This window comes from Acinetobacter pecorum, assembly GCF_014837015.1.
Lineage (GTDB): Bacteria > Pseudomonadota > Gammaproteobacteria > Pseudomonadales > Moraxellaceae > Acinetobacter > Acinetobacter pecorum.
Window position 1 is genome coordinate 1 of record NZ_JACSPT010000022.1, and the last position, 49,964, is coordinate 49,964.

Below are 49,964 nucleotides of genomic sequence, written 5' to 3' on the forward strand. Positions count from 1 at the left end.
CAGAAGCTGGACTTCGATATACTTAACAACTCAGCAATCTGCTTCGTTCGTTTCCGTCTATCTCGTCGGTATGGGTGCATTCTAGAGGATTTCAGAATCATTGCAACCCCCAATTCACTATATTTTTCACGCATGTATCTTTTTTCTACAAAATTCATTAAAAAATCGTTTTTTTATCTAAATTTTGAGCATTTTTCTGCATTAAAAGCTGTACTCAGTGCAATTTTCTTTAATACCGCCAATCTCATTAAGACCTCATAGCTATCAAAAATGTATAAATTTCAAAAAAATGCCTAAACTTCAATCAGACGTTAAGTTTTCCACACTCTATATCCAGAACTTTCTAAAATTTCCTTATATCTATTTATATCTTTTTCTGTTTTCTAACTGGCTTATTAGACAAATAAAGGTAGAAAGCAAAATTTACTACTTTTTCTATGATCTTTTTTTACTACGAGATTTTTAAAAGCACAAATACCGGCCTGATCCCCACTGGTTCCAGATCAGTTCTAAAATTTCATTAAAGATATTTAAAGATAAAAAGGGATTAAAGTAGATTAATTCGTCTTTGATGAACTACGATCTTTTATCCAATGCTGCATCACTTCCTGAATAACCTCTTTTTTACCGTTATAGTCTTCAGCAGCGAATAATAATTTAGCCCGATGTGGTAATCGTTCTTTGACTAAGGAAAAAAGCAGATAATGTGAGGCAAGATCTAATTGCTGGAATAAAGCACAAGCATAGTGAAAAGACTTTCGCTTTTGTTCAGAAACGTCATATTCAAATAAAAAACGTAAAATGAAATCAATATCTTCATCAAACATCTGTTCAGTCTGGTAGTGATACACCTTATTTACCTTTCTTTTTTATAAATGAAATGAGGTTTAAAAAAGGATTAAGCTAATTTCGACTTTATTTCATTTGTTGAATACCGAAAATCGCGCTTAGACCACAGCAATAAAAAAGGAAGAGATCTCTCCCAAAATCTCTCCCTTAGAATTGAATCTTTACCCGATCCACGATGTCATTATTATAGTTATTCACTTTAAAGCTTAAAAAGAGTCTCTTTGGAAGGAGACCTTATAAATTGTGGATTTACCTTATTATTACTACCCTCTAGATGTCTAAACAAATTCTCTAGATGAATAAATCCTATACATAATATTCCCGAAAAGCAAGCAATTTGGAAAAAATTACCTATTGTTTTCATAGGGTTTTTTTTGAAGTTACTTATTCGATTTATGAATATAAGACATCAATAAAAAAGCAGGCCAAAGCCTGCTTTTATTTCAACAACTTAGCTCTAAATTTAGTCAACAAAAGTTACTTTAGCAATGGATTTTTTACTCGCTTGTATAATCAAAGTCACGTTCTCTTTCACAGAAAAAGAGGCATCAACTGGCTTCCAGTCTACTTTTACCGCACCACGACCTAAAGCATCTTTGGCTTGTGCTGCATTTTTAGTTAAGCCTGCTTCACGTAAAATTGAAGTAATAAAGATTTCGCCACCGAATTCAGCACGTGAAATGGTCACTTCAGGCGTACCCTCAGGCAGTTCACCTTCAGTAATGATATTACCTGCACCTTTATGTGCATTGGCAGCCGCTTCAGCACCATGGAAACGCTCGACCAACTCTAACGCAAGAATCTTTTTGACTTCTTGCGGATTACGGCCTTCTGCCACTTCTTTTAATAGTTGCTGAATTTCTTCAATTGACTTGAAACTTAACAGGTCAAAATAACGCTCGATCAGAGAATCCGGCATTGAAAGCACTTTTTGGTACATCGCACCTGGTGCATCAAATACACCAATATAGTTACCTAAAGATTTGGACATCTTGTTGACGCCATCCAGACCTTCAAGAATTGGTACAGTAATACAGACTTGTGGTTCCTGATCATAACGACCTTGAAGCGTACGACCCATCAACAGGTTAAAGGTCTGGTCTGTACCACCCAACTCTACATCTGCTTCCAGTGCGATCGAGTCATAACCCTGAACCAATGGATACAAGAATTCATGAATCGCGATTGGCTGATGATTGTTATAGCGCTTGGTAAAGTCATCACGCTCAAGCATACGTGCAACCGTTTGCTGAGATGCCAGTTGAATCAGATCAGCTGCAGTTTTTTGAGCAAACCATTCCGAGTTGAACACCACTTTGGTTTTGTTTGGATCAAGAATTTTAAACACCTGTTCTTGATATGTTTTTGCATTTTCTAAAACCTGTTCACGTGACAACGGCGGACGTGTAGCACTTTTTCCGGTTGGATCACCGATCATCGCAGTATAGTCACCGATCAGGAAGTACACCTCATGACCCAAGTCTTGGAATACTTTTAACTTATTAATGAGAACCGTATGACCCAGGTGTAAGTCAGGCGCAGTCGGGTCAAAACCCGCTTTAATTTTTAATGGGCGATTCTGTTTTAATTTCTTGAGAAGGTCTTCTTCAGAAATAATTTCGTGGGTGCCTCGTTGAATGAGGGCAAGTTGTTCTTCAGCCGGCAGGAAATTTGACATCACAAAATCCAATACATCAGTTACTCAATTTGTGCGATATACTAACACTTTTTCAGCATATTGCAGGCTTAAGAATAACCATGACAGCGATCTATATTGGGGTAATGACCGGCACGAGCATGGATGGTGTCGATATTGTTGCTGCTTCTTTTGATCCACTCCAGCTTCATGCCACACTCACTTTGGCATTTGATCCCGACCTTCGGGATGAGCTGATGGCACTGACCTTGCCAGATGACAATGAAATTGACCGCATGGGTAAGGCCGATGTTGCATTGGCACAAATGATTGGTCATGGTATTAATGCGCTGATTGAAAAAAATAACCTGGATAAATCCAGAATTAAGGCGATTGGCTCGCATGGCCAGACTATCCGGCATCGTCCTGAACATGGCTTCACCCTGCAAATTGGTGACCCGAACATCATTACTGAAATTACCCAGATTCCGGTGATTTCAGATTTCCGTCGTCGTGATCTGGCGGCAGGTGGTCAGGGAGCACCTTTAGTTCCAGCATTTCATCAGGATATCTTCCAGCATGACAGCATTCACCGGGTAATTTTAAATCTGGGCGGTATTGCGAATGTCAGCCTGCTGCCTGCCGGCAAGCCTGAAGAGGTGTATGGTTTTGATACCGGACCGGCCAATATCTTGATGGATGCTTGGTGTTCCCGTTATACCGGTCAGCCTTTTGATGAAAATGGTAACTGGGCAGCCTATGGCACCCCGATTCGCAGCTTGCTGGATCGCTTGCAGTCACACGAATTCTTCTCCAAAGAGCCTCCGAAAAGTACCGGTCGTGAAGATTTTAACTTGGAATGGCTGGATGAACAGATTGCTGACTGGCGCAATGACCTACAATACGATGAACTGGAAGACACTCCAGAAAATGTACAGGCGACTTTATTAAAGCTCACCACCCGTGCCATTAAAAAAGCCATTTACCGCTCCGGCATGGATACCGGACAGGTTTTTGTTTGCGGTGGTGGTGCCTACAACTCACATTTACTGGAGCAGTTGCGCTGGCGCCTGCGCAAACATGAATGGAGCGTACAGACTACCGCCGATCTGGGCCTCAGTCCGACCTGGGTAGAAGCTACTGCCTTTGCCTGGCTGGCCATGCGTTTTATGAATCAGCTAAATGGCAACCTGCCTGCAGTCACTGGTGCCGCTGGCTATCGCGTTCTCGGCACCATTACTGCTGTTTAAATTCAGCGAATTACTATTATCTTGCATGGCTATGCTACACAGCTACTCAAAATAGCTACTCAAAAACAGTCGTCAAAAAAGGTTTGCAAAAATGCAGACCTTTTTCAGTTTTCAATATTCTTTATTGCATCATGCGTTTGGCATTTTCATTTCTAAAGGCCCGCAAAATTTGCTGACCGGCACGACCTGTAGGACTTAAGCCCAAACGCTGCTGTTCCTGACGAATCGCCTGACGGGTTTTATCTCCAATCAGGCCATCCACCGCACCAATGTCATAACCTCGATTCAATAAAAATTGCTGGATCTCACGACGTTCTGCACGAGAAGTTCCCGGATCATCGGTGGGCCATGTGGCCGTAAAGCTACCTTTACCCTGCAAACGATCTGACAGATGTGCAATCGCCAAGGCATAACTTTCTGCCGCGTTATAGCTATAAATGGCATCAAAGTTTTTAAAGACCAGGAACACCGGGCCATTCGGCCCCGCAGGCGCAAGTAATCCGGCTTGAGAGGATTGTGATAAATTTCCTTGAATTAAAGGCGAACCGTCGGCACGCACCACCCCCTGATTAAGCCAGTTACTCAAGGATTTTTTATTACGACGGCCTTCACCAGAAACCGACATGCCTTGCGGGATCTTGACTTCAAAACCCCAAGGTTGTCCGCTCTGCCAGCCTCGCTTGCTTAAAAAGTTTGCGGTCGACGCCAGTGCATCAGGAATGCTCGAAACCAGATCACGTCGGCCATCACCATCAAAATCAACTGCAAGTTCATCATAAGTCGATGGCATAAACTGGGTATGACCAAATGCGCCTGCCCATGAGCCACGCAGCTGCTCTTCACGCACATCACCACGCTGCAGCAGTTTCATGGTGGTAAAGAACTCACCACGGAAATAACTTTGACGACGACCTTCACAGCTCAAGGTACCCAAAGCCTGCAATAAAGGGTAACGACCCGAAATATCACCGAAATTACTTTCTACTCCCCATACCGCCACGATGGTTTCTGCAGGCACCCCATAAACGGCACTAATACGGTTTAACACTTCACGATGCTGCTGCAGTTTTTGCCGGCCCAGTTGGACACGCTCTTCATCAACCAAACCTGACAAATAATCCCAGATCGGTGTTGAAAACTCAGGCTGATAGTTCAGGCGCTCGATCACAGAATAATCGGGTGTTAAATTTTGGGTATAGCGATCATAAGTTGAACCACTCACCCCTTGGGCAACTGCCTGACTGCGTAAATTGGCAAGACAATTCTGAAAATTATTTTGGGATGCATAATTTGGACTACTTGAACTAGCAGGCAAATTAGTCGGTGTGACACGCTGGCCATTAATAATAAGTTCTGCCTGTGCCTGAGTTGCAGCCAAAACCACAGAACCAACAAAAAGTGCAAGCCGTTGCATAAGACCCCTGAATATTTAGATTTCGAATTATGTTTTTACCTTAGCAGCTCATGATGAAAATTAAAGCGCCAATACGTAAATTTAAATTCATAATTTCTACACTTTTGAATTCATTTTGTAGTTTTAAATTTAAATATTTATCCACAGGTTGTTTTTTAAATTCAAAATGCGCGCGGTTTTGAATTTAAAGTTATAAATTGAGTCCAATTTTATGAATTTAAAAATTAATTGTGGATAACTTAAGTTGATAATAGAGTGCTTTAAACCGTCAGAGCTTCTGGCTGACACGATGCTGGTTTTAAATTCATTAAAATGACGAGCCAGTTTTAAATTCAGAAACTTTGAATTTATTTATCGGATTTTAAATTTGAATTCATGCTTTTGAATTTAAAAGTACAATTTGAATTCAAAGCTATTTTAAATTTGAATTTATTTTTATGAATTTAAATTTAAAACCATATCCTAGTTTTAAATTCAAATATTGATTCAGGCTTATCCATAGTTGAATAGCAACAATCCCGCGCAAAATCGGCTTGAATGAGATGATGATATTTATAATCAATTGATCGGTTTATAATCAATTATTCTACAAAATGATCCGACCAATGGCAGGTATTTTTAAAGAGGCGCAATCATGCCTGAAAGCAGGCAAATAAAAAAGCGATCACAGTAGTGATCGCTTTTTTTATCAGCAAGTTAAAGCCTAGATGGTCATATCTTCGCTCAATGCCAATGGATTTGGTAGAATTTTCGCCAGTTGACGGCAAAGTATAGACAATTGCGTACTGTCATTTGGCATCAGGGTAATATGACCAATCTTGCGGCCTTCGCGCTCTGACTTGTTGTAAAGATGCAAATGCGCCCCTTCTAATGCCAGTACATCTTCAGACTTTGGATACTGCCCAATGATGTTCACCAAGACAGTTGGACGGATCACTTCCGTTGAACCTAAAGGTAAACCTGCCACTGCACGTACATGATTCTCAAACTGTGAACATACGGCGCCTTCAATCGACCAGTGCCCCGAGTTATGCACGCGTGGCGCCATCTCGTTGGCATATAAGCCTTTGTCTGTCACAAACAGCTCAAGGGTCAGCACACCAACATAGTTCAGATGATTCAGCAGGCGAGTGATGTAGTCCTGCGCCACAGGCTGCAAATCTGCACTGTATGGTGCAGGCACAATCGAATGCGACAGGATGCCGTTATGATGATGATTTTCTGCTAAAGGCCAGGTTTTGACATCGCCATTCTGGCCACGTACTGCAATGATTGAGACTTCACGTGAGAAAGTTACAAAACTTTCAGCAATCAGTTCACCCGCAGGACCCAATTCTGCCCAGGCCTGATCCATCTGGTCTGCCGAACGTAAAACGAATTGTCCTTTGCCATCATAACCGCCACGCGAGGTTTTCAGTACGATCGGCAAGCCCAGTTCCGCTACAGCTGTTTTTAAACTTTCCAGTGAAGTGACCGCTTTATACGGTGCAACCGGAATAGCCAGTTCATCAAACAAGGCTTTTTCAGACAGACGATGCTGTGCAATCGCCAAAGCCTGACGTGGCGGATGCAGTTGCTTGCTTTGTGTGAGTACGTCAACATCTGCAAGGGGCGTGTTTTCAAACTCCAGGCTAAATACATCTGCACTGTTAATAAAGTCTTGCAGACCATTTTCAGCCTGGCTCGAAATCACCGGACCCAAAGCAGCAGAAGGGCAGTCTGTGCTGGCTTCAAAAAATGTACATTGAATATTTAATGGAAGTGCCGCTTGCGCCATCATACGACCCAGCTGACCGCCACCAAAAATACCGATGGTTTTATCCATAATCTGTATCTCGACTTAAACCTGGCCTGGAATATTGTTGCTTGCCACTTTATCTGTTTGCGCCGTACGGAAATCTGCAATATTTTTTGCGATCTCTGGACGGGACAAACCCAGAATTTGCGCCGCCATAATGGCAGCATTCGTGGCACCGGCAGGACCAATCGCCAAGGTACCGACTGCAATACCGGCTGGCATTTGCACAATAGATAGCAATGAATCAACACCGTTTAAAATCGAAGATTTCACCGGCACACCCAGTACGGGCAGATCAGTTTTCGCTGCACACATCCCTGGTAAATGCGCTGCACCGCCTGCACCGGCAATAATCACCTGAATACCACGATCACGCGCTTGCTCGGCATATTCAAATAGGCGGTCTGGGGTACGATGTGCAGAAACGACTTCGGCTTCAAATGGGACACCAAGCTGCTTGAGCATATTGGCAGTGTGTTCGAGAGTTGCCCAATCTGATTGAGAACCCATGATAATACCTACGAGAGGAGTATCTTGTGCAGCAGCCGCATTCATTGCAAATTTTCCAGAGATTAAAGTAAGAAAAGATAAATCTCGACGAGAGAGCCAAGCTTGAATAGGAGTACTCATTATAGACTGAAAATTCAGCTTCATAAAATTTAACGGTCAAAGCAAGACTCGATTTTTCTTATTTTTTTCTTGAATTCTTAAAAACTGGAATAAAAATAGGGGAGTAGTCCTAGTTACTGCCATTCAGGAACTGCGGAATACAAAATAGATACATCCGCACAGACACAAAGCGGCCCAAAGATAATCCAGTCTAAGCGGCTGTTTAAACATGAAAATCATAAAAGGTACAAACACCAGTAAGGTCACCACTTCCTGGGTAATTTTCATTTGGCCGACAGCCAGTCCTTGCTGTGCTAGTAATTTGGTCGCCGGAATCATCAGGCTATATTCAAACAGGGCAATGATCCAGCTGAATAAAATCGCCTGCCAGAGCGGTGCATCATGTGGCAAAAACTTTAAATGCCCGTACCAGGCCAGTGTCATGAAACAGTTGGCAATCACCAGAAGAAATAGAGCCTGGAGCATCTGCATGCACTCTGCAAAAAGGTTTAACTTATTTTACCGTTTATTTGGTGAAAAGATATTGCACTGCTTGTAACTTTTCTTCGAGTTTATCCTTGAAACTGGATTAAAAAAATCCCGCAATCCGCTCTGAGTTTTGACTATCTTTTCGTGTAAAGCCTTGCTATCGTTGCTTGCAAATTGAATAAATCATGCCAGTAGCACCAATCTAAGGTGACAGGGTCAGACAGGAACGGAGTGAAGTAGATGCATCTGCATATTTTGGGTATTTGTGGCACCTTTATGGGCTCGTTAGCGCTACTTGCACGAGATCTGGGCCATCAGGTAACAGGTTCTGACCTGAATGTATATCCGCCGATGTCGACCCAACTTGAAAATGCAGGCATTACTTTAATGCAGGGCTATGATCGTAGTCATTTGCAGCCTCATCCGGATCTGGTGATTGTCGGTAATGCCATGAAGCGCGGCATTGATGCTGTGGAATACATGCTGAATGAAGGTCTGCCTTATATTTCGGGTCCGCAGTTCCTGGCCGATCATGTGCTGCAGGGCAAACATGTTTTAGGTGTTGCCGGAACACATGGCAAAACGACGACGACCACCATGCTGGCCTGGGTCCTGGATCAGGCAGGTCTGGAGCCGGGTTTCCTGATTGGTGGTGTACCCCTTGGCTTTTCGGAAAGCGCACGTCTGGGCGGTGGCAAATACTTCTGTGTCGAAGCGGATGAATATGACTCTGCTTTCTTCGACAAGCGTTCCAAGTTCGTACATTACCATCCTAAAACTGCAATTTTAAATAACCTGGAATTTGACCATGCCGATATCTTCGATGATCTGGCAGCAATTCAAAAACAGTTTCATCATCTAGTCCGTACCATTCCCAGCGAAGGCCGAATTATCGCACCAATTACTGAAAGTAATATTGATGAAGTCTTGGAACAAGGCTGCTGGACACCGGTGGTGCGTACCAGTCTGGATGCCAATGAAAAAGCTGAGCTGTATGCTGAGCAGTTATCGGAAGATGGTTCCCATTTCAAAGTGCTGCAGCACGGTGTGGTCAAAGGCGAAGTGCTGTGGAATATGACCGGGCAACATTCAGTTGCCAATGCACTTGCGACAATCGCAGCCGCTGAACATGTCGGGGTATCCATTGCAACAGCCTGTGAAGCGCTATCGAATTTTGGCGGGGTAAAACGCCGTATGGAGCTGCTAGGTACAGTCCGTGGTATCGAGGTGTATGATGATTTTGCCCATCATCCGACGGCGATTGACACGACCCTGGAAGGCGCGCGCAAACGTCTGGGTGAACGCAAACTCTGGGCGATTATCGAACCGCGCTCCAATACCATGCGTATGGGCAGCCATAAAGATGGCCTGGCCCATTCTGCTCGTCTGGCTGATGAAGTGATCTGGTATCAACCTGAAGGGCTGGACTGGGATCTGCAACCGGTCATTGATGCTGCACCCAACAAAGCCAAAGTTGCACGCACACTGGATGACATCATTCAGACTGTGGTCGCTGAAGCAGGCGAGGGGGATGCCGTAGTGATTATGTCAAATGGTGGTTTTGGCGGTTTGCATCAGAAGCTAATGACTGTTTTACAAGCATAAATTAATCTCGATCTAGTAAAAAAGCCCGCTAAGCGGGCTTTTTTTGACAGTTTAAAATATTCATTGAGCAAAAGTGTATACCTGTGCTGATCTTGAAATACCATGACTTGGATATTGATCCAAACTGCGGATTCCTACCTAAATCCCTCTAATGATTTTTTGTTGCAATCTATACATAAGACTCATTGTAGCCCCATAACACGCAAGGCATAATCGGGAAGAATACAGGTATTTATAGACCTGAAAGCTAGATCATGAATCAGCCCATTGCTGCCACTCTAATAAAAGCGATCAAGGCATTCACCATTCTGGCTAAGCCAGGTCATTCTCACTCCTCACTCCCTTAGGAGATGTGTCATGACAAGTATGAAAGCAATGGTCTATTACGGCGAAAATGATATCCGCTTTGAAGACCGCCCTGTTCCCACCCTTTTGCATCCTGGCGATGCCATCATCAAACTAGAAAAAGTCACGATTTGTGGTACCGATCTCGGGATATGGAAAGGTAAAAACCCGGAAATTGAGCAGGAAGCCGTACGAAAAGAAGGTAGTTTTAATGGCCGGATTCTGGGCCATGAAGGCATTGGCATAGTGGAAGAAGTCGGTGCGGCAGTCAAGAACTTCAAAAAGGGTGACCGGGTCATTATCTCCTGTGTCAGCCGCTGTGGAACCTGTGAAAACTGCCAGAAACAGCTGTATGCCCATTGTCGCAATGACGGCGGCTGGATCATGGGTTATATGATTGACGGCACTCATGCCGAATATGTGCGTACTCCCTTTGCCGACACTTCACTTTATCATTTACCTGAAGGCCTGGATCAAGACGTGGCCGTGTTTCTCTCAGATATTTTGCCTACTTCCCATGAAATTGGGGTGCAATATGGCGATGTCAAACCAGGTGACAATGTCGCTGTGGTCGGCGCAGGGCCAATTGGCATGAGTTGCCTGTTGACTGCACAATTCTACTCACCTGCCAATATTATTATGGTAGATACAGATGATAACCGGCTGGAATTTTCCAAAACTATAGGGGCGACTCATACCGTCAACTCCGCCAAGGAAGATGCCATCCAGAAAATTTTAGAGATTACTGATGGGCGCGGTGTGGACTGTGCCATTGAAGCAGTAGGGATAGAACCTACCTGGAATATTTGTCAACATATCGTCAAAGAGGGTGGACATGTTGCCAACGTCGGCGTGCACGGCAAACCTGTCAGCTTTGAACTGAACAAACTCTGGATTAAAAACCTGACGATTACTACAGGTCTAGTCAATGCCAATACAACCGGTATGCTGCTCAAAACCTGCTGTTCCGGCAAACTGCCACTGGAAAAACTGGCAACCCATCATTTTAAATTTGCCGATTTTGAAAAAGCCTATGATGTATTTAAACATGCAGCTGATGAAAAGGCATTAAAAGTCATGATTGACATGAACTGATGCCTGTCAGATAAAAAAGTCCGCTATGCGGACTTTTTTATTTTCTACTTTTATCTACAGATCAATAGATCAGAAATAGGGGACATACCCGCGTTGCTTATAACCTTTTGGTGATGCCAGACTGGCCTGATTTTCCTCCAGGCGATACAGCACTTTTAAAAATTCAGAAATTCCTGACTGCTGTAAAGCATGCGGTTCAAACTGCTTGAAACCTAAACGTGAAAATAAAGAAGAAATTTCACTATGTTTATGCACATATTTCATTGACCATTCCGAGAAATGGGATTGCTCTACGATCGCATCTTCAAAACGCAGGACATTGTGATGGCGGGCATCTCGAGAAATGCGCTGAAATAAGCTTTCCACTATTTCAGCCTGACCTTCCAGACATTGGAAAAACTTGCCATGGGAATAATATAAAACGCCATGAATCTGATGCTGTTGATTAAAATTCCGGGCAGTCGCCAAAATATCGCTCAACTCTTGTAACAACTCTTGTTCAGATTCTATCCGTTCACTGGCATAGCAAAGTTGTAGCATCATGCGTCTTACTCAGAGGAGGAATTAAAACTACAGTTTAATCAATTATTTTACCTCAAGTCGACTATTTTTTAAGCAAATATCCGTTTTTGCTTACAAGCATTTCTGTTTGCATTTTAGATTTGAACTTTTAACAATAGCTCTAAATTATTAAACGAATATTTTCATACACCTATCATAAACATAAGGACACAGCCTGATGTTAAAAGATTTGATCTTAACCCTTGGCTTACTATGTGGGTGTTTTGCCCTGATGATCACTTTAAATAATCTGACCTTCAGTACTCAAACCAATCTGCTCATCAGTTCGATTTTTATCAGCTGGGCCATTTTGCAATTTGTCGGTCATCACATTTATTTCCATGCCAGTTATCTGCTGATTATGGCAATTTTGTTGATGCTGCAACAATTTGAAGAAATTTTCTGGGCCATGACCGGTATGATGGCAGGCTTTGGTATATATACCCTGTTACAGGGTGTAGTTCTGCCTGTCTTAAAAGAAAAACTAGGCCGATCTTTTGAAAAATCCCCCTGGATAGTCAAATAGCCGTTGCTGCGACATCGGCCAGACTAGAATCACGTTTAAACATGACATCCACATAGGAACATTGCGGAACAATTTTCAACTGTTTCTGGCGGGCAAAATCCACCAGTACGTCCAGCATTTTGCGTGCAATCCCCTGACCGCGTAAGGAATTGTCTACCCAGGTATGATCGGCCACAATGGTTGACGCATCATGCCACTGGTAGGTAATTTCGGCCAGACGTCGGCCATTCTCTTCCATAAAAAATACACCGCCGCGTTTTGAATCCTGATGTTGAATATCCATACTGAAAGCTGATCCTGTATAAAATTGCTGGTTCCTTCAATTTAAAACATCTTGCTGAATTAACAATATGAATTATTGTTAAGTTTTTAATAGGTAATGAAATTTTTTATTTCACTCCCTTATTCATTTTAAATTTTCCTGCCCTCTATCAGGTTTTATTGCTGTCTTAATTGCAGGGATAATCTCGCTTAAATCATCACAGTTTTTTCTACATTTTTTTCTTTCTAGAATTTTAATTTTTATCTACTTCCTGATTAAGAGACAGGATTAGAATACTGCATCTTTTTACAGGCAATCCCTTATGTCTGATTCAGCTTCTGCTTCTTCTGTCACCCAGCAATGGATTGGGGTAATTGCCTTAGCCTGTGCAGCTTTTATTTTTAATACGACTGAATTTATTCCTGTGGCCTTACTGAGCGGAATCGGCCATAGCTTTGCCATGTCTGCGACCCAGGTCGGCATCATGCTCACTATTTATGCCTGGGTCGTGGCATTACTCTCACTTCCGATCATGCTACTCACTAAAACCGTAGAACGGCGTTTTTTGCTGATGCTGGTCTTTGCAGTATTTATTTTGAGTCATGTCCTGTCTTATTTTGCCTGGAGTTTTAGTGTACTACTAGTTAGCCGGGTCGGGATTGCCATTGCACATGCCTTATTCTGGTCGATTACTGCCTCACTCGCGGTTCGGGTGGCACCTAAAGGCAAAGAATTTCAGGCACTGGGCTTGCTGGCCACAGGAACAGCCATGGCTATGGTACTGGGCATTCCATTTGGCCGGATGATTGGTGAAGCATATGGCTGGCGTAACAGTTTTGCCCTGATTGCCTGTGCTGCACTTATCATTTGTCTGATTCTGGCTAAAGCCTTGCCACTTCTGCCCAGTGTAAATTCAGGCTCCTTGAGCAGCCTAAAAGTCCTGATCCGACGTCCAAGCCTGATGCTGGTCTTTGCTTTGACCATTCTGATGATTACTGCGCAATTTACCGCCTATAGTTATATTGAGCCGTTTTCTCTGAATATCGCCGGATTTACTTCTGAACAGACTACGATCTTACTGCTGGTCTATGGCGGAGCAGGTTTTCTGGGTTCATATCTGTTTGGCCGCTTTGCTGCACAATTCCCGAAAATGACAATTCCTGCTTTTAGCTTGGGTATGGCCATTTCAATGTTACTGCTCTTGCCACTCTCTGCTACGGTCACAGGACTGTCTGGATTAACCTTGCTGTGGGGCTTGAGTATTATTGGCTTTAGTCTGGCCTTACAATCCAAAACCCTGAATCTTGCGGCAGATGCTACCGATGTCGCCATGGCCATTTATTCAGGACTATATAATGTCGGTATAGGTGCCGGTGCCTTACTTGGCAGTATCATAACAACACAGATCGGTTTAGACAGCATAGGCTGGGTGGGAGCGGGGCTGGCAATGCTTGGATTTCTACTCAGTATCTATCTGGTCAAACGTCCAGATTTTCTGTCCAAAGCTGCTGATTAAACGCTGCTTTTTTGTAAAATAAATTGTGATTTCCAGTCAGATCTGTCATGCTCCTTGCATATTGAGCAATCGCTCAAACAGAATTGAGTTTGAACAAGGGGAGTAGCCTCCTCCAAACGTTTAAGAATGAAATTTCAGTTTTTGAACGTGTCAGAATATCGTCATTACACTTTGCAAAAAGTCGGTATCTGAGCATCTTTAGGTCACACTTGATACAAAAAAGTGAAACACCAAGATGTAGGCAAGACCTTGATCATGTTGTTATAGATGTTTTTCATCTGGCAGCTGGTCAAGGTTTTTTATGGCCAGTCGTCCGATGTGGAGAATTCACATGGAAACAATTGGTACGCTCTGGCTGTATCTTGTCTTTTTCGCAATTGTCGCCGTCATGCTGGTGATCGATTTTATCGGCTTTAAGCATCAGCATGGCCAGGAAGTAAAAGTCCGCACTGCGGCCTACTGGAGTATTGCCTGGGTCAGTGTCGCCACCTTATTTGGTGGCGGTTTATGGCTGTATCTGGAACAGACTGCAGGTGCGGCAATTGCCAATACCAAGGTCATGGAATACTTTGCCGGTTATCTGCTGGAAAAATCCCTGGCAATCGATAATGTTTTTGTCTGGCTGATGATCTTTGCCGCCTTTGCCATTCCACCGGCGCTACAACGTAAATTGCTGTTATATGGTGTATTGGGTGCGATTGTGCTCAGAACCATCTTCATTTTTATTGGTGCCTGGTTTGTACAGGAGTTCTCCTGGATACTGTATATCTTCGGTGCGTTCCTGGTGTATACCGGCTTTAAGTTTCTGCGCGGTCAGCATGAAGAAGACAGTAATATTGAAGATATGGCCATCCTGAAATGGCTACGTAAACACATGCGTATCACACCGAAACTTCAGGGTGACAAATTCTTTGTACGTCAAAACGGATTGCTCTGGGCAACGCCGTTGTTCCTGGTCCTGATTCTGGTCGAAGCCTCTGATGTGATCTTTGCCGTCGATTCTATTCCAGCTATTTTTGCCGTTACCACCGATCCCTTTATTGTTCTCACTGCAAACCTGATGGCGATTTTAGGCCTGCGCGCCATGTTCTTCCTGCTCTCAGGTGCAGCCTCAAAAATGCATTATCTGCCTTATGGTCTCGGGATCATTCTGGTCTTTATCGGCTTTAAGATGCTGATGCTGGATGTATTCCATATGCCGATCTGGATTTCCTTAAGCTTTATTGTGCTTGTCTTGACTATCACTGCAATCTTGTCGATTCGACATAGCAAGAAGCATAACGAAACCACCCTGTAAAATTAATCATTAAAAAGCCTGCATCAGCAGGCTTTTTTATTGTTCTATCAGGGATAATTTGGTCCATTTTTGCAAAAACTGTTTGCTCAATATGCGCTGATCGAACACGGCATAGCTGACTAAATTTGGATTCCAACGCAACTTTAACTCAAATAAATCGGTCAAACTGAAAGGGGGTGATCAACTCTAATACATTATCATCTTGCAGGCGCAGTGCCAAAGCTGTGGCTGTTTCTGGCCAAAGAGATAGGGGGCTGTTCAACTGAAGTCAAAGGTTCAATCCTTTTATTTTGATCGCTCCGGTACCACTCATGTACAAAAGCTTGATTAGTCACATCCCAAATAATATCTAGAAAATAGTTCTTTAGCTGATCTGCCAGTTGCCACGCTAAAGGACGAGCCTGCTCATTGGGGGCAAAGAAAATCACGTTGACCTCGGTATGATCAATCTCATAGTCAGATCCATGTAAATGCGCCCAGATCACATGAGGTAATCATCTGCTGCGATATAGGCATGGGGGTGCAACAGAGCCAATGTCTGCAAAATTTTCATCCGTACAGGTTGCACACGCACAATCTGATAAAACTGATCAAGAGCGTTTTGGGAGGTCATGGCAAATTAAGATCACCTTTTAAATATGAATGTTCATACAAACATGGCAATTTTTTCAGCTACAATCAATCGAAAAAATCAAAAAGCGTAGGTTTAAAATGTCTTCTGTAATTGCAACGACAGCGATCCGTGGTCGCTTCCTCGACATTCAGAATACAGTTGCCCAAGCACGTGATATACACGACCAAGTGCGATATGTAGAAGATGGTTTACTCATCATAAAAAATGGAAAAATCCAGTGGTTTGGCTCCTGGCAGGAAGGACAGCATCAACTTGCTGCAGGGCTAACGGTGACCCACTATCCTGAACAGCTCATTATTCCCGGCATGATTGATACCCACATCCATTTCCCGCAAACTGAAATGGTCGGGGCTTATGGTGAACAGCTGCTGGAATGGTTAAATACCTATACTTTTCCCACTGAAATCCAGTTCCAGGATTCATCCTATAGCGAAAAAATTGCCGAATTTTTCGTGCAGGAATTGCTTAAAAATGGCACTACGACGGCATTAGTCTTTTGTACTGTGCATCCTGAATCTGTAGATGCTTTGTTCAATGCGGCGACCACGCGCAATATGCGCCTGATTGCAGGTAAAGTTCTGATGGATCGTCATGCGCCAGATGCCCTGATGGACACTGCAGACAGGGCTTATTCTGAGTCTAAAGCCCTGATCGAGAAATGGCACGGTAAAGGACGAAACCTGTATGCCATCACACCGCGCTTTGCTCCGACCTCAACACCTGAACAACTGCAAAAAGCCGGCCAGCTCAAAAGTGAATATCCGGACGTGTATGTACATACCCATCTCAGTGAAAATAAAAACGAAATTGCCTGGGTAAAAGAGCTCTTTCCAGAACATGAAGGTTATCTGGATGTTTACCATCATTATGGCTTAACCGGCAGCAAATCCGTCTTCGCGCATTGCGTACATCTGGAAGAAGGGGAGTGGGACTGTATGCAGCAAACCGACTCTGCGATTGCTTTCTGTCCAACCTCCAACCTGTTCCTTGGCAGTGGTTTATTTCCCCTGAAGAAAGCCTGGAGTAAAGGAGTTAAAGTAGGTTTAGGTACAGATATTGGAGCAGGAACGTCCTTTAACCAGCTGCAAACCCTGAATGAAGCGTATAAAGTTCAACAGCTGCAGGGAGAAAAACTATCAGCTTTTGAATCGCTGTATCATGCCACTTTAGGTGGTGCTAGAGCTTTAAGTCTGGATGACCGGCTGGGTAACTTCAACATTGGCAAAGAGGCAGACTTTGTGGTTCTGGATCTGAATGCGACTGCCTTACAAACACTGCGTCAGAGCAAGGCGAGGAATATTGAAGATACCTTTTTTGCACTGACCATGCTGGGGGATGACCGTAATATTGCAGCTACTTATGTTGCTGGACAAGCTGTCTATGTCAAAGCCCAATAAACCGCGTCAGCGCCGGATCATTTTGACTGCAATCGTCGCTCTCTGTGCTTTTGCACTGAAACGAGACTCTCGGCAGCCGAAAAAATGATTACATTTACCGCAGGTAAAACAGGTGCATCTCAGCTAAGGATGTATTAAAATTACCGTAATTCAGGTGTTGCAGGTCAACACCTTTTTTATTTTGCTATTTTTACTTTTTAGGTATCTACCCATGACCGTTCAAATGAGCGTAATGATTTCCGCTGAAGAAATTCAAGCTAAAGTCAAAGAGCTTGGTGCTCAAATCGATGCACACTATGCCAATAGTGACAAAGAACTTGTGCTCATCGGTTTATTACGCGGTTCAGTGATTTTTATGGCTGATTTATGTCGTGCCATTAACAAGCCGCATGAACTCGACTTCATGACTGTATCTAGCTACGCTGGCGGTACGGTGTCAAGCCGCGATGTTAAAATCCTGAAAGATCTGGACGGTGAAATTCATGGTAAAGATGTACTGGTCGTTGAAGATATTATCGACTCGGGCAATACCTTGAGCAAAGTACTGGAAATCCTGCAGACCCGTAAACCTAATTCTATTCAGTTATGTACGTTGGTAAGCAAACCTTCACGTCGCGAGATTGAACTTGAGGTGAAATTTTTGGGCTTTGAAGTTGAAGACAAGTTTATTGTCGGTTATGGCCTGGATTATGATCAGAAATACCGTCATATTCCTTTTATTGGTGAAATCGGTCTTTAAGATTGGGTTAAATCGATAAGCACTGTTTAGAAAGTGGCCTTGTGCCACTTTTTTTTATTTCTTGAATAATTTCAGTAACACAGGGAACAAAAACACAACAGCCCGTTTCAGGATTCAACTTTTTATCCACCCGACTTTATTTCAATATGAGTGAACGATGTAAAACAAAGACATGACAAGAAGGAGTATGCATATGTGGACAATTATTATGGCTATTGTCATCGGTTTTATAGCAGGTCTGATTGCTCGTGCCATTCATCCCGGTAACGATAAGGCAGGTTTTATTATGACGACCTTGCTAGGTATAGCAGGCTCCTTGTTGGCAACTTTTGCTGGCCGTATGCTGGGTTTGTATTCTGCGGACTCAGCTGCCGGTCTGATCGCTTCGGTGATTGGTGCGGTGATTATTCTGTTTATTTATAATATGATCAACAAACGCCATACCATCTAAAGCAATTTGCCATTTCGGTTAGGCTAGGCTTAATTGCCGGCATATAAAAAAAAGCACCTGATCAGGTGCTTTTTTTTATATTGCATAACGGATCATTTGATTGGATATTATAGCTCGAATTCTTTAAAGATCTGTTCAATCTGTTCTGCCGGATAGGCACCCATCACCTTAAAACCATTTGAAAATATAATCGCTGGTGTTCCATTCACACCTAAAGATTGCGCCAGTTTGTTATTACGCTCAATCGGATTGGTACAGCCTTTTTTAGAACCCGGCTGAATTCCTTTAGCAATCAAATCTTCCCAAGCCTGTGCTGGATTGGACTCGCAGTACACCTGTTTTGAAGGAGCCACAGATTGCGATTTTAATGGCAGGATAAAAGTATAAATGGTTACATCATTGAGTTTTTTCAGCTCTAGTTCAAGTTTTTTGCAATACGGGCAATTTGGGTCAGAAAAGATCGCAATCTGACGTTTACCCGTACCTCTTACACTTTTCAGTGCATCCTGAAGCGGTAATTTTTTCCAGTCGATACTATTTTGTTTTAGCATTAAATCGCGGGTCAAATTATGCTGATCCTGAATCCGCAGCATCGGGCCGGCAATTACATGCTTGGCATCTTCATTCAGATAAACCACCTGGTCCTGCATGGAGCCGCTATAAATGCCTTGCATTTCTGTGGTCTGAATATTTTCAATTTTTAAGTTAGGACTGTTTTTGGCCAAATTCGTTTTCACCGTATCAATATTGGCGAATGCAAAGCTTGAAACGAAGGCACTTAAACTCATAATCAGTATTTTTTTTAACATGAATGTTCTACATGAATTAGATAAAAATGTACTTCGATTCTAAACGCTCTTCTTTTAAATTTCTCAAGCATTTATGTTACTGCGCATTCTGGGTTAAATCCTCTTGTGATGTTTCACGTGGAACAAAAAGAAGAATTATATTTAATTCAACCACACCAAAACCAGAATAAAAACAAATAAGTTTTTGTATTTTATAATTAAATTATGATCTAAATTATTCCAGAAAAATATCTGGGCAATTGAGCCTTGACCATTTTTCTCTATCCATTCTAAACTGCAGACACTTTCTATATTCCTCGCTATGCCCTGACATGGATTGGCCAAGGATTAATACTAAAATGGCATTTTCATGACAATAACGACCAGCTGGCGACCGTTCTTGATGGTTAGCCTGGCTTTAATGATGGGAACGCTTGGCACAGCTTTGGCGAGCCCTCTTTATCCGATCTATCAGCAACTCTGGCATTTACTGCCCAGTCAGATTACCTACATTTTTGTTGCCTATATGTTGGGCTGTCTCTCGACCCTGTTATTTTTGGGCAGGACCAGCAATAGCATCGGATTTTTACGCACCCTGCAAATTGGTCTGGCACTGATCACACTGGGACTCATCGTTTCGGTCTTTGCCCAGAATGCACTCATACTGTCGATTGGCCGTTTTATTATTGGGATTGCCTCAGGCCTGATGACTACTTCTGCCATGATGGGTTTGCTGTATACCATTCCAGAAAGCCATAAACATACAGCACCACAACTGATTTCAATCATTACCGCAATGGGGTTTGGTTTGGGACCTCTGGTCGGGGGAGTGATTGCACAGTTTTCCGCTGCACCTTTGGTGATGCCATATTTACCGGTTATTCTGGGCGCTATGTTCTGTCTGTTTGGTCTGTTCTGGATCAAGGTGCCCAAGGTTGAGCTGCAGCCCTTTAGTATGGCACCCAAACTGCAACGACCTGAAGCCAAGTTTCATCTGGTGTTTATGATTATTGCAGTAACGGCTTTTAGTGCTTTTGCCGCTTTTAGCCTGTTTGCTTCTCTGTCACCCTCCTTTGTCCGCAATATTTTACCTTGGCATGGTCCTCTGGTCAGTGGCCTGGCCATTACCAGTATTCTGGTGGTCTCGGTGATCGTGCAGATGATGGCCAAAACGGTCGCAGCTTCAAAATGTCTGAATATCGGCCTGATAATGATGGGCTTGAGCATGATAATTCTGGCGCTCTGTATGTACGCAAAAATCAGCCTGCTTTTTTTTATCAGTGATCTTTGCTTTGGAATCGGCCATGGTTTTGCCCTGATGGGGGCTTTTGCAATGATTCACCAAATCACCAGCATGAACAACCGTGCAGCCGTCATGTCGACCTATCTGTTTATTGCCTATCTGGGCACCATTGTGCCCATTATTGCCGTGGGTTATCTGGCCGATCACTGGGGGCTGGATTTCGCCGTAATCAGCTTTTGTATCGCGATCAGTCTGTTGTGTTCTGCACTGTGGTGGACTTATCAAAAAGCCCCTGTAGCTGCCTAAAAAAATCCCTCAATTGAGGGATTTTTTAAATAATTATTTACCAATACAGAACGATCCGAAGATCTTGCCCAGCAGATCATCGGCACTAAAATCACCCGTGATTTCGCCCAAGGCATTTTGTGCCAGACGCAAGGACTCTGCCACCAGCTCACCCGCATTATACACCACCAACTGTTCACGCGCTTCAGCCAAGTACATTTGAGTGCGCTTCATTGCGTCTAAATGACGGGTACGGGCAATAAAGGTGTCTTCCTCAGGCTGGAAGCCTGCATGCGCTGTAATCGCTTCTATGAGCGCCTGAACGCCGGTTTCCTGTTTGGCAGAGACAGTGATATGGCGAAAGCCATTTAAATCCCCAATCTTGGCTTCAGTACCAGTCAGGTCGCATTTATTGCCAATCAGCATCAAACGTTTCGGTTCGATATATTCGGCAAAATATTCCTGAGCAAGTTGCAACGGATCTTCCCCCTGGCTTAAATCATAGACCAGCAGTAATAAATCAGCCTGTTCAATTTCTTTAATCGCGCGGCGGATTCCTTCTTTTTCAACAATATCGCCGGTTTCACGCAAACCTGCGGTATCGGTGAGGGTAATTGGCAGACCATTTAAGGTAATTTTTTCATGCAAGACATCACGTGTGGTACCGGCAATATCGGTCACAATCGCACGTTCAATTCCGGCCAGCGCATTCAGCAGAGAGGATTTACCGGCATTCGGTTTACCTGCAATTACGACTTGCAAGCCTTCACGTAATAACTGACCTTGACGTGCAGATTGCTGTACTTGAGTGACTGCACTGGATACGCCATCCAGCAGATTTAAAATCTTGCCATCCGCCAGAAAATCAATTTCTTCTTCCGGGAAATCAATCGCGGCTTCCACATGCAAACGCAGGTGAATCAGCTGCTCAAGCACTGCATTGACTTTGGTCGAAAACGCGCCTTGCAAAGAACGTACCGCAGAACGGGCGGCTGCTTGCGAGCTTGCATCAATCAGGTCGGCAATCGCCTCGGCCTGCACCAGATCCAGCTTGCCATTCTCAAAAGCACGCATGGAAAACTCACCCGCTTTGGCCGCAGTAGCGCCCAGCTCAAGCAAACGGCCGAGCAGGGCATTCTGAATTACCGGCCCGCCATGACCTTGCAGTTCCACCACATCTTCACCGGTAAATGAGTTTGGATTCGGAAAACAGATGACCAGTCCTTCATCCATGACCTCACCGGCTGCATCATAGAACTGGCGGAAACCGGCAAAACGCGCTTTAGGCAGCGCTTTTTGGGTCAGTTGCTGGGCAATCTCATAGGATTTTGGACCAGACAGGCGAATCACCCCAACGCCGCCACGTCCTGGTGGAGTTGCAATCGCAGCAATAGTTGTGGTTCGGTTGAGCATAAAATTCACCTGCAAAGACTCAAAAGTACAGCCAAAAAAAATCCGCCTAAGATTACCATCTTAAGCGGATTTATTCAGCCTATCCGTACAACTTAGTTGACTGGAGTGGCCTCATCACGTTTAGCACGATCTTTGGCAACAGACTTGTTAATCAAAGTTTGTTGCAGAATCGTGATCAAGTTGTTGACGATCCAGTATAAAACCAAGCCTGCCGGGAAGAATAACAAGAATACCGTAAAGATAATCGGCATAAACTTGAAGACTTTCGCCTGCATTGGATCGGTCGGCTGCGGATTTAACGACTGCTGGATATACATGGTCAAGCCCATCAGCAATGGCAGGATGAACCAAGGATCCATTGAAGATAAATCCTGAATCCACAGAATCCATGGGGCATGACGCAGTTCAACCGATTCCATCAATACCCAGTACAAGGCCAGGAAGATTGGCATTTGCAATAATAGCGGTAAACAGCCCGCAAGCGGATTGACCTGTTCACGTTTGTACAATGCCATCATTTCTTGAGAGAAGCGCATCCGGTCTTCACCGAATTCTTCTTTCATGCGCTGCATTTCCGGGGCAATCAAGCGCATTTTCGCCATCGAGCGATAGCTCTTCGACGACAATGGCCACAGGATCAGTTTCACCAGAACGGTCAACAGAATAATTGCCCACCCCCAGTTACCTACCAAGCCATGGAAGAATTCAAGACCCACGAACAGCAATTTTGCAATTGGCCATAACCAGCCATAATCAACGGTCTGGTTTAAACCTGGAGCCAAATCTTTCAGTTCTGACTGGATTTTTGGACCTGAATAGAAAGTCGCATCTACTTCAGCCACGGTACCTGCAGGCACATTGAAAGTCGGTGAAGTAAAACCGATGATGTTCATGTTATCGGTTGATTTGCGTGATTCAAGCTTGGCGCTATAGGCTTCACCATCGCCTTGAGTCAACTTCAGATGACCTGGTACCCATGCACTCACAAAGTAATGCTGCACCATTGCCACCCAGCCACCTTTGGCTTCAGTACTGACTTTCTCTTCAACAAAGTTGTCGAATTTAAGTTTGTTGTACTGCTCGTCCGGAGTACCCCATGCACCGCCCAGGAATGTTCCCAGCGTGAAGATACCCTGATCGGATTTGCCTGGATCTTCCGAGTTATCCCGTTTGATCTGACCGAACATCTGACCTTGCCAGGTCTGGCCACTGCGGTTAACCACTTTATGGTTCACCACGACCGGATATTCACCTTCAGTGAAATTGAAGGTCTTGATGATCTCGACACCATCAGCGGTTTTAAACACCAGCGGTACAGACAAGACTTTCAGGTTTTTACCGTCTTTGCTCTTGACTGTCTTTGCATCTGCCAGAGTATAAGCGGTTTTTTCCATTTCATAGGTTGGACGGCCGTTACGGCTGCTGTCCGGTCCATTCAGACCGATCAGGCCAGACTGGGCGACATAGGTCCGTTTCGCATCGCTTTCCAGCATGACGAAAGGTTCATCGCTGTCTTTGTTCTTGTCATGATTGAGTAATTCAACACGAACAATATCACCACCCTTGGGATTGATCCAAAGATGATAAAGGTCAGTTTGTACTGAAATAAGCTGCTGACTTACAGGTGCTGTGGCATCCGTGGCTTGCTGCGCTGGCACATTTGCTTGTGGCAGATCAGAGGCAACTGTAGCCGTCTGACCATTTGGCAAATCTGCAGATACGTCATGCGAAACAACAGCAGTTTCCTGCTGCGGTTTTGTTTCAGCATTTCCATAATCTTTTTGCCACGCCAAAATGAGCAAATATGCGACAACAAACATGGCTCCGAGAATTGCAATCCTGGCCCATTGTTGCATATGTATTACCCCAAGTGGTGAGAGTGATTTTGGTTCAATAAACGATCACGAAAGGGTACAGCAACGTGAAGCGTTTGAGAATCTATTTGCTGAAATGAAATAAAACGAATCGCTTTTGAGGGAACAGGATCATATCCCGAGCCCCCCCACGGATGACAACGGCAAATACGTTTAGTAGCCAGCCACACTCCACGCCCAGCGCCATGCATCTGGACTGCTTCCAAGGAATATTGAGAACAAGTTGGAATATAACGACAGCGCGGTCCAAGAAGAGGACTAATCGCAATCTGATAGAAACGGATCAACCAATGCAGTAAACGTACCATTGGCCAACTCTACTTTTGTGGGAAGGGGGCTATTTTTGAATGCTTTTTGGCAAGACGGTTAAGTTTTTGCCAGGCAAATTGTAATTGCTGGTGCAATTCTGCATTAGATACTGTCTCAATACCAATTTTCGGCATGATTACAATGTCTAAGTCATCTAATTGCTGTTGATGCAGGCGAAAACTTTCGCGAGCAAGTCGTTTTACTCTATTTCTTTCGTGTGCGCGTCGCACTTTCTTCTTGGCAACAACTAAACCCAAACGGCTATTTGGCAGTTCGGAATGTTTTGCAAGAAATAAGAAATGGGGTTGATGCACTTTAAAAAGCGCACCATCAAAGACACCTTTATAATCGGCAGCACAGCGTAATCGCAACTCTGTGCCAAAACTATAAAGTTTTGTCATAACACCCAAAATCGTCTTAGCGTAACTGATTAAACAGTTAAGCTATGACGACCTTTTGCACGACGGCGAGCTAATACTTGACGACCAGCTTTAGTAGCCATACGAGCACGGAAACCATGAACACGCTTACGCTTTAATTCAGACGGTTGGAATGTACGTTTCATATTGAAACTCCAAAAAATGATCTTTCTGTGAAGGTCCGCGATTTTAGTGCTCATTGCTTGAGCTGTCAATGCAAAAGCACTTTTCTTTTCAAATAACAGCAAAAAAGAGCGAAGGTGTATTTTTTATGCAGAACTGGATAACACTAGCTCGATTTGAGTTAACCACAAATCAAGTTATTGTTATTTAAATAAATATAAGTTATAAACAACTCTATCAACAAAGTTATCCACATGTTATCCAGAGTTTAAATTTGAACTCCGAGTTTTGAATTTAAATTTAATACTTTTTGAGTTATCCACAAAAACTCGCGATCTTATAAGTAAATTCAAATTTATAAATTTAAATTTATTACTATTAGGGAGCGCTTTTTCTATGGATAAGCTATTTTTTATTTATATAAACATTAAGTTATGTTGTGGATAAAACTGTTGTTATTAATTTTATACTTTGTGGATAACTTTGTGATATATTTTATCCACAGCTTGCGGATAAACTTATCCACACCGGGTTTTAAATTTAAATTTATGCACCTTGATTTCTTTTTGCACAATTTTTGTGGAAATTGCCATGACAGATGTGGATAACTTGGTTAGAATGGCGACCCGCTTTTGGTCGCGGGCAGCTTTTTTTCGAATGAACAATGGAATGAATAGGGGATTCACATGCTTTGGACGGACTGCTTAAATCGCCTGCGACAAGAGCTCTCTGGAAATGTCTTTACCATGTGGATTCGGCCATTGGTTGCAGAAGAGCTGGAGGATACCTTGCGTCTTTATGCACCGAATCCTTACTGGACGCGCTACATTCAGGAACATCATCTGGAACTGATTTCAATTCTGGCAGAACAGCTGTCTGAAGGTCGCGTGCGTAAAGTTGAAATTCTGGTAGATTCTCGCCCGGGGGCAATCTTGTCTGCGAGTGAACAGCCGGCCACCACGACTGCTGCACTAGAATCCGCACCTGTTGTCGCGCCATCCCCGCGTCCCAAGAAAGAAAAAGAAGATTCAGGCAAAAATAGCCGTAAACGTCAGTTGAACCCCTTATTCACCTTTTCGCTGTTTGTGGAAGGTCGTTCTAACCAGATGGCAGCAGAAACCTGTCGTAAGGTACTGACCCAGCTGGGTGCTTCCCAGCATAACCCCTTATTTTTATATGGTCCGACTGGTCTGGGTAAAACCCATTTGATGCAGGCAGTCGGCAATGCACTGTTGCAGGCCAAACCGAATGCCCGGGTCATGTACATGACCGCAGAAAGTTTTGTGCAGGATTTTGTCAGCTCTTTGCAGCAGGGCAAGGTTGAAGAGTTTAAAAAGAACTGCCGCTCTCTGGATCTGTTACTGGTTGATGATATCCATCTGCTGGCGGGTAAAGAAGCCAGTCTGGTGGAGTTTTTCTATACTTTTAACGCACTGCTGGACGAGTCCAAGCAGATTATCCTGACCTCGGATCGTTATCCTAAAGAGCTGACCGAACTGGATCCACGTCTGGTTTCACGTTTTTCCTGGGGCTTATCGGTAGGTGTTGAACCACCGGATATTGAAACCCGGATTGAAATTTTGCTGAAAAAAGCAGAAAACACCGGAGTGGATTTACCACGTAACTGTGCGCTGTTTATTGCTCAGCAGGTCGTGGCCAATGTACGTGAGCTTGAAGGTGCGCTGAATAAAGTGGTGGCGATTTCACGTTTCAAAGGCACGCCGATTGATCTGGATGTAGTGCGTGAATCTTTGAAAGATGTGCTGGCGATTCGAGCGCGTACCATCAGTACTGAAAACATTCAGCGTGTGGTCAGTGAATATTTCCGTATTCCGTTAAAAGAGATTGTTGGTCCAAAACGTACCCGGATTTATGCCCGCCCCCGTCAGCTGGCGATGGGCTTGGCCCGTGAACTCACCGGCGACAGTTTTCCGGAAATTGGCATGGCTTTTGGGGGGCGTGATCACAGTACCGTGATGCATGCCTGCGAGAAAGTACAGAGCCTGCGCGAAGAAGATCCGATCTTTAACGAAGACTATAAAAACCTGCAACGTCTGTTGCAAAGTTGACCGAAAACGCTCAAATTCTATTCTTGCTATGCGGCTGCTTTTGCCGCATAGTAAACCGTCAAAAAATCACTTTTTCTATATTAATCTTCAGCTTTAGAGGAATGCACCGTGCGTTTAAAAATCGCGAAAGAAAGCTTACTGAATGTTCTCTCACATGTCGTAGGAGCGGTTGAACGTCGCCATACCTTGAATATCCTGTCTAATCTGAAAATTCAGGTGACCGCACAAGCATTGACCGTAACCGGTTCGGATCTGGAGGTTGAGCTGGTGGCGAGTACGGCGCTGGCTGAAGGTGCCTGTCTGCAGGAAGGTGAGACCACAGTTCCTGCACGTAAACTGATTGATATCTGTAAGTCACTTCCTTCAGCGGCATTGATCGATTTGCATATTACTGAAGACCAGCGCTGCATTCTTAAATCAGGTAACAGCCGTTTTGTACTGGGTACCTTGCCTGCTGATGATTATCCATTACTAAATACTGAAAACACGCAAGGCACGCAAGTGACAGTGACACAGCGTGAACTGAAACGCCTGTTTGAAAAAACTGCTTTTGCCATGGCGGTTCAGGATGTGCGTTTTTACCTGACCGGTACCTTGCTGGAAATTGATGCCAATCAGCTTCGTGCAGTAACTACCGATGGCCACCGTCTGGCATTGTGTGAAACGACAGCACAATCTACGGCAACCCAGCCGATTCAGGCGATTGTGCCACGTAAAGCCGTTGCAGAATTACAGCGTCTGCTGAGCGTTGAAGATGAGCAATTATCTTTATTGATTGGTCGTGAACTGCTCAATGTGACCATTACCATGCCAAGCCGTGACAAGGAACAGGCGGATATTACCGTACGTTTCACGACTAAACTGATTGATGGTAAGTTCCCGGACTACCGCCGTGTAATTCCACGTGGTGGCGACAAAGTGGTGATGATCGCACATGACGTGTTCAAGCAGTCTTTGCAACGTGTGGCGATTTTAAGTAATGAAAAACTTCGCGGTGTGTTTCTGAACTTCAATGCCGATTCCTTGCAGCTTCGCGCCAATAACCCGGAGCAGGATGAAGCAATTGAAGACCTGGCAATTCAATATCCAGATTCCCCGCTAGAAATGTCATTTAATGCGCAGTATCTAATTGAAGTGCTCGGTGTACTGGATGGCGATGATGTGTCGATGACCATGACTGAAGCGAACCAGTCTGTTTTGGTACAGGACCCGGCACATACAGATCAAGTCTATGTTGTCATGCCGATGCGTGTTTAAGCCGCGGCTTTTTGATACTCAGATAAGCTATGCATATTACGCGTTTACATATTGAGCGTGTACGGAATTTAAAGACGGTTGCTCTCCACGGATTGCAGCCGTTTAATGTTTTTTATGGCCAAAATGGTTCAGGTAAAACCTCGATTTTAGAGGCGATTCATTTACTGGCTGCCGGGCGTTCCTTCCGTACCCATATTCCCAAAAATTATATCCAGCATGGCGCACAAGATGCGATTGTGTTTGCACAGTCTACGACTGAAAAAATTGGCATGCAAAAAATGGCTGGCGGGGAACAGTTGATTAAGGTCAATGGTGATCTGGTCGCGACTCAGGGTCAGCTGGCCAAACTGCTACCCTTGCAGCTGATTGATCCGCAAAGTACCGATATTATTGATCATGGTGCCAAACCACGGCGTCAATTGCTGGACTGGTTGATGTTCCACGTGGAACCGGAATTTTATCATGCCTGGCAATATTATTCGCGTGCGCTGAAACAGCGGAACAGCCTGCTCAAAAGCAAACGCTTTCTCAGTCTTTCCGATCTGGAACCGTGGAACCAGATGCTGAGTGAATATGGAGAAATCCTGCATTCGCAGCGTGTCGGGATCGTAGAACAATGGAAGCCATTTTTTGAAGATGATCTGAAACAGTTGTTACCTGACGTACAGGTCAGTCTGGAATACAGTCCAGGCTTCCATAGTGAAAGCGGTCTGTTGAATGACCTGACCAATCATCATGAAAAAGACTGCGAGCGACGCTATACCGAATATGGTCCACATCGCGCAGATTTGCGTTTAAAGACCCCGATGGGGGACGCAGATGTAATCCTGTCGCGCGGGCAGAAAAAGCTGCTGATGATCGCATTAAAACTGTCGCAAATCGCAATGCTACATTCTTGTAATAAGGAAACTGTGGTATTATTAGATGATGTGACAGCAGAATTAGATTTAACCGCACAACAACGTTTAATTGAGCGATTGAGCCAACTTGGTAGTCAAGTTTTTATTACCACCTTAGACCATGAAGCAGTACAGAAGCACTTACATGATTTGTCTATCTCATATCAGTTATTCAGTGTTGAAAACGGTACTGTTCAAGTTGTGCAATAATATTTTTTGAGTTTTACCCATCTTTGGATAGACCTATTTTTCACTAGGGAGAAACCATGAGTTCAGAAGATCAAGCTGCTTCTCAAACAGAACAAACCATTGAAAAGGCTTATGATTCCTCTAGCATCAAGGTATTACGTGGTTTAGACGCAGTCCGTAAGCGTCCGGGCATGTATATTGGTGACACAGACGATGGTACGGGCCTGCACCACATGGTGTTCGAAGTAGTCGACAACTCGATTGACGAAGCCTTGGCGGGCCACTGTGATGAAATTATAGTCACCATCCATGAAGATGAATCGGTTTCAGTTTCTGATAATGGCCGTGGTATTCCGACCGATATTCACCCTGAAGAAGGGGTGTCTGCAGCAGAAGTAATTTTAACGATTCTGCATGCCGGTGGTAAGTTCGATGATAACAGTTATAAGGTCTCTGGCGGTCTGCATGGTGTGGGTGTTTCCGTAGTCAACGCACTGTCTGAAAAATTACTACTGAATATCAGCCGTGCCGGAAAAACCTATGAACAAGAATACCGTCATGGTGATCCTGTTTATAAATTACGCGAAACAGGCACTACAGATCAATCGGGTACTACCGTTCGTTTCTGGCCAAGTGCAGAAACCTTTAGCCAGACCATTTTCAATGTTGATATTTTGGCACGTCGTTTGCGTGAACTGTCATTCCTGAATGCTGGCGTACGCATTGTGCTTCGCGATGAGCGCGTGAATCTTGAAAATGTTTATGACTATGAGGGTGGCCTGTCCGAATTCGTTAAATATATTAACGAAGGCAAAACTCACCTGAATGATATTTTCCATTTCACCACACAGGCTGAAAATGGCATTGGTGTGGAAGTGGCGTTGCAGTGGAATGATTCTTATCAGGAAAACGTGCGCTGCTTTACCAATAACATCCCGCAAAAGGATGGCGGTACGCATTTGGCTGGTTTCCGTGCTGCTTTGACCCGTGGTTTAAATAACTACATGGACAGCGAAAATATCCTGAAAAAGGAAAAAGTGGTAGTCTCGGGTGATGATGCGCGTGAAGGCCTGACTGCCATTGTGTCAGTCAAAGTACCTGATCCAAAATTCTCTTCACAAACCAAAGAAAAACTGGTGTCAAGTGAAGTGAAGACTGCGGTTGAACAGGCCATGAATAAGTCATTCTCTGAGTACTTGCTGGAAAATCCACAAGCAGCGAAAGCTATTGCCGGTAAGATTATTGATGCAGCGCGTGCCCGTGATGCAGCACGTAAAGCGCGTGAAATGACACGTCGTAAGAGTGCGCTGGATATTGCCGGTCTTCCAGGTAAACTGGCCGATTGTCAGGAAAAAGATCCGGCACTGTCGGAACTGTATCTGGTCGAGGGTGATTCTGCAGGTGGTTCAGCCAAGCAGGGTCGTAACCGTAAGATGCAGGCGATTTTACCGTTGAAAGGTAAGATTTTGAACGTAGAGCGTGCCCGTTTTGACCGGATGATTTCATCTGCTGAAGTCGGTACCCTCATTACTGCGCTCGGCTGTGGCATTGGCCGTGAAGAATATAATCCGGACAAGCTGCGTTATCACAAAATCATCATCATGACCGATGCTGACGTGGATGGTTCGCACATCCGTACGCTGCTCTTGACCTTCTTCTTCCGTCAAATGCCGGAACTGGTCGAGCGGGGTCATATCTATATCGCGCAGCCACCATTGTATAAGCTGAAAAAAGGCAAGCAGGAACAGTACATCAAGGACAATGATGCACTGGAAACTTACCTGATCTCCAATGCGATTGATGAGCTGGAACTGCATATTAGCGCAGAGGCTCCCGCGATTCGTGGTGAAGCTTTGGCACAAGTCATTGCAGATTATCAAACCTCGCAAAAGAGTTTGGCGCGTTTAACTGTACGCTATCCTGCAACGGTACTTGATGGCTTGCTTGCTCTTGATGCGTTCAAACTTGATCAAGCCAATGATTTGGATTATGTGGAAACTTGGGCTAAGCAAATGCGCAACCATGTTGAGAATATGCAACCAAGTTTGCGGCCTGAACTCAGCATTGAAACCTTTGAAAAAGAAGATGCTGAAGGTAATAAATCAAATACCTATTTACCACGTATCACGATTTATATTCATAACTTACCGCATTCTTATTTGCTGGATGCAAACTTGTTGGGTTCAAGTGAATACGCACGTTTGTTGAAAAACTCGAAGAGTTGGTTCACCTTGCTTGAAGAAGGGGCTTACCTGCAAAAAGGCGAGCGTAAAATCCCTGTTTCAAGCTTCCATCAGGTGTGGCAAAACATCTTGGCTGACTCACGTCGTGGCATGATGATCCAGCGTTATAAAGGTCTGGGCGAGATGAATGCAGAGCAGTTGTGGGAAACTACCATGGATCCAGACAATCGTAATATGCTGCAAGTGACAGTCACAGATGCGATTGAGGCGGACCGTATGTTCTCTTGCTTGATGGGCGATGACGTAGAACCACGTCGTGCCTTCATTGAAGAAAATGCCTTGAATGCTGACATTGATGCCTGATCCTTCAGGATAAAATCAAACATAAAAAAGCGCCTTTCGAGGCGCTTTTTTTAGATCAATTTTTTACTCATATCCTGTGGACTAGGCAGAATAGAGTAAATATGGACAGATTTTTAGATATCGAACTGGTTCATTTTAGTTTTAAAAAGCCGGATTGAGTGAGCCAGTTGGATTCTAGGAAAGGGGTTAGGTATAGATCCACCAGCTTGGAGGAAGACAGGAAGTTTGGAATGAGTATCTCATTATAAAAATGAACTGCATCAGAAATTTAAAGAGAATTTTTTGAATAATAAGGTGAGGGAGAAAGACGCTATTTATGCGATGAGGAGTATCTATACAGTCCAAAATGTTGGGTGAACACTGTATCGGTCAAAATGGAATTAAAGGAATATATACAATAAGGGCTGTTCAAACGCTTAGTAGGGAATTGGCTAAAAATAAAAAATAGCTTGTTCAAAAAAATCCAATATCCCAAAAGAAATGAAAAATTGCTGAATATAAATTTTTATATTTTCAATAACTTGTAAAAAATTTGGTATAAGAAGTTAAATAATACGTGAATGGTATTGCTTTAAGCGTGTAGTAAGCCTGATTAAATATGTGGATAACTCTGAAGTTATCCACGATTTTTATGTGAATAAGATAGTATTTTACGATGAGTTTTAATTCACTTCTTAATTCTTTTTTTAAATTCAAAGTTAAACTTTATGGTCTTGTGGGTAAGTGTTTTTAAATTTAAAATAGCACTTTAAATTTAAAAATGGATTTGGCGAGATATTCGTAGAGTGTCCAGACTATTTTCTATATGGGTTTTAAAATAATAAATTATTATAAATTATATACTTGTGTATATAGTGTAGTTTCTCTAACCATTGGCGTGGAACATATTTTTTAATCAAAACTCAGGGTGTAGTTAAACTACATAGTTAATTTAATAATCAAGTGAACTTTCATTTTTATTTAAAATCATAATATTATCGATCTTTGCTTAATTTTTTCTTTTTCCTCTTAGGGCTTATTTTTGACTTCATTAGTGAAAATCGAACATCTCTTTCGTTTCTGGATAGAAAAGAGGGAGGGGATTGCTGAAGTGTGATGAGGAGGAGTAGAAAAAAGAGGAGTGATAAAATAACTATAAAAATAAAAAAAAGCGCCTGACGGCGCTTTCCTTTAATCATCTTTATGGCGTCAGGATGACTTTACGGCAATCTTCTTCCCGTTTATCAAAGATACGATAACCTTCAGCTGCATCTTCCAGTTTCATGCGATGGGTAATGATTACATCAGGAGAAAGATCCCCATTTTCAATATATTCTAATAACTGCGGCAGATACTTATGCACATGAGTTTGTCCCATTTTAAAGGTCAAACCTTTGTCGAAGGCATCGCCGAACAGGAAGCCATGAATTGGGCCGGCATAAACTCCCGGTACACTGACTACGCCGCCACGACGGACTGCCGCAATACATTGTCTCAGGGCAGAGCCACTCGAACCTTCTAGTTTCAGATTGGTCATTACAGTTTCCAGAACGCTACCTTTGGCTTCAAAACCAACAGCATCAATGACTGCATCAACCCCACGATAACCTGCGGTATTTTGAATAATAAACTCAGCAGCATCGACTTCATCAAAATTGACCGGAATCGCCCCATAAGTTTGATGAGCAAATCGCAAGCGGTAAGGATGGTGATCGACCATGAAGATCTGTTCAGCACCGAGCATCCGTGCACAGGCAGCAGCAAGTAGACCCACTGGTCCAGCTCCATAAATGGCGACACTGGAACCTCGACCAACTTGGGCATTGGTGACCGCCTGCCAGGCAGTCGGCAGAATATCGGTCAGGAACAATACTTTTTCATCCGGCAAGGAGCCGGGTACCTTAAACGGGCCCACATTGCCTTTGGGAATTCGTACATATTCGGCTTGACCACCTGGCACACCACCATACAGGTGGCTATATCCAAACAATGCTGCACCGGGTGGAATCTGCTTTTTATTCAGGATGGCACCACGGCCTGTATTGGTATTCTCACAGGCAGCCATGAGTTCATGCTCACAGAAAAAACAGTGTCCGCATGCAATCACAAACGGAATAATAACCCGGTCACCTTTTTTTACTGAAGTGACTTCAGGACCGACTTCTTCAACCACCCCCATAAATTCATGACCAAAAATATCCCCTTGTTCGGTTGCTGGAATTTTCCCCCGATAAAGATGCAGATCTGAGCCACAGATGGCAGTGGCCGTTACTCTAAGGATGACATCATCTGCTTCCTGAATGACTGGATCAGGAACGGATTCAACTCGTACATCGCGAGTACCGTGATAAGTAAGAGCACGCATGCGGATTTCCTCTCTAGTTCAACATTAAACAGACTTGAATTTAAGGCTGCCAAAAATTAAAAGTACTTGTATTAGAGCCTTAGGAGGTAAACTGGCGCTGTAAATTAATGTATGAAAAAAGCCACTCAACTGTTTAAAAAATAAACTTATATAAGAGTTGCGTAATTCGCATACAAAATGTGTCAATTAATCAATAAAGAGGAAACTTGAAAGCACGGGGGAATAAAATGGGTAAAAAAATATTGAAACTAGACTATTCAAATAAAAAAAGAGACGAGTAACGATTGTTACCCATCTCTCAGCTAATGAATGGGATAGAAACAGCTTTAGAAGGATTGTTCCAGATTTTCCAGTTCCATCATCAGTTCCAGCATCTGTTCTTCGGCTGTTTCCAGCTTGGTTTTCAGCTCGGTTTGCTCATTCATCAATTTCAGTAAGTCGTTTTTACGTGATGCTTCATATAAAGCGCTGTCACCGAGTAAGGTTTCAATTTCAGCCAGGCGCGGTTGAAGCTTTGCAATCTGTGCTTCGCATTTTTCAATATTTTTACGAATCGGACGGCTGAGTTCCCGCTGGCGCGCAGCTTCTTTACGTTGAGCTTCTTTATCCAGTTTGGAAATAGTCGGTTTGACTTCAACCTGAGATTTTACCGGTTCGGCCGGCTTTTGCCCGTTTTTGATCATCTCGCTCCGGGCCTGGCGTAACCAGTCCGCATAAGCAGCGAGATCACCGTCAAATTCACGGCATTGACCATTATGAACCAGTAACAGTTCATCACAGACACTGGCAATCAGCTGGCGTTCATGCGAAACCAGTACCACGGCACCCTGGAAATCTTGCAAGGCCATGGTCAGTGCATGACGCATATCCAGATCTAAGTGGTTGGTTGGCTCATCCAGAATCAGTACATTGGGACGCTGCCAGACAATCAGTGCCAAGGCCAGACGTGCGCGCTCACCGCCCGAGAAGCTTTCACTTGGCGTATCCATACGTTCGCCACTAAACCCAAAACTACCCAGGAAAGAACGCAGGCTGGCTTCACTGATTTTTTTATCGGCAATACGTGCCAGCTGTAACATTGGGCTGGCATTGCCATCCAGTGCGTCCATCTGATGCTGGGCAAAATAACCGATATTGAGCAATTCTGAATCTTTACGCAGACCTTGAATCAGTTTTAAGTCACCGACCAGTGATTTGATCAGCGTGGATTTACCGGCGCCATTCATCCCGAGCAAACCGATCCGGCTGTTTGGCGTGATCTGTAAATTTACATTGGTCACAATCAGCTTGTCACCATAACCGATATCGGCATGTTCCAGTTGCAATAATGGCGAACTCATTTTGGTCGGTTCACGGAAACTGAAAGTAAATGGTGTATCGACATGCGCAGCAGACAGCTCCTGCATACGTTCCAGTTGCTTGATCCGGCTCTGGGCCTGTTTGGCTTTGGTCGCTTGCGCTTTGAACCGGTCAATATATTTTTGCAGATGCGCACGAGTTTCTAGCTGCTTTTCATAAGCCTGCTGCTGCTGCGCCAGACGTTCACTGCGGGTACGCTCGAAAGTCGAGTAGTTGCCGGTATATAAAGTCAGTTCCTGATTTTCGATATGTAAAATATGATCGGTAATCGCATCGAGGAAATCCCGGTCATGCGAAATCAGTACCAGGGTGCCTTCATAAGCCTTGAGCCAGTCTTCGAGCCAGAGAATCGCATCCAGGTCCAGATGGTTGGTCGGTTCATCAAGAAGCAGTAAGTCTGACCGGCTCATCAGGGTACGCGCCAGATTCAGGCGCATACGCCAGCCACCAGAAAAACTTGAAACATCCAGTTGTGATTGGTGTTCAAAGAAGCCCAGACCAGCCATCAGCTGCGAGGCTTTGGCAGGAGCCGAATAACCTGAAATTTCATCAAAACGGCCATATAAATGGGCCAGTTCTGCATCATCAAGTTGATCCGGTTGATCGAGTTTCTGCTGAATCTCCCAGTATTCTTCATCGCCCGACAACACGAAATCAATGGCTTTCATATCCAGGGCTTTAATTTCCTGAGCCATATGCGCCACAGTCCATACCGCAGGTCGGGTCAGTGAACCACTGTCCGATTCCATACCACCGAGCAAGGCTGAAAACAGGGTCGATTTCCCGGCACCATTGACACCGGTTAGGCCAATTTTCCATCCTGGGTGTAACTGCATCGACGCTTTTTGAAATAAAACACGTCCACCGCGACGTATAGATAACTGGTCTAACTGAATCATTGAGAAATCAAGGCTAAGCAATAAGATGTGCCTATTCTAAAGGAAAGCCCCAGGAAAATGAAAAATCTTGCAGTTTTTACTGAAATGAAAGGTTTTGACCTCTGTTCCCCACTAGGAGGTAAACGCTCAAGTTGAGTAAAAACTCTATTTTTACTGTGAGTAGTCGTTTATAGTTCATATGGTTAGAACAATAAGTACGATAGAGTCAAATAAAAATGAAAAAGGGATATTTAATTTTGTCTGCGCTGGGTCTGTTGGTGTCGACTTCGAGTCAAGCCAGCGTGAATGTCTGTGTTTTCGATTTGCTGGGAAAATCGGGTGAGTCCTATAAGTTACTGGAGGAATGGGCACTGGCAGCAAAAAGCTGGGGGACGCAGGTCCAGTTGAGCGCCTATCAGGATGAAGCCAAGGTAGATCAGGATGTCAAAGCTGGAAAGTGTGATGCTTTTTATATGACCTCCATGCGCTCCCGGGCCTATAACAAATTTGCTGGATCAATTGATGCGATTGGTGGCGTGCCGAATAATGACATTGCCATGAAAGCTATCAGTTATGTACTGGATAAACGCAACAGCAAACGCCTGATGACCCAAATTGGCAAGGAAAAATTTGAAGTCGCAGGTATCGGCCAGATTGGTCCGGCTTATATTTTTGTTCGTGATCGCGGACTGAATAAACTGGAACAGGTCAAAGGCAAGAAATTTGCCGTATTGCATTATGACTATGCACAAAAGATCATGGTGAACCGGATTGAAGCGGTACCGGTAATGTCGGAAATTTCCAATTTTATCCGTAAGTTCAATCAGGGTGAAGTCGATATTGTGGCTGCACCGGCCTATGCTTTTAAACCGCTGGAGCTAGAAAAAGGCTTAGGTTCTAGAGGTGCCATGATCAATTTTCCGGTAGTGAATGTCACTGCAGACCTGATTATTCGACCAGATAAGTTCCCAGCAAGCTTTGCAGCGCAATCCCGAAGCTGGTTTGTCAGACAGTTACCGCGCAGCTTTGCCATGGTCAAGCGCATGGAAGCTGAAATTCCAAGCAAATATATTCTGAATCTCAGCCGTGAAGACCGTGTGGCTTATCAAAAGATTTTGCGTGAGGGCCGAATCGATTTAACCAAGCAGGGGATTTATGATTCAGGCATGATGACTGTGTTGAAGCGTGCGCGTTGTACGGTAGAAAGAACCAATTTTGAGTGTTCAATTAGTGGTGAATAAAACTGTAATCATGTATATCTTTGTAACTATGATGAGCTAAATGTAATTATAAGCAAGCAGTATTTAAATTTAAATTACTGATAATTAACAATATATTTAAAAGTGGCTTGGGCAGCTTAAATGAATTTATCTTTAGAGGCCAAAATGCGGCTTTTGAATGGAGTAAATGCTCTATTTTTTTTAATTAAACTTGCTTAATATTTGTTCCGTGTACGGACACTCAGCAAATAACAAGATTTCAAAGGATCACTACAATGAAAAAAACACTCTTATCATTGGCTGCATTTTCTGCATTTGGTTTTGCAAGTGTGGCACATGCAGAAAAAGTCGATATCTGTGTGTTTGACTTACTGGGTAAATCCGGTGAGTCTTTCCAGATGGCGCAAGAATGGGCACTGGCTGCAAAAGGCTGGGGCGCAGACATCAATCTGATTGCGCGTCAGGATGAAGCGGTTGCTGACAATGACTTTAAGGCAGGCAAATGTGATGGCGTATTTATGACTGCCATGCGTGCCCGTCAATATAACAAGTTTGCCGGTTCCATCGATGCCTTGGGTGGTGCACCGAATAATGCCATCGCCCAGCGTGCCATCAGTTTTGCCTTGGATAAACGTAATGCAGGCAAAATGGTGACCAATATGGGCGGCAAAAAATATGAAATCGCCGGTATTTCTCCGCTGGGTTCGGCATTTATTTTTGTTCGTGATAAAAATATCAATTCGATTGAAAAAGCCGCAGGTAAAAAATTCGCAGTACTTGGCTACGACGATGCCCAGAAAATCATGGTACAGCGTGTCGGTGCGCAGGCAGTAATTTCCGATGTTTCCAACTTTGTGGCCAAATTTAATAATGGTCAGGTAGATATGGTCGGTGCACCTGCCTATGCTTATAAGCCGCTGGAAATCTACAAGGGCTTGGGTAATAACGGCGCGATGTTTAATTTCCCGGTGCTGCATGTGACTTCTGATTTTGTGATCCGTCCGGAAAAATTCCCGGCAGGTTTTGGGCAAAAATCGCGTGACTGGTTTATCAAAAACCTGCCAAAGAGCATGGGAATGATCAGCCGTCTGGAAGCAGGTATTCCGTCAAAGTATAAAATGAATCTGAGTGCTGAAGATAAAACCAAGTATCAGAAAATGTTACGTGATGGCCGGATGGATATGACCAAACGCGGAATCTATGATGCTAGCATGATGTCGGTATTAAAACGTGCGCGCTGTTCTGTCGATAAAGCCAACTTTGAATGTTCACTTTCTGGCGAATAATTTGATTTTTAAAGAAAAAAGCTTAGAGTCATCTAAGCTTTTTTTATGGATGCCTCGGTCAGATCTGCCATTGTGCAGCGAATAAAATAGCTTAAGCTTGATCTAAATATTAAATTCACATGTTTTATATAAAAAACAGTCACATGTGACTAAAACTGCAATAACAAAAACAAGCAATAAGGAAATGAGGATGATGCATAGAGGATGGAAAGCACTGGCATTGGCTACGGCGACACTGGCTGTTTCAGGTCTGGCCCAAGCCAAACAGGTGATTTGCGTATTTGATCTGGTCGGTAAAAACGGTGATGTCTATAGTGTGATGAAAGACTATCAGTTGGCGGCCAAAAACTGGGGTGCAGATGTCGAACTGCGAGTAAATACCAATGAAGCCGTAGTTGCAGAAGATTTTAAAGCTGGAAAATGTGACGGGATCAGTGTGACCGGTATGCGTGGCCGTCAATTTAACAAGTTCACCGGTTCTCTGGATGCAATCGGGGCTATCACTGATCTGAATCTGGCGGTTAAAGTCATGCAGGGCCTGGCCAGTCCCACCTTCGCCAAACAAATGCTGCAAGGTAAATATGAAATTGTCGGCGTGATTCCGGTGGGGGATGCTTATCTGCTGGTGAATGACCGCAGTATCAATACTGTTGCCAAAGCAGCCGGCAAGAAAATTGCGGTACTGAGCCATGACGAAGCACAAAAAATCATGGTACAGCAGGTCGGTGCACAAGCGGTGAGTGCCGAAATCAGCAATTTTGCCAGTATGTTTAACAATGGTCAGGTGGATATTATCGGTGCACCAGCTGCAGCATTTAAGCCTTTAGAATTACATAAGGGGTTAGGTAGTAAAGGTGCGATTGTGAATTATCCGGTGTTGCAGGTTACCGGTAATATTATTATCCGTCCCGATAAATTCCCGGCCGGATACGGACAAAAATCACGTGAATGGGTTAAGAGCCAGTTACCGCGTGCCTTTGGTATTTTGGGGAAAATGAAATCAGATATTCCATCAAAATACTGGATGGATATTCCTGCGGCAGATAAACCGGGTTATCAAAAAATGATGCGGGATTCCCGAATTGACCTGACTAAACGCGGCGTTTATGACAAACGTATGATGAAACTGCTGTGGCAATTCCGTTGCAAACAGAATCCGACAAATTTTGAATGTGCCTTACAGGATGAGAACTACAAATAATCCTGATAAAATTACTCTGATTTGACTTTTAATCTGTAGAGACTGACCATATATTGAGTGTGTTATACTTAAATATGGTCTTTTCTTTCTAAAGACATTCCATTCAACAGAGGAATCCGCCATGAATGCCCAAGCGCTTGTGCTCACCGACAATGCCGCAAATAAAGTACGCCAGTTGCGTGACAGTGAAGGTAACCAAGACTTAATGCTCCGTGTTTATGTCACCGGTGGCGGCTGTTCAGGTTTCTCTTATGGCTTTAACTTTGCAGAAAGCCAGAATGAAGATGATGCAGAATTTGCCAATGGTGATGTTAAAGTCCTGGTCGATTCACTGAGTTATCAGTATCTGGTCGGTTCAGTTGTGGATTATTTAGAAGGTCTGGAAGGTTCACGTTTCGTAGTACAAAACCCGAATGCTACTACCACCTGTGGTTGTGGATCTTCATTCTCGATCTAAATCCATGCACAAAAAAAAGTCCTCTTAATGAGGACTTTTTTATATCTGGATAAAGTTTAGCTATCCAGTTTAACCGCTTCAAGCAGGTCAAAGATTACGGTAGTAACATCCTGACTCAACTCGCGGTTATTAAAAATTTCATAGGCGCTAATGGTAATGTCGGTATCGCTTGGTAACAGACGCTGTTCTTCTTCAATCAGGTCATTGATCGGTAATAAAGTCTGTTTGATTGCCAGATGCAGAATATCTTTGTATTCCAGATTTTCATCGTCGAGTTCAATCAGTTGTTCATTGAAATAAGGCAATAAAATCGAATGAAGATAGGGTTGGATGTCCTCGATATCAAAGATTTCGATATCACGGGTTTCATCAATCGTACTAATGTGGTCATTTACTTCAATTAAAATATGGTAGTAACTCACACGAATCTCCAAAGATGGCCTGAACAATGTAGCCGTTCACAATAACATGAAATCAGAATGGAGTCTTTTTTATAATACTTATACACTTAAATTAACTAGGGGATTCAGACTAATTAACTAACGGTTATATAGCAGGGTTTTATCTGCAGGGCGTAGCTGGAAGTGTTGCAGATTCTGTTTGCCCAGTACAGGATACATCAGCGCTTCGGGGTCATTATGGTGATACAGCCCCAAGGCATGTCCGAGTTCATGTGCCAGAGTTAGGCGGAGGTCATCTTTTGCATCAAACTGATAAACCTGAATTTGATCACCCATAAAAACACCCTTATGAAATTCGCGGGCAGGAAAACGCTGTTGAGCCTGAATGATATTCTGCTGATGGTTCTGGAGGCCATGCTGATGCATGGAAACATTCATATTAAAGGAACTTTGCTGTTCCTGCAGGTACTGAAGTTCCCGTTGAAAAGTTGCCGATTTACGCTGTAAAGCCAAGACTTCATATTCAATCTGTTCGCGTTCATATGCGGATAAATCTGACTGCTGACGGCGGTGCTGTAAGGCTTGAAATTCACTATTGATCTGGTTTTTTTGCTGAATGAGGCGTTGCTGCTGACTTTCCAGATGTTGATAGGAGGCTTGCAGATTTTTGACCTGACGCTGATACCTGGCATCATCTGCCAGTAACTGTTTTTCAATTTTCTTTAAGGCATTGTAGTCTTGCTGGCGTTGATCATAGATCAGGCGAATACTTAGTCTGGCATTTTCATCATATACCAGCAGATCATCACGATTTGTACCCTGATGCCAGATCTCGACTGCTTCCTTGCTCAGCTGAATGACCTGATCTTTACTCATTCCAAAGCCTGAATCGACCTGATCAATGCGAAAACGTAAGCGGGTGTCGAAAGGATGCGTCAAGCGATCAGCCAGTGAGTTATAGCGCAGTTGTGGATGGGTTTTGGTCTGCATATGTAGATAGGCAGACACGATCAATCCCATAATGAACAGGCAGAGCAAGAGACGCATATTTTTATTTAAATGTTTATTTTTTAAAAATATAACTTAATTTTAATACTTTTCCCATGCCTATTTGCTTTGCTGCTCCGCTTTTGGGTAAAGCCCTAATTCGCCTAGAGCCTGCTGTAGAATTTCAAGGCGAATGGCTGGATTCATATTGGTTTGCATTTGCATATTCAGGGAAAATGCCACGATTTCCCCCTGAGGGGTTTCGACCCACCCGGTCAGCCAGCCGACTTGCGGTTCTACATCCATGCCCCAACCGGATTTAGCATACAGGCGATAAGCTTGCCGTTCCTGTAAAAGTAACATGGCTTTAACTTGCTGCTGGACTTGAGGATCAAAGGCAAGTTCTCCTCGAGCAAGAGCAGAGACAAATTCGACTTCCTGTTTCGGACTAATTTTTAGAGGCCCGACCAGCCAGAAGTTATCGACCTGCTGCCCAATCTGCTGATTGCCGAACCGGATGCGTTGCACTTCCTGCTGCATCAATTCCAGACCGATACGGCGTGCCAGTTCCTGATAGACCGGTACCGCAGAAGCTTGCATGGCCTCGCCGAGCGTCATATCTTTTTCCCAGGTGGCAAAACTGCGTTTCTTGCCATCCCATTTAAAGATTTCATTGGCTGTGGCTTTGCCATGTTGCAAGCCAATCAGGGCATTCACTATTTTAAAGGTTGAAGCAGGAACATATTCGGTATCTGCTCGGCTCAAATCATTGCCATAGACCTGTAACTGTTGACCACGCTGAATCACTAGAACGCCAGAGCTTTGTGCTTGATCAAATAAGCTGGCGATGGCTTGGGTGGATTGAGTCAAAGTGCTTTGAGATGGGGAAGATGAAACGGGCAGGCTACATGCTGTCAGGCCCAAGCAACTCAGTAAAGGCAGCAAAATCAGAATTTTCATGGGTTCAAGGTATTTTAATGATTGATTTAACTTAAACAGCTTTTCCTGAAAATACGATCAAATTTTAGTAATTTTTATTTTATTCCCTCAATTCGAGACATAAAAAACCGCGCTTTCGCGCGGTTTTTTCAGTTAAAGCGACAAATTATTTTTTGTCATCTTTCACTTCAGTGAACTCAGCATCTACAACGCCGTCATCCGCTTTTTGAGCTTGGCCTTCGCCACCTTGGAATGCATTCGGGTCGAAACCTTGTGCACCGCCTTGGCCTTGTGCTGCTTCATATGCACGTTGTGTGATCGGCATGATGATGTTTTGCAATGCTTCAGTTTTAGACTTAATCACTTCAGCGTCATTTTCTTTAGTTGAAGCTTCAAGTTCAGAAACCGCAGTTTCAACCGCAGTTTTCTCGTCCGCAGTCACTTGTTCACCAAGATCTTTCACTGCTTTTTGAGCAGAAGCAATTAATGCATCAGCTTCGTTACGTGCTTTTGCAAGCTCTTCAAACTTACGGTCTTCTTCAGCATTCGCTTCAGCATCTTTGATCATCGCTTCAATTTCAGCATCACTCAAACCGGAGTTTGCTTTAATTTGAATAGATTGCTCTTTACCTGTGCTCTTATCTTTCGCAGATACTTTCAAGATACCATCAGCATTGATGTCGAACGATACTTCAATTTGTGGCACACCACGTGGAGCCGGTGGAATATCGCCTAATTGGAAGTTACCCAACAATTTGTTTTGTTGAGCCATTTTACGTTCACCTTGGTAAACCGAAATGTCTACTGCAGGCTGGTTGTCAGCAGCTGTAGAGAACACTTGTGATTTTTTCGCCGGAATTGTAGTGTTTTTCTCGATAATTGGAGTTAACACACCACCCATTGTTTCAATACCAAGAGTCAATGGAGTTACGTCAAGAAGAAGTACGTCAGTTTTATCACCAGACAATACTGCACCTTGAATTGCTGCACCAATCGCTACTGCTTCGTCAGGGTTTACGTCTTTACGTGGCTCTTTACCAAAGAATTCCTGAACTTTTTGTTGTACCAGTGGCATACGTGATTGACCACCGACCAAAATCACATCAGAAATATCAGAAGTCGAAAGACCTGCATCTTTAAGTGCAGTCTTACATGGTTCAATCGTACGTGCTACCAGATCAGCCACCAAACCTTCAAGTTTTGCACGGGTAACGTTAATCACCAAATGTTTAGGACCAGTTGCATCCGCGGTAATGTATGGAAGGTTGATTTCAGTTGCATTAGAAGATGAAAGTTCGATCTTCGCTTTCTCAGCAGCTTCTTTCAAACGTTGTAACGCTAAAGGATCTTGCTTCAAGTTGAAGTTCTGTTCTTTCTTGAACTCTTCAACCAGGTACTCGATTAACGCGTTATCGAAGTCTTCACCACCCAGGAATGTATCACCGTTGGTAGATAACACTTCAATTTGCTGGTCGCCATCAAGGTCTGCAATTTCAATGATTGATACGTCAAAAGTACCACCACCCAAGTCGTAAACTGCGATTTTACGATCGCCTTCTTTCTTGTCCATACCGAACGCAAGTGCCGCAGCAGTTGGTTCGTTGATGATACGTTTAACTTCTAGACCAGCAATTCGGCCTGCATCTTTGGTAGCCTGACGCTGTGCATCGTTGAAGTAAGCAGGGACAGTAATGACTGCTTCAGTCACTGTCTCGCCCAGGTAATCTTCAGCAGTTTTCTTCATCTTTTTCAAGATTTCAGCAGAAACCTGTTGTGGCGCAAGTTTTTTGTCGTTGACCTCAACCCAGGCATCACCATTATCCGCTTTGATGATCTTATAAGGTACCAGACCGATATCTTTTTGTACCGCTTGGTCTTCATAACGACGACCGATCAAACGTTTGATCGCGAATAGTGTATTTTTCGGATTAGTTACTGCCTGACGCTTTGCAGATTGACCCACAAGAATCTCGCCATCTTTATAGGCAATAATAGATGGCGTAGTACGTGTGCCTTCAGCATTTTCGATTACTTTAACTTTGTCGCCTTCAAGTACTGCAACACATGAGTTGGTAGTACCTAAGTCAATACCAATAATTTTAGCCATTTGGATGTTTCCTCAAAAATTTTCTTGTGATTTCCACTTGTTATCTGATATGAGAGTCATTCATTTTTTTTCAAGTAACATTTTTGAAAAAAATGTACAAACTCCCTAATTTATTCAGCTTAAGCGCCAACCATCACCATTGCAGGACGCAATAAGCGACTGTTTAACGTATAGCCTTTCTGCAAAACACTACCAATTTCATTGGCCTTAGCATTTGCATCGATGCCTACGGCCTGATGAAGCTCAGCATTAAATCCGTTACTGGTATCTACAACCACAACACCAAATTTTTCCAGTGTAGTGAGTAATGATTTCAAGGTAAGTTTGACGCCCTCAAGCAAAGGAGATTCTTCTTCATTCGCAGCATTAATTGCGCGCTCAAGATTATCAACCGTATCCAAAAGCTCTTTGGCGAATTTTTCTAATACTGTATCTTTATGTTTTTCAGATTCACGCTGAATACGTTCCACGCTTTTCTGTGCTTCATAGACTGCATTGGCCGTACGTGCTTTCTCTAGCTTTAAGTCACCTTCAAGCTGCGCAATCTGTTCTTGTAAAGACTCAACAGAAACTTCTGCCTGCTCGGATTCAGCTTGAGTTTGCGCTATATCTTTTTCCGCTTGCTCTTGCTCAAATTCTTGAGCTTGCTCATTTTGCTCAGTCGCCATTGATTTACTCCGTTTGAATGGGTTCTTAAACATGTACAGTCTACAGTCCTTGGCCCTTAGTGTTCATCGTATTAAGATGGAACTGCCAAGGTTGAAATAGTCAATTACCTTAAGAAATCGGGGCAGGGTATAAAAATTCAAGCATAAGTCCAGATAAATTTTATGATTTATGCAAAATCCCGAATACAGGAAGGAGAAGATTTTATAATTAGGAAAAAAATACAGCGGAAAAATCTTAAAAAAACAGCTAGTCTTTAGGTGCCTAAGTCCAGTATCCTGATGTAAATATGTTGTATTTATTAGAATATAAAAAAGAAAAATCCACTAAATATTAAAATGAAAATAATAATAATCGTATTTTTAAATTAAAATGGCAGTCTTGATTTATTTTAAGTCACTATAAAAAAGTAACCTTGCACTTTTGCTTATCCTAGTGGCCTTAATTAGAAAAATACACTAAACCAGCCTCATAATCTCCTGTTTTTAATTTGCTTTTTTCGGCTACACCTCTCCCAAAAACTCAGCTTTTTTAGCTGCTTATTTATTAGACACAAAAGCGATTAATATTTAACTAATAAAGTATTACACAAAAAATAAGCAACTCGGTATGATTCATTTTAGATTCTATCGCTGTAGTTTCTTCTTATTTTGAATGTGTTTTCGTGGCTTATCCTATTCTCTAGATAAGCCTTTTTTTTGCCCGATATTTTCTCGCATTCAAATAAAAAGCCCGATCCGGGCTTTTAGTGAATACAATGACAGATCTTAATCACGACGATCGCGTGAACGTTGCTCCTGATGGCGTCGGTTATCATTCCAGCGTGGATTGGAACGATTTTGCTGGACTTTCTTTGTGCGCTGATCTGTGGCACGTTTACGATCCAGCTCCTGACGACGCTTATTACGATCTGCTTCTGCCTGTTTTTGCCGTTGCGTCATCAGATTTTTACGCTGCTGTTCCTGGCGTTGCCGTTCTAGCTGGTTTTTACGTCGATCCTGATCTAACTGGTTTTTACGTCGATCCTGATCTAACTGTCTTTTGCGATCCTGTTCCCAATTACGACGCTGTAATTCCTGTTTACGTCGATCCTGCTCAATACGTTTGCGCTGCTGTTCATATTCCCAGCGTTGCCGGTCATAGCGACGATCCTGTTCATAACCACGGTCATAACGCTGATCATAGCGACCGTCATAATAGCCGCCATCTTCAGGAAATGCGACGCAGCCTACAGCTAAAAATGCAGTCGCCAAAGACAAAGCTATAATTTTAATAGCCATAGGCATTCTCCCGATTTTTAATAAAAAATATACTTAATCATGCAAAATTACGTCAAAAATAACCTTTAACCGGTCAATGACATCTTCTATAAATGAGGATAACGTATCGGGTAAAAGCTATCTGTACATAGATATTAAGACTTCTATAAGAAAACGGTCACTGAAACGCTAATCGTGTAGAAACTATGAAGAATTAAGAGAATAAGGACTAAAAGTAATGACAGTGAATCATCCGGTTCTGCAACGTTTGATGGAAAAAGGACAGGGAACTGCAGCCCGTATGCTGGATCGCTTACCCGGTATGGCCCAGGAGGCAGTAGTGAAGGCTTTGGATTATCCTCATGTCTATCCTGATTTAGACCCTTTGGTAAAATGCCTGATGGCCATCCAGATCAAACAGGGGCACAGCAGTTTTATCAGTAAAGATGTTGTACATTCACGTGCCCTGTTTGACGCACGCATGAAAGCCATCCGGGCCAGACCGACCGCGGTCAAATTTGTCGAAGAGCTCCGCCTTCCTCTACAGAGTGGCAGTATTTTTGCACGACATTATCATCCTGCACCGCAAAAGAAGTTACCGATGGTAATTTTTTATCATGGCGGTGCCTTTATGGTCGGCGGTCTGGATACTCACGATGAATTTTGTCGCTTGCTGGCAGTGCATGCCAAAGTTCAGGTATTAAGTGTAGCCTATCCGCTGACGCCAGAATTTAGCCCCTTGCAGATGGTACAGGTGTGTGAAGATGCCTTGGCGTGGGCACATCAGCATAGCAAGCAACTGAAAGTCTATAAAAACCGTATTGCCGTGGCAGGGGATAGTGCCGGCGGAAATCTGGCAGCTGTGGTAGCGCAGCGCAGCGCAGGAAAATCTTATGCCGCACGGGCACAACTTCTGCTTTATCCTGCGGTTGACTTCAAAAGTCGCCATCCATCTTTTTATGCCTATAAAGATGGACTGGTACTTTCAGAGCAGGATATTGATCTGGTGACCTTCATGTATGCCCAAACCCATCAGATTGAACTGGATGACCCACTGATTTCGCCGACCTATGGCGAGCTGAAAAACTTGCCGCCAAGTTATGTGATTACAGCACGTCATGATGTCCTGCATGATGAGGGTTCAATCTATGCACACAAGTTGCGTCAGAATGGTGTAGCTGTTCATTATGATGAATATACCGATCAGGCCCATGGTTTTATCAATCTGACGCCGATTTCCCGTCGTGCCAAAAAATATGTGATTGAGATCAGTAAGAACTTCCGCAAATTTTGGGACAAAAACAGTTAAGCCGAAAGCATGAAGAAAAAGGTGTTTCTTATGAAACACCTTTTTTATATTTATAGCTAAATTTAAATGCAGGTTATGGCTTGTTACTGATCTGTGCTTCAGGAAAGATCAGATTAAATTGGGGGACATAAAAGCTTTGCAGCAATTTGGCTTTGGAAAAATCTGGAAATATATCCTCAGCATCTTGCCACTCTACTTGTGAAAGTGTGGAGAGGTGTCCACGAAACTGGGGACTAAACTGAAAACGTTGACCTTTCCAGGCCTGCTGAATCTTGAGCATAGATGCTGGAATATGGTGACTATTAATATAAAATTGACGTGCAGATTTGGTTTTCTTCAACCGAATCGTCATCTGCTGGTTCTGATGCTGAATCTGACACAGAATTTCCTGATCCTTTTCTTGCCATTTAAATTGTGCATATTGTTTGGGAATGCCCCATAAATGCTGACCATGTATGACAGATTCATGGGTAGACACATAAATTTTAGGAATCGAGCTGAGACGCCGTTTACTAATTAAAGGATGATCCAGAATTAGTAACTCATCATAGGGACCAATCGGTGAAGTTTGATAGCGTACCAGCATCACTTGAACCATACGACCCAGCGGAGAGGGCGCGATCCGGAACTGTTTTGCTTGTTCAATGAAGCTGGGGGTCAGCCAATAGTTCAGAATAAAACCTTCACCCTGCAAGCGCCAAGGTGGAAACTGATGGATATTTTGCTCCTGTAATAATGCATGTTTCATTCTTATTCTCTTGTCTTTAGTCGGCAGGTCACTGCAATATAAATCATAAAAGATTAATATATAGTCATTCACAACCATTACTTCTAAGTAGATGAGTTAATAAATGTTAAAGAAATCATTATGTGTGATCGCGCTTGCCGCGACCAGTCTGCCAAGCTTTGCTGCAAATACGATTATTGAGATGAATACTTCAATGGGAAATATTGAAATTGAACTCTTTAATGATAAAGCCCCCATCTCGGCAAAAAATTTTGAAAATTATGTAAAGAGCAACTTTTATAAGGACACCATTTTTCACCGGGTCATTCCTGGCTTTATGGTTCAGGGTGGTGGCTTTGATGTGAACATGCAGGAAAAAGCCAATACCAAAGCACCGATTAAAAACGAATCGTCAAATGGTCTGCATAACAAGCGTGGCACTTTAGCCATGGCACGTACCAATCAGCCGGATTCTGCCCGCGCACAATTCTTTGTAAACCTGGTCGATAATGATTTTCTGGATCGTTCTGCTAGAAATGCCGGCTATGCGGTATTTGGTAAGGTCACTAAAGGTATGGATATCGTCGATCAGATTGCTAAAGTACCCACTAGAAACTATGGAATGCATCAAAATGTGCCAGTAAACCCTGTAAAAATCACCAGTGTGACGATTAAAGCACCAGTTGTGAAAAACTAGGCATAGAATAAAACAGAAATATTTAATTTATATTTCTGTTTTAAAAATATGTACTTATGTAATTATTTGCATAAAATTGAACCAATTTGGTGCATAAAAATAAAACACTCGTGATTCTTGTGCGTTAAAAGCGCTTGCACGTGTAAGAAATTGCCCTATAATGAGCACATACCGACGAGATAGACGAAAACGAACGAAGCAGATTGCTGAGTTGTTAAGTATATCGAAGTCCAGCTTCTA

46 protein-coding genes are annotated in these 49,964 nt (G+C 43.4%); 20 read left to right on the plus strand and 26 right to left on the minus strand.

Features of this window, described 5'->3' with window-relative positions; all coding sequences use genetic code 11:
• Positions 1-557: 557 nt before the first annotated feature.
• Both H9629_RS13445 and tyrS read right to left on the minus strand, forming a co-directional pair.
• On the minus strand, positions 558-827 hold the full coding sequence (locus H9629_RS13445) for a hypothetical protein (protein WP_225215812.1): 270 nt from the start codon (positions 825-827) through the stop codon (positions 558-560).
• A 485-nt stretch (positions 828-1,312) separates the two neighbouring features.
• Complete coding sequence (gene tyrS / locus H9629_RS13450) at positions 1,313-2,527, minus strand: tyrosine--tRNA ligase (protein WP_044112806.1); 1,215 nt, start codon at positions 2,525-2,527, stop codon at positions 1,313-1,315.
• A gap of 80 nt (positions 2,528-2,607) precedes the next feature.
• Between tyrS and H9629_RS13455 the strand changes: the two genes are divergently transcribed.
• On the plus strand, positions 2,608-3,735 hold the full coding sequence (locus tag H9629_RS13455) for an anhydro-N-acetylmuramic acid kinase (RefSeq protein WP_005094877.1): 1,128 nt from the start codon (positions 2,608-2,610) through the stop codon (positions 3,733-3,735).
• A gap of 121 nt (positions 3,736-3,856) precedes the next feature.
• Here H9629_RS13455 and H9629_RS13460 read toward each other — a convergent pair whose 3' ends face one another.
• The 4 genes from H9629_RS13460 to H9629_RS13475 all read right to left on the minus strand — a co-directional run bounded on the left by H9629_RS13460 (position 3,857) and on the right by H9629_RS13475 (position 8,042).
• On the minus strand, positions 3,857-5,149 hold the full coding sequence (locus H9629_RS13460; protein WP_064101901.1) for a lytic murein transglycosylase: 1,293 nt from the start codon (positions 5,147-5,149) through the stop codon (positions 3,857-3,859).
• A 703-nt stretch (positions 5,150-5,852) separates the two neighbouring features.
• Positions 5,853-6,974, minus strand: a complete 1,122-nt coding sequence (locus tag H9629_RS13465; protein ID WP_191731278.1) for a 5-(carboxyamino)imidazole ribonucleotide synthase — start codon at positions 6,972-6,974, stop codon at positions 5,853-5,855.
• Between the two features lie 15 nt (positions 6,975-6,989).
• A complete protein-coding gene (gene purE, locus H9629_RS13470) occupies positions 6,990-7,502 on the minus strand; it encodes a 5-(carboxyamino)imidazole ribonucleotide mutase (protein ID WP_191731279.1) in 513 nt (170 codons plus the stop codon).
• 198 nt (positions 7,503-7,700) lie between these two features.
• On the minus strand, positions 7,701-8,042 hold the full coding sequence (locus H9629_RS13475; protein WP_064095281.1) for a DMT family protein: 342 nt from the start codon (positions 8,040-8,042) through the stop codon (positions 7,701-7,703).
• A 243-nt stretch (positions 8,043-8,285) separates the two neighbouring features.
• Here H9629_RS13475 and mpl point away from each other — a divergent pair, with 243 nt between their 5' ends.
• Both mpl and H9629_RS13485 read left to right on the plus strand, forming a co-directional pair.
• A complete protein-coding gene (mpl, locus tag H9629_RS13480) occupies positions 8,286-9,650 on the plus strand; it encodes a UDP-N-acetylmuramate:L-alanyl-gamma-D-glutamyl-meso-diaminopimelate ligase (RefSeq protein ID WP_064095274.1) in 1,365 nt (454 codons plus the stop codon).
• A gap of 357 nt (positions 9,651-10,007) precedes the next feature.
• Complete coding sequence (locus tag H9629_RS13485; protein WP_064095273.1) at positions 10,008-11,090, plus strand: zinc-dependent alcohol dehydrogenase family protein; 1,083 nt, start codon at positions 10,008-10,010, stop codon at positions 11,088-11,090.
• Between the two features lie 69 nt (positions 11,091-11,159).
• Here the strand turns inward: H9629_RS13485 and H9629_RS13490 are convergent, their stop codons facing one another.
• The gene (locus H9629_RS13490) at positions 11,160-11,633 is read right to left on the minus strand and encodes a BLUF domain-containing protein (protein ID WP_144724919.1); all 474 of its coding nucleotides are present in this window, start codon (positions 11,631-11,633) and stop codon (positions 11,160-11,162) included.
• 196 nt (positions 11,634-11,829) lie between these two features.
• Between H9629_RS13490 and H9629_RS13495 the strand changes: the two genes are divergently transcribed.
• Positions 11,830-12,177, plus strand: a complete 348-nt coding sequence (locus H9629_RS13495) for a hypothetical protein (RefSeq protein WP_064095271.1) — start codon at positions 11,830-11,832, stop codon at positions 12,175-12,177.
• On the opposite strand, the gene H9629_RS13500 is transcribed toward H9629_RS13495, so the two are convergent.
• Positions 12,170-12,460 (minus strand): GNAT family N-acetyltransferase, encoded by a 291-nt coding sequence (locus H9629_RS13500; protein ID WP_064095270.1) that lies wholly within the window; start codon positions 12,458-12,460, stop codon positions 12,170-12,172. The genes H9629_RS13495 and H9629_RS13500 overlap by 8 nt on opposite strands.
• 301 nt (positions 12,461-12,761) lie before the next feature.
• On the opposite strand from H9629_RS13500, the gene H9629_RS13505 reads away from it, so the two are divergent.
• Positions 12,762-13,955 (plus strand): sugar transporter, encoded by a 1,194-nt coding sequence (locus tag H9629_RS13505; protein WP_191731280.1) that lies wholly within the window; start codon positions 12,762-12,764, stop codon positions 13,953-13,955.
• A 331-nt stretch (positions 13,956-14,286) separates the two neighbouring features.
• Positions 14,287-15,252: a TerC family protein gene (locus tag H9629_RS13510; protein ID WP_191731281.1), complete on the plus strand. Its 966-nt coding sequence runs from the start codon at positions 14,287-14,289 to the stop codon at positions 15,250-15,252.
• Between the two features lie 36 nt (positions 15,253-15,288).
• On the opposite strand, the gene H9629_RS15615 is transcribed toward H9629_RS13510, so the two are convergent.
• From H9629_RS15615 to H9629_RS15515, 3 genes are read right to left on the minus strand one after another with little or no spacing between them, the layout of a single operon-like run.
• Positions 15,289-15,417 (minus strand): hypothetical protein, encoded by a 129-nt coding sequence (locus H9629_RS15615; RefSeq protein ID WP_404794039.1) that lies wholly within the window; start codon positions 15,415-15,417, stop codon positions 15,289-15,291.
• A gap of 32 nt (positions 15,418-15,449) precedes the next feature.
• Positions 15,450-15,737 (minus strand): nucleotidyltransferase family protein, encoded by a 288-nt coding sequence (locus H9629_RS15510; protein WP_318245701.1) that lies wholly within the window; start codon positions 15,735-15,737, stop codon positions 15,450-15,452.
• Positions 15,734-15,865, minus strand: a complete 132-nt coding sequence (locus H9629_RS15515; protein WP_263600649.1) for a hypothetical protein — start codon at positions 15,863-15,865, stop codon at positions 15,734-15,736. The genes H9629_RS15510 and H9629_RS15515 overlap by 4 nt, the downstream gene beginning before the upstream one ends.
• Positions 15,866-15,963: 98 nt before the next feature.
• Here H9629_RS15515 and guaD point away from each other — a divergent pair, with 98 nt between their 5' ends.
• From guaD to H9629_RS13530, 3 genes are all read left to right on the plus strand, one after another.
• On the plus strand, positions 15,964-17,283 hold the full coding sequence (gene guaD / locus H9629_RS13520) for a guanine deaminase (protein WP_191731282.1): 1,320 nt from the start codon (positions 15,964-15,966) through the stop codon (positions 17,281-17,283).
• Positions 17,284-17,494: 211 nt separating this feature from the next.
• Positions 17,495-18,022 (plus strand): hypoxanthine phosphoribosyltransferase, encoded by a 528-nt coding sequence (gene hpt / locus H9629_RS13525; protein WP_064095267.1) that lies wholly within the window; start codon positions 17,495-17,497, stop codon positions 18,020-18,022.
• 193 nt (positions 18,023-18,215) lie between these two features.
• Entirely contained in the window at positions 18,216-18,473 is a 258-nt protein-coding gene (locus tag H9629_RS13530) for a GlsB/YeaQ/YmgE family stress response membrane protein (protein WP_064095266.1), read from the plus strand.
• A gap of 107 nt (positions 18,474-18,580) precedes the next feature.
• Here H9629_RS13530 and H9629_RS13535 read toward each other — a convergent pair whose 3' ends face one another.
• Positions 18,581-19,282 (minus strand): DsbC family protein, encoded by a 702-nt coding sequence (locus tag H9629_RS13535; protein ID WP_064095265.1) that lies wholly within the window; start codon positions 19,280-19,282, stop codon positions 18,581-18,583.
• Between the two features lie 349 nt (positions 19,283-19,631).
• On the opposite strand from H9629_RS13535, the gene H9629_RS13540 reads away from it, so the two are divergent.
• Positions 19,632-20,810: an MFS transporter gene (locus H9629_RS13540; protein ID WP_438113412.1), complete on the plus strand. Its 1,179-nt coding sequence runs from the start codon at positions 19,632-19,634 to the stop codon at positions 20,808-20,810.
• Positions 20,811-20,843: 33 nt separating this feature from the next.
• Here the strand turns inward: H9629_RS13540 and mnmE are convergent, their stop codons facing one another.
• The 5 genes from mnmE to rpmH form a co-directional block, all read right to left on the minus strand.
• On the minus strand, positions 20,844-22,202 hold the full coding sequence (gene mnmE, locus H9629_RS13545; protein ID WP_191731283.1) for a tRNA uridine-5-carboxymethylaminomethyl(34) synthesis GTPase MnmE: 1,359 nt from the start codon (positions 22,200-22,202) through the stop codon (positions 20,844-20,846).
• A gap of 92 nt (positions 22,203-22,294) precedes the next feature.
• Complete coding sequence (yidC, locus tag H9629_RS13550) at positions 22,295-24,058, minus strand: membrane protein insertase YidC (RefSeq protein ID WP_064095262.1); 1,764 nt, start codon at positions 24,056-24,058, stop codon at positions 22,295-22,297.
• A 5-nt stretch (positions 24,059-24,063) separates the two neighbouring features.
• Complete coding sequence (gene yidD, locus H9629_RS13555) at positions 24,064-24,384, minus strand: membrane protein insertion efficiency factor YidD (protein WP_004281931.1); 321 nt, start codon at positions 24,382-24,384, stop codon at positions 24,064-24,066.
• Positions 24,385-24,393: 9 nt separating this feature from the next.
• Complete coding sequence (rnpA, locus tag H9629_RS13560; protein WP_064095261.1) at positions 24,394-24,786, minus strand: ribonuclease P protein component; 393 nt, start codon at positions 24,784-24,786, stop codon at positions 24,394-24,396.
• 29 nt (positions 24,787-24,815) lie between these two features.
• Positions 24,816-24,950, minus strand: coding sequence for a 50S ribosomal protein L34 (gene rpmH / locus H9629_RS13565; protein ID WP_000831329.1), 135 nt, complete (start codon positions 24,948-24,950; stop codon positions 24,816-24,818).
• A 663-nt stretch (positions 24,951-25,613) separates the two neighbouring features.
• Here rpmH and dnaA point away from each other — a divergent pair.
• The 4 genes from dnaA to gyrB all read left to right on the plus strand — a co-directional run bounded on the left by dnaA (position 25,614) and on the right by gyrB (position 31,887).
• A complete protein-coding gene (gene dnaA / locus H9629_RS13570) occupies positions 25,614-26,996 on the plus strand; it encodes a chromosomal replication initiator protein DnaA (RefSeq protein ID WP_064101908.1) in 1,383 nt (460 codons plus the stop codon).
• A 108-nt stretch (positions 26,997-27,104) separates the two neighbouring features.
• Complete coding sequence (dnaN, locus tag H9629_RS13575; protein WP_191731284.1) at positions 27,105-28,253, plus strand: DNA polymerase III subunit beta; 1,149 nt, start codon at positions 27,105-27,107, stop codon at positions 28,251-28,253.
• Between the two features lie 29 nt (positions 28,254-28,282).
• Complete coding sequence (recF, locus tag H9629_RS13580; protein ID WP_064095258.1) at positions 28,283-29,362, plus strand: DNA replication/repair protein RecF; 1,080 nt, start codon at positions 28,283-28,285, stop codon at positions 29,360-29,362.
• Positions 29,363-29,418: 56 nt separating this feature from the next.
• Positions 29,419-31,887 carry a DNA topoisomerase (ATP-hydrolyzing) subunit B gene (gene gyrB / locus H9629_RS13585; protein ID WP_191731285.1) on the plus strand — a complete coding sequence of 823 codons (2,469 nt, stop codon included), beginning with the start codon at positions 29,419-29,421 and terminating at the stop codon, positions 31,885-31,887.
• Between the two features lie 1,180 nt (positions 31,888-33,067).
• Here gyrB and H9629_RS13590 read toward each other — a convergent pair.
• Together H9629_RS13590 and H9629_RS13595 are read right to left on the minus strand one after the other, a co-directional pair.
• Positions 33,068-34,231, minus strand: coding sequence for a zinc-dependent alcohol dehydrogenase (locus tag H9629_RS13590; protein WP_191731286.1), 1,164 nt, complete (start codon positions 34,229-34,231; stop codon positions 33,068-33,070).
• Positions 34,232-34,557: 326 nt separating this feature from the next.
• Positions 34,558-36,489: an ATP-binding cassette domain-containing protein gene (locus H9629_RS13595; RefSeq protein ID WP_191731287.1), complete on the minus strand. Its 1,932-nt coding sequence runs from the start codon at positions 36,487-36,489 to the stop codon at positions 34,558-34,560.
• Between the two features lie 215 nt (positions 36,490-36,704).
• Here H9629_RS13595 and H9629_RS13600 point away from each other — a divergent pair, with 215 nt between their 5' ends.
• The 4 genes from H9629_RS13600 to erpA all read left to right on the plus strand — a co-directional run bounded on the left by H9629_RS13600 (position 36,705) and on the right by erpA (position 40,632).
• Positions 36,705-37,709 carry a putative solute-binding protein gene (locus H9629_RS13600; RefSeq protein ID WP_191731288.1) on the plus strand — a complete coding sequence of 335 codons (1,005 nt, stop codon included), beginning with the start codon at positions 36,705-36,707 and terminating at the stop codon, positions 37,707-37,709.
• 254 nt (positions 37,710-37,963) lie between these two features.
• Positions 37,964-38,974 (plus strand): putative solute-binding protein, encoded by a 1,011-nt coding sequence (locus H9629_RS13605; protein WP_064095253.1) that lies wholly within the window; start codon positions 37,964-37,966, stop codon positions 38,972-38,974.
• 193 nt (positions 38,975-39,167) lie between these two features.
• The gene (locus tag H9629_RS13610; RefSeq protein WP_064095279.1) at positions 39,168-40,175 is read left to right on the plus strand and encodes a putative solute-binding protein; all 1,008 of its coding nucleotides are present in this window, start codon (positions 39,168-39,170) and stop codon (positions 40,173-40,175) included.
• Between the two features lie 121 nt (positions 40,176-40,296).
• A complete protein-coding gene (gene erpA, locus H9629_RS13615; RefSeq protein ID WP_004281944.1) occupies positions 40,297-40,632 on the plus strand; it encodes an iron-sulfur cluster insertion protein ErpA in 336 nt (111 codons plus the stop codon).
• A 56-nt stretch (positions 40,633-40,688) separates the two neighbouring features.
• Here erpA and H9629_RS13620 read toward each other — a convergent pair whose 3' ends face one another.
• The 6 genes from H9629_RS13620 to H9629_RS13645 all read right to left on the minus strand — a co-directional run bounded on the left by H9629_RS13620 (position 40,689) and on the right by H9629_RS13645 (position 47,012).
• Positions 40,689-41,066, minus strand: a complete 378-nt coding sequence (locus H9629_RS13620; RefSeq protein ID WP_171254913.1) for a hypothetical protein — start codon at positions 41,064-41,066, stop codon at positions 40,689-40,691.
• A gap of 105 nt (positions 41,067-41,171) precedes the next feature.
• Positions 41,172-42,080, minus strand: coding sequence for a matrixin family metalloprotease (locus H9629_RS13625; protein WP_191731289.1), 909 nt, complete (start codon positions 42,078-42,080; stop codon positions 41,172-41,174).
• Positions 42,081-42,140: 60 nt separating this feature from the next.
• Positions 42,141-42,980 (minus strand): OXA-134 family carbapenem-hydrolyzing class D beta-lactamase, encoded by an 840-nt coding sequence (blaOXA, locus tag H9629_RS13630; protein WP_129717326.1) that lies wholly within the window; start codon positions 42,978-42,980, stop codon positions 42,141-42,143.
• Positions 42,981-43,125: 145 nt separating this feature from the next.
• Positions 43,126-45,066 (minus strand): molecular chaperone DnaK, encoded by a 1,941-nt coding sequence (gene dnaK / locus H9629_RS13635; protein WP_064095249.1) that lies wholly within the window; start codon positions 45,064-45,066, stop codon positions 43,126-43,128.
• Between the two features lie 119 nt (positions 45,067-45,185).
• Positions 45,186-45,734 (minus strand): nucleotide exchange factor GrpE, encoded by a 549-nt coding sequence (gene grpE, locus H9629_RS13640; RefSeq protein WP_144724938.1) that lies wholly within the window; start codon positions 45,732-45,734, stop codon positions 45,186-45,188.
• 765 nt (positions 45,735-46,499) lie between these two features.
• Positions 46,500-47,012 (minus strand): hypothetical protein, encoded by a 513-nt coding sequence (locus H9629_RS13645; RefSeq protein ID WP_191731290.1) that lies wholly within the window; start codon positions 47,010-47,012, stop codon positions 46,500-46,502.
• Between the two features lie 217 nt (positions 47,013-47,229).
• Between H9629_RS13645 and H9629_RS13650 the strand changes: the two genes are divergently transcribed.
• The gene (locus H9629_RS13650; RefSeq protein WP_191731291.1) at positions 47,230-48,300 is read left to right on the plus strand and encodes an alpha/beta hydrolase; all 1,071 of its coding nucleotides are present in this window, start codon (positions 47,230-47,232) and stop codon (positions 48,298-48,300) included.
• 73 nt (positions 48,301-48,373) lie between these two features.
• Here H9629_RS13650 and H9629_RS13655 read toward each other — a convergent pair whose 3' ends face one another.
• Complete coding sequence (locus H9629_RS13655) at positions 48,374-49,048, minus strand: acetoacetate decarboxylase family protein (RefSeq protein ID WP_064095245.1); 675 nt, start codon at positions 49,046-49,048, stop codon at positions 48,374-48,376.
• A gap of 103 nt (positions 49,049-49,151) precedes the next feature.
• Here H9629_RS13655 and H9629_RS13660 point away from each other — a divergent pair, with 103 nt between their 5' ends.
• A complete protein-coding gene (locus tag H9629_RS13660) occupies positions 49,152-49,724 on the plus strand; it encodes a peptidylprolyl isomerase (protein WP_064095244.1) in 573 nt (190 codons plus the stop codon).
• Positions 49,725-49,964 lie beyond the last annotated feature (240 nt).

Excerpts from the sequence above, each read along its gene's own strand:
- H9629_RS13495 (WP_064095271.1), top strand. The coding sequence starts at position 11,830 with ATGTTAAAAGATTTGATCTTAACCCTTGGCTTACTATGTGGGTGTTTT.
- hpt (WP_064095267.1), top strand. The coding sequence starts at position 17,495 with ATGACCGTTCAAATGAGCGTAATGATTTCCGCTGAAGAAATTCAAGCT.
- H9629_RS15515 (WP_263600649.1), bottom strand. The coding sequence starts at position 15,865 with ATGACCTCCCAAAACGCTCTTGATCAGTTTTATCAGATTGTGCGTGTG.
- guaD (WP_191731282.1), top strand. The coding sequence starts at position 15,964 with ATGTCTTCTGTAATTGCAACGACAGCGATCCGTGGTCGCTTCCTCGAC.
- H9629_RS13460 (WP_064101901.1), bottom strand. The coding sequence starts at position 5,149 with ATGCAACGGCTTGCACTTTTTGTTGGTTCTGTGGTTTTGGCTGCAACT.
- H9629_RS13505 (WP_191731280.1), top strand. The coding sequence starts at position 12,762 with ATGTCTGATTCAGCTTCTGCTTCTTCTGTCACCCAGCAATGGATTGGG.
- mnmE (WP_191731283.1), bottom strand. The coding sequence starts at position 22,202 with ATGCTCAACCGAACCACAACTATTGCTGCGATTGCAACTCCACCAGGA.
- yidC (WP_064095262.1), bottom strand. The coding sequence starts at position 24,058 with ATGCAACAATGGGCCAGGATTGCAATTCTCGGAGCCATGTTTGTTGTC.
- H9629_RS13455 (WP_005094877.1), top strand. The coding sequence starts at position 2,608 with ATGACAGCGATCTATATTGGGGTAATGACCGGCACGAGCATGGATGGT.
- recF (WP_064095258.1), top strand. The coding sequence starts at position 28,283 with ATGCATATTACGCGTTTACATATTGAGCGTGTACGGAATTTAAAGACG.
- dnaK (WP_064095249.1), bottom strand. The coding sequence starts at position 45,066 with ATGGCTAAAATTATTGGTATTGACTTAGGTACTACCAACTCATGTGTT.
- mpl (WP_064095274.1), top strand. The coding sequence starts at position 8,286 with ATGCATCTGCATATTTTGGGTATTTGTGGCACCTTTATGGGCTCGTTA.
- H9629_RS13595 (WP_191731287.1), bottom strand. The coding sequence starts at position 36,489 with ATGATTCAGTTAGACCAGTTATCTATACGTCGCGGTGGACGTGTTTTA.
- rpmH (WP_000831329.1), bottom strand. The coding sequence starts at position 24,950 with ATGAAACGTACATTCCAACCGTCTGAATTAAAGCGTAAGCGTGTTCAT.
- H9629_RS13475 (WP_064095281.1), bottom strand. The coding sequence starts at position 8,042 with ATGCTCCAGGCTCTATTTCTTCTGGTGATTGCCAACTGTTTCATGACA.
- H9629_RS13535 (WP_064095265.1), bottom strand. The coding sequence starts at position 19,282 with ATGTTAAAAAAAATACTGATTATGAGTTTAAGTGCCTTCGTTTCAAGC.
- gyrB (WP_191731285.1), top strand. The coding sequence starts at position 29,419 with ATGAGTTCAGAAGATCAAGCTGCTTCTCAAACAGAACAAACCATTGAA.
- H9629_RS13530 (WP_064095266.1), top strand. The coding sequence starts at position 18,216 with ATGTGGACAATTATTATGGCTATTGTCATCGGTTTTATAGCAGGTCTG.
- H9629_RS13500 (WP_064095270.1), bottom strand. The coding sequence starts at position 12,460 with ATGGATATTCAACATCAGGATTCAAAACGCGGCGGTGTATTTTTTATG.
- blaOXA (WP_129717326.1), bottom strand. The coding sequence starts at position 42,980 with ATGAAAATTCTGATTTTGCTGCCTTTACTGAGTTGCTTGGGCCTGACA.
- H9629_RS13465 (WP_191731278.1), bottom strand. The coding sequence starts at position 6,974 with ATGGATAAAACCATCGGTATTTTTGGTGGCGGTCAGCTGGGTCGTATG.
- H9629_RS13485 (WP_064095273.1), top strand. The coding sequence starts at position 10,008 with ATGACAAGTATGAAAGCAATGGTCTATTACGGCGAAAATGATATCCGC.
- H9629_RS13650 (WP_191731291.1), top strand. The coding sequence starts at position 47,230 with ATGACAGTGAATCATCCGGTTCTGCAACGTTTGATGGAAAAAGGACAG.
- H9629_RS13605 (WP_064095253.1), top strand. The coding sequence starts at position 37,964 with ATGAAAAAAACACTCTTATCATTGGCTGCATTTTCTGCATTTGGTTTT.
- H9629_RS13590 (WP_191731286.1), bottom strand. The coding sequence starts at position 34,231 with ATGCGTGCTCTTACTTATCACGGTACTCGCGATGTACGAGTTGAATCC.
- grpE (WP_144724938.1), bottom strand. The coding sequence starts at position 45,734 with ATGGCGACTGAGCAAAATGAGCAAGCTCAAGAATTTGAGCAAGAGCAA.
- erpA (WP_004281944.1), top strand. The coding sequence starts at position 40,297 with ATGAATGCCCAAGCGCTTGTGCTCACCGACAATGCCGCAAATAAAGTA.
- dnaA (WP_064101908.1), top strand. The coding sequence starts at position 25,614 with ATGCTTTGGACGGACTGCTTAAATCGCCTGCGACAAGAGCTCTCTGGA.
- H9629_RS13610 (WP_064095279.1), top strand. The coding sequence starts at position 39,168 with ATGCATAGAGGATGGAAAGCACTGGCATTGGCTACGGCGACACTGGCT.
- H9629_RS13660 (WP_064095244.1), top strand. The coding sequence starts at position 49,152 with ATGTTAAAGAAATCATTATGTGTGATCGCGCTTGCCGCGACCAGTCTG.
- purE (WP_191731279.1), bottom strand. The coding sequence starts at position 7,502 with ATGAATGCGGCTGCTGCACAAGATACTCCTCTCGTAGGTATTATCATG.
- H9629_RS13490 (WP_144724919.1), bottom strand. The coding sequence starts at position 11,633 with ATGATGCTACAACTTTGCTATGCCAGTGAACGGATAGAATCTGAACAA.
- H9629_RS13600 (WP_191731288.1), top strand. The coding sequence starts at position 36,705 with ATGAAAAAGGGATATTTAATTTTGTCTGCGCTGGGTCTGTTGGTGTCG.
- yidD (WP_004281931.1), bottom strand. The coding sequence starts at position 24,384 with ATGGTACGTTTACTGCATTGGTTGATCCGTTTCTATCAGATTGCGATT.
- tyrS (WP_044112806.1), bottom strand. The coding sequence starts at position 2,527 with ATGTCAAATTTCCTGCCGGCTGAAGAACAACTTGCCCTCATTCAACGA.
- H9629_RS13445 (WP_225215812.1), bottom strand. The coding sequence starts at position 827 with ATGTTTGATGAAGATATTGATTTCATTTTACGTTTTTTATTTGAATAT.
- H9629_RS13645 (WP_191731290.1), bottom strand. The coding sequence starts at position 47,012 with ATGGCTATTAAAATTATAGCTTTGTCTTTGGCGACTGCATTTTTAGCT.
- rnpA (WP_064095261.1), bottom strand. The coding sequence starts at position 24,786 with ATGACAAAACTTTATAGTTTTGGCACAGAGTTGCGATTACGCTGTGCT.
- H9629_RS13655 (WP_064095245.1), bottom strand. The coding sequence starts at position 49,048 with ATGAAACATGCATTATTACAGGAGCAAAATATCCATCAGTTTCCACCT.
- H9629_RS13625 (WP_191731289.1), bottom strand. The coding sequence starts at position 42,080 with ATGCGTCTCTTGCTCTGCCTGTTCATTATGGGATTGATCGTGTCTGCC.
- H9629_RS13510 (WP_191731281.1), top strand. The coding sequence starts at position 14,287 with ATGGAAACAATTGGTACGCTCTGGCTGTATCTTGTCTTTTTCGCAATT.
- H9629_RS13540 (WP_438113412.1), top strand. The coding sequence starts at position 19,632 with ATGACAATAACGACCAGCTGGCGACCGTTCTTGATGGTTAGCCTGGCT.